At 57.5% G+C, this 55,821-nt stretch carries 60 protein-coding genes (1 of these 60 running past the window's edge); 38 read left to right on the forward strand and 22 right to left on the reverse strand.

The genetic code is table 11. The features are described 5' to 3' along the window. Nucleotides 1–45: 45 nt before the first annotated feature. Complete coding sequence (locus tag V2S86_RS12620) at nt 46–690, reverse strand: TetR/AcrR family transcriptional regulator (RefSeq protein ID WP_330762697.1); 645 nt, start codon at nt 688–690, stop codon at nt 46–48. A gap of 174 nt (nt 691–864) precedes the next feature. Here V2S86_RS12620 and bhsA (V2S86_RS12625) point away from each other — a divergent pair, with 174 nt between their 5' ends. From bhsA (V2S86_RS12625) to V2S86_RS12645, 5 genes are all read left to right on the forward strand, one after another. Next, entirely contained in the window at nt 865–1,122 is a 258-nt protein-coding gene (gene bhsA / locus V2S86_RS12625; protein WP_330762698.1) for a multiple stress resistance protein BhsA, read from the forward strand. A gap of 202 nt (nt 1,123–1,324) precedes the next feature. Beyond that, nucleotides 1,325–1,582 carry a multiple stress resistance protein BhsA gene (gene bhsA / locus V2S86_RS12630; RefSeq protein WP_330762699.1) on the forward strand — a complete coding sequence of 86 codons (258 nt, stop codon included), beginning with the start codon at nt 1,325–1,327 and terminating at the stop codon, nt 1,580–1,582. Nucleotides 1,583–1,695: 113 nt separating this feature from the next. Continuing rightward, on the forward strand, nt 1,696–2,568 hold the full coding sequence (gene dapF, locus V2S86_RS12635) for a diaminopimelate epimerase (protein WP_330762700.1): 873 nt from the start codon (nt 1,696–1,698) through the stop codon (nt 2,566–2,568). A 224-nt stretch (nt 2,569–2,792) separates the two neighbouring features. Continuing rightward, nucleotides 2,793–4,283, forward strand: coding sequence for an alpha-amylase (gene amyA / locus V2S86_RS12640; RefSeq protein ID WP_330762701.1), 1,491 nt, complete (start codon nt 2,793–2,795; stop codon nt 4,281–4,283). A 124-nt stretch (nt 4,284–4,407) separates the two neighbouring features. After that, entirely contained in the window at nt 4,408–5,256 is an 849-nt protein-coding gene (locus V2S86_RS12645) for a PA4780 family RIO1-like protein kinase (protein ID WP_330762702.1), read from the forward strand. 28 nt (nt 5,257–5,284) lie between these two features. Here V2S86_RS12645 and V2S86_RS12650 read toward each other — a convergent pair whose 3' ends face one another. Beyond that, on the reverse strand, nt 5,285–5,503 hold the full coding sequence (locus V2S86_RS12650) for a DUF7661 family protein (protein WP_330762703.1): 219 nt from the start codon (nt 5,501–5,503) through the stop codon (nt 5,285–5,287). Between the two features lie 68 nt (nt 5,504–5,571). On the opposite strand from V2S86_RS12650, the gene V2S86_RS12655 reads away from it, so the two are divergent. Beyond that, nucleotides 5,572–6,387 carry an AraC family transcriptional regulator gene (locus V2S86_RS12655; protein ID WP_330762704.1) on the forward strand — a complete coding sequence of 272 codons (816 nt, stop codon included), beginning with the start codon at nt 5,572–5,574 and terminating at the stop codon, nt 6,385–6,387. Here V2S86_RS12655 and V2S86_RS12660 read toward each other — a convergent pair. Next, complete coding sequence (locus V2S86_RS12660; RefSeq protein ID WP_330762705.1) at nt 6,384–6,977, reverse strand: LysE family translocator; 594 nt, start codon at nt 6,975–6,977, stop codon at nt 6,384–6,386. The two genes, V2S86_RS12655 and V2S86_RS12660, sit on opposite strands and share 4 nt — an antisense overlap. 87 nt (nt 6,978–7,064) lie before the next feature. Beyond that, nucleotides 7,065–7,361, reverse strand: a complete 297-nt coding sequence (gene lsrG / locus V2S86_RS12665; protein WP_004942047.1) for a (4S)-4-hydroxy-5-phosphonooxypentane-2,3-dione isomerase — start codon at nt 7,359–7,361, stop codon at nt 7,065–7,067. A 186-nt stretch (nt 7,362–7,547) separates the two neighbouring features. On the opposite strand from lsrG, the gene lsrK reads away from it, so the two are divergent. The 7 genes from lsrK (at nt 7,548) to V2S86_RS12700 (ending at nt 13,644) form a co-directional block, all read left to right on the forward strand. Next, nucleotides 7,548–9,113 carry an autoinducer-2 kinase gene (gene lsrK / locus V2S86_RS12670; protein WP_330762706.1) on the forward strand — a complete coding sequence of 522 codons (1,566 nt, stop codon included), beginning with the start codon at nt 7,548–7,550 and terminating at the stop codon, nt 9,111–9,113. A 234-nt stretch (nt 9,114–9,347) separates the two neighbouring features. Then, nucleotides 9,348–10,532 (forward strand): MFS transporter, encoded by a 1,185-nt coding sequence (locus V2S86_RS12675; protein ID WP_330762707.1) that lies wholly within the window; start codon nt 9,348–9,350, stop codon nt 10,530–10,532. Between the two features lie 60 nt (nt 10,533–10,592). Continuing rightward, on the forward strand, nt 10,593–11,486 hold the full coding sequence (locus V2S86_RS12680) for a LysR family transcriptional regulator (protein WP_330762708.1): 894 nt from the start codon (nt 10,593–10,595) through the stop codon (nt 11,484–11,486). A gap of 52 nt (nt 11,487–11,538) precedes the next feature. After that, nucleotides 11,539–12,000, forward strand: a complete 462-nt coding sequence (locus tag V2S86_RS12685; protein ID WP_330762709.1) for a GNAT family N-acetyltransferase — start codon at nt 11,539–11,541, stop codon at nt 11,998–12,000. A gap of 58 nt (nt 12,001–12,058) precedes the next feature. Continuing rightward, entirely contained in the window at nt 12,059–12,400 is a 342-nt protein-coding gene (yajD, locus tag V2S86_RS12690) for an HNH nuclease YajD (protein ID WP_330762710.1), read from the forward strand. Nucleotides 12,401–12,715: 315 nt separating this feature from the next. Then, nucleotides 12,716–13,351, forward strand: coding sequence for a division plane positioning ATPase MipZ (locus V2S86_RS12695; RefSeq protein ID WP_126481117.1), 636 nt, complete (start codon nt 12,716–12,718; stop codon nt 13,349–13,351). Beyond that, a complete protein-coding gene (locus tag V2S86_RS12700) occupies nt 13,348–13,644 on the forward strand; it encodes a hypothetical protein (protein WP_330762711.1) in 297 nt (98 codons plus the stop codon). Before V2S86_RS12695 ends, V2S86_RS12700 begins: the two co-directional genes overlap by 4 nt. A gap of 310 nt (nt 13,645–13,954) precedes the next feature. On the opposite strand, the gene V2S86_RS12705 is transcribed toward V2S86_RS12700, so the two are convergent. After that, a complete protein-coding gene (locus tag V2S86_RS12705; protein ID WP_330762712.1) occupies nt 13,955–14,851 on the reverse strand; it encodes a cation diffusion facilitator family transporter in 897 nt (298 codons plus the stop codon). Between the two features lie 266 nt (nt 14,852–15,117). After that, the gene (locus V2S86_RS12710; RefSeq protein WP_330762713.1) at nt 15,118–15,873 is read right to left on the reverse strand and encodes a CDP-diacylglycerol diphosphatase; all 756 of its coding nucleotides are present in this window, start codon (nt 15,871–15,873) and stop codon (nt 15,118–15,120) included. 228 nt (nt 15,874–16,101) lie between these two features. Between V2S86_RS12710 and V2S86_RS12715 the strand changes: the two genes are divergently transcribed. Then, on the forward strand, nt 16,102–16,911 hold the full coding sequence (locus V2S86_RS12715) for an alpha/beta fold hydrolase (protein WP_330762714.1): 810 nt from the start codon (nt 16,102–16,104) through the stop codon (nt 16,909–16,911). Between the two features lie 279 nt (nt 16,912–17,190). Here V2S86_RS12715 and bglX read toward each other — a convergent pair whose 3' ends face one another. Next, nucleotides 17,191–19,488, reverse strand: coding sequence for a beta-glucosidase BglX (gene bglX, locus V2S86_RS12720; protein ID WP_330762715.1), 2,298 nt, complete (start codon nt 19,486–19,488; stop codon nt 17,191–17,193). 116 nt (nt 19,489–19,604) lie between these two features. Continuing rightward, nucleotides 19,605–20,534, reverse strand: coding sequence for a LysR substrate-binding domain-containing protein (locus tag V2S86_RS12725; RefSeq protein WP_330762716.1), 930 nt, complete (start codon nt 20,532–20,534; stop codon nt 19,605–19,607). A gap of 266 nt (nt 20,535–20,800) precedes the next feature. Here V2S86_RS12725 and V2S86_RS12730 point away from each other — a divergent pair, with 266 nt between their 5' ends. After that, complete coding sequence (locus V2S86_RS12730) at nt 20,801–21,955, forward strand: pyridoxal phosphate-dependent aminotransferase (RefSeq protein ID WP_330762717.1); 1,155 nt, start codon at nt 20,801–20,803, stop codon at nt 21,953–21,955. Between the two features lie 42 nt (nt 21,956–21,997). Further along, nucleotides 21,998–22,777, forward strand: a complete 780-nt coding sequence (locus V2S86_RS12735) for an ABC transporter substrate-binding protein (RefSeq protein WP_330762718.1) — start codon at nt 21,998–22,000, stop codon at nt 22,775–22,777. A 64-nt stretch (nt 22,778–22,841) separates the two neighbouring features. Here V2S86_RS12735 and ddlA read toward each other — a convergent pair whose 3' ends face one another. Beyond that, a complete protein-coding gene (gene ddlA / locus V2S86_RS12740) occupies nt 22,842–23,945 on the reverse strand; it encodes a D-alanine--D-alanine ligase (protein ID WP_330762719.1) in 1,104 nt (367 codons plus the stop codon). 169 nt (nt 23,946–24,114) lie between these two features. On the opposite strand from ddlA, the gene V2S86_RS12745 reads away from it, so the two are divergent. The 5 genes from V2S86_RS12745 (at nt 24,115) to V2S86_RS12765 (ending at nt 29,741) form a co-directional block, all read left to right on the forward strand. Next, nucleotides 24,115–24,318, forward strand: coding sequence for a ParD-like family protein (locus tag V2S86_RS12745; protein ID WP_006324220.1), 204 nt, complete (start codon nt 24,115–24,117; stop codon nt 24,316–24,318). Next, on the forward strand, nt 24,315–25,109 hold the full coding sequence (gene map, locus V2S86_RS12750) for a type I methionyl aminopeptidase (protein ID WP_330762720.1): 795 nt from the start codon (nt 24,315–24,317) through the stop codon (nt 25,107–25,109). The genes V2S86_RS12745 and map overlap by 4 nt, the downstream gene beginning before the upstream one ends. A 182-nt stretch (nt 25,110–25,291) precedes the next feature. Then, a complete protein-coding gene (dld, locus tag V2S86_RS12755; RefSeq protein ID WP_330762721.1) occupies nt 25,292–27,001 on the forward strand; it encodes a D-lactate dehydrogenase in 1,710 nt (569 codons plus the stop codon). A 173-nt stretch (nt 27,002–27,174) separates the two neighbouring features. Next, complete coding sequence (locus V2S86_RS12760) at nt 27,175–28,548, forward strand: NAD-dependent succinate-semialdehyde dehydrogenase (protein ID WP_330762722.1); 1,374 nt, start codon at nt 27,175–27,177, stop codon at nt 28,546–28,548. Between the two features lie 341 nt (nt 28,549–28,889). Then, the gene (locus V2S86_RS12765) at nt 28,890–29,741 is read left to right on the forward strand and encodes a DMT family transporter (protein WP_330762723.1); all 852 of its coding nucleotides are present in this window, start codon (nt 28,890–28,892) and stop codon (nt 29,739–29,741) included. A gap of 55 nt (nt 29,742–29,796) precedes the next feature. Here the strand turns inward: V2S86_RS12765 and V2S86_RS12770 are convergent, their stop codons facing one another. Beyond that, entirely contained in the window at nt 29,797–30,387 is a 591-nt protein-coding gene (locus tag V2S86_RS12770) for a Yip1 family protein (protein ID WP_062870008.1), read from the reverse strand. Between the two features lie 203 nt (nt 30,388–30,590). Between V2S86_RS12770 and V2S86_RS12775 the strand changes: the two genes are divergently transcribed. The 5 genes from V2S86_RS12775 (at nt 30,591) to V2S86_RS12795 (ending at nt 34,689) form a co-directional block, all read left to right on the forward strand. Further along, a complete protein-coding gene (locus tag V2S86_RS12775; protein WP_330762724.1) occupies nt 30,591–31,061 on the forward strand; it encodes an acyltransferase in 471 nt (156 codons plus the stop codon). Further along, a complete protein-coding gene (locus tag V2S86_RS12780) occupies nt 31,058–31,600 on the forward strand; it encodes a GNAT family N-acetyltransferase (RefSeq protein WP_330762725.1) in 543 nt (180 codons plus the stop codon). Before V2S86_RS12775 ends, V2S86_RS12780 begins: the two co-directional genes overlap by 4 nt. 102 nt (nt 31,601–31,702) lie before the next feature. Beyond that, a complete protein-coding gene (locus tag V2S86_RS12785; RefSeq protein WP_330762726.1) occupies nt 31,703–32,539 on the forward strand; it encodes a DUF1460 domain-containing protein in 837 nt (278 codons plus the stop codon). Between the two features lie 178 nt (nt 32,540–32,717). Continuing rightward, complete coding sequence (locus V2S86_RS12790) at nt 32,718–33,530, forward strand: MetQ/NlpA family lipoprotein (protein WP_330762727.1); 813 nt, start codon at nt 32,718–32,720, stop codon at nt 33,528–33,530. A 133-nt stretch (nt 33,531–33,663) separates the two neighbouring features. After that, nucleotides 33,664–34,689, forward strand: coding sequence for a MerR family transcriptional regulator (locus V2S86_RS12795; RefSeq protein WP_330762728.1), 1,026 nt, complete (start codon nt 33,664–33,666; stop codon nt 34,687–34,689). Here the strand turns inward: V2S86_RS12795 and V2S86_RS12800 are convergent. Beyond that, nucleotides 34,686–35,564 (reverse strand): LysR family transcriptional regulator, encoded by an 879-nt coding sequence (locus V2S86_RS12800; RefSeq protein WP_330762729.1) that lies wholly within the window; start codon nt 35,562–35,564, stop codon nt 34,686–34,688. The two genes, V2S86_RS12795 and V2S86_RS12800, sit on opposite strands and share 4 nt — an antisense overlap. 99 nt (nt 35,565–35,663) lie before the next feature. On the opposite strand from V2S86_RS12800, the gene V2S86_RS12805 reads away from it, so the two are divergent. The 3 genes from V2S86_RS12805 (at nt 35,664) to V2S86_RS25465 (ending at nt 37,416) form a co-directional block, all read left to right on the forward strand. Next, entirely contained in the window at nt 35,664–36,590 is a 927-nt protein-coding gene (locus tag V2S86_RS12805; RefSeq protein ID WP_330762730.1) for a DMT family transporter, read from the forward strand. 102 nt (nt 36,591–36,692) lie between these two features. Then, a complete protein-coding gene (locus V2S86_RS12810; RefSeq protein WP_330762731.1) occupies nt 36,693–37,229 on the forward strand; it encodes a GNAT family N-acetyltransferase in 537 nt (178 codons plus the stop codon). Between the two features lie 103 nt (nt 37,230–37,332). Then, the gene (locus tag V2S86_RS25465) at nt 37,333–37,416 is read left to right on the forward strand and encodes a membrane protein (protein WP_017346848.1); all 84 of its coding nucleotides are present in this window, start codon (nt 37,333–37,335) and stop codon (nt 37,414–37,416) included. 32 nt (nt 37,417–37,448) lie between these two features. Here V2S86_RS25465 and V2S86_RS12815 read toward each other — a convergent pair whose 3' ends face one another. Then, nucleotides 37,449–38,366, reverse strand: a complete 918-nt coding sequence (locus V2S86_RS12815) for a DUF808 domain-containing protein (RefSeq protein WP_330762732.1) — start codon at nt 38,364–38,366, stop codon at nt 37,449–37,451. A gap of 91 nt (nt 38,367–38,457) precedes the next feature. Further along, entirely contained in the window at nt 38,458–38,853 is a 396-nt protein-coding gene (locus V2S86_RS12820; RefSeq protein WP_330762733.1) for a VOC family protein, read from the reverse strand. Nucleotides 38,854–38,930: 77 nt separating this feature from the next. Here V2S86_RS12820 and V2S86_RS12825 point away from each other — a divergent pair, with 77 nt between their 5' ends. Continuing rightward, complete coding sequence (locus V2S86_RS12825) at nt 38,931–39,386, forward strand: GNAT family N-acetyltransferase (RefSeq protein ID WP_330762734.1); 456 nt, start codon at nt 38,931–38,933, stop codon at nt 39,384–39,386. Between the two features lie 34 nt (nt 39,387–39,420). Here V2S86_RS12825 and pbpG read toward each other — a convergent pair whose 3' ends face one another. The 3 genes from pbpG to V2S86_RS12840 form a co-directional block, all read right to left on the reverse strand. Beyond that, nucleotides 39,421–40,350, reverse strand: coding sequence for a D-alanyl-D-alanine endopeptidase (gene pbpG / locus V2S86_RS12830; protein ID WP_311993506.1), 930 nt, complete (start codon nt 40,348–40,350; stop codon nt 39,421–39,423). A 162-nt stretch (nt 40,351–40,512) separates the two neighbouring features. Then, nucleotides 40,513–41,616, reverse strand: a complete 1,104-nt coding sequence (locus V2S86_RS12835; protein ID WP_330762735.1) for an adenosylhomocysteinase — start codon at nt 41,614–41,616, stop codon at nt 40,513–40,515. 48 nt (nt 41,617–41,664) lie between these two features. Further along, nucleotides 41,665–42,609: a GlxA family transcriptional regulator gene (locus V2S86_RS12840; RefSeq protein WP_330762736.1), complete on the reverse strand. Its 945-nt coding sequence runs from the start codon at nt 42,607–42,609 to the stop codon at nt 41,665–41,667. 91 nt (nt 42,610–42,700) lie between these two features. On the opposite strand from V2S86_RS12840, the gene V2S86_RS12845 reads away from it, so the two are divergent. Next, entirely contained in the window at nt 42,701–43,381 is a 681-nt protein-coding gene (locus V2S86_RS12845) for a DJ-1/PfpI family protein (protein ID WP_330762737.1), read from the forward strand. A gap of 50 nt (nt 43,382–43,431) precedes the next feature. Next, nucleotides 43,432–43,995: a DedA family protein gene (locus V2S86_RS12850; protein ID WP_330762738.1), complete on the forward strand. Its 564-nt coding sequence runs from the start codon at nt 43,432–43,434 to the stop codon at nt 43,993–43,995. 2 nt (nt 43,996–43,997) lie between these two features. Here V2S86_RS12850 and V2S86_RS12855 read toward each other — a convergent pair whose 3' ends face one another. Together V2S86_RS12855 and V2S86_RS12860 are read right to left on the reverse strand one after the other, a co-directional pair. Further along, nucleotides 43,998–44,621, reverse strand: a complete 624-nt coding sequence (locus V2S86_RS12855; RefSeq protein WP_330763198.1) for a LysE family translocator — start codon at nt 44,619–44,621, stop codon at nt 43,998–44,000. A 77-nt stretch (nt 44,622–44,698) separates the two neighbouring features. Continuing rightward, on the reverse strand, nt 44,699–45,592 hold the full coding sequence (locus V2S86_RS12860) for a LysR family transcriptional regulator (protein ID WP_330762739.1): 894 nt from the start codon (nt 45,590–45,592) through the stop codon (nt 44,699–44,701). Between the two features lie 113 nt (nt 45,593–45,705). On the opposite strand from V2S86_RS12860, the gene V2S86_RS12865 reads away from it, so the two are divergent. Both V2S86_RS12865 and ansP read left to right on the forward strand, forming a co-directional pair. Then, nucleotides 45,706–46,143 (forward strand): PACE efflux transporter, encoded by a 438-nt coding sequence (locus V2S86_RS12865; protein ID WP_330763199.1) that lies wholly within the window; start codon nt 45,706–45,708, stop codon nt 46,141–46,143. A 635-nt stretch (nt 46,144–46,778) separates the two neighbouring features. Beyond that, on the forward strand, nt 46,779–48,242 hold the full coding sequence (ansP, locus tag V2S86_RS12870; protein WP_311993918.1) for an L-asparagine permease: 1,464 nt from the start codon (nt 46,779–46,781) through the stop codon (nt 48,240–48,242). A gap of 189 nt (nt 48,243–48,431) precedes the next feature. Here the strand turns inward: ansP and V2S86_RS12875 are convergent, their stop codons facing one another. Beyond that, complete coding sequence (locus V2S86_RS12875) at nt 48,432–49,211, reverse strand: HalD/BesD family halogenase (protein WP_330762740.1); 780 nt, start codon at nt 49,209–49,211, stop codon at nt 48,432–48,434. Nucleotides 49,212–49,323: 112 nt separating this feature from the next. Here V2S86_RS12875 and V2S86_RS12880 point away from each other — a divergent pair, with 112 nt between their 5' ends. Next, nucleotides 49,324–50,235 (forward strand): LysR substrate-binding domain-containing protein, encoded by a 912-nt coding sequence (locus V2S86_RS12880; RefSeq protein WP_330762741.1) that lies wholly within the window; start codon nt 49,324–49,326, stop codon nt 50,233–50,235. On the opposite strand, the gene V2S86_RS12885 is transcribed toward V2S86_RS12880, so the two are convergent. Further along, a complete protein-coding gene (locus V2S86_RS12885) occupies nt 50,232–51,101 on the reverse strand; it encodes an ATP-grasp fold amidoligase family protein (RefSeq protein WP_330762742.1) in 870 nt (289 codons plus the stop codon). The two genes, V2S86_RS12880 and V2S86_RS12885, sit on opposite strands and share 4 nt — an antisense overlap. Nucleotides 51,102–51,256: 155 nt before the next feature. Here V2S86_RS12885 and V2S86_RS12890 point away from each other — a divergent pair, with 155 nt between their 5' ends. Next, nucleotides 51,257–52,540, forward strand: a complete 1,284-nt coding sequence (locus V2S86_RS12890) for an oligosaccharide flippase family protein (RefSeq protein WP_330762743.1) — start codon at nt 51,257–51,259, stop codon at nt 52,538–52,540. On the opposite strand, the gene V2S86_RS12895 is transcribed toward V2S86_RS12890, so the two are convergent. Continuing rightward, on the reverse strand, nt 52,515–53,156 hold the full coding sequence (locus tag V2S86_RS12895) for an HD domain-containing protein (RefSeq protein WP_330762744.1): 642 nt from the start codon (nt 53,154–53,156) through the stop codon (nt 52,515–52,517). The two genes, V2S86_RS12890 and V2S86_RS12895, sit on opposite strands and share 26 nt — an antisense overlap. 71 nt (nt 53,157–53,227) lie before the next feature. Beyond that, complete coding sequence (locus V2S86_RS12900) at nt 53,228–54,076, reverse strand: DMT family transporter (RefSeq protein ID WP_330763200.1); 849 nt, start codon at nt 54,074–54,076, stop codon at nt 53,228–53,230. A 93-nt stretch (nt 54,077–54,169) separates the two neighbouring features. Between V2S86_RS12900 and V2S86_RS12905 the strand changes: the two genes are divergently transcribed. Further along, on the forward strand, nt 54,170–55,105 hold the full coding sequence (locus V2S86_RS12905) for a LysR substrate-binding domain-containing protein (protein WP_330762745.1): 936 nt from the start codon (nt 54,170–54,172) through the stop codon (nt 55,103–55,105). A 75-nt stretch (nt 55,106–55,180) separates the two neighbouring features. Then, nucleotides 55,181–55,821: the 5' portion of an arylamine N-acetyltransferase family protein gene (locus V2S86_RS12910; protein WP_330762746.1), read on the forward strand. The gene runs 121 nt beyond the window's last position; the window shows 641 of its 762 coding nt (coding positions 1–641); it begins with the start codon at nt 55,181–55,183; its stop codon lies off the right edge, out of view.

Here is a 55,821-nt window from a genome sequence, read left to right on the forward strand (position 1 = left end):
TCAGAATCAAGGCCGCAGCGATGCGGCCTTACCCTGACGCCTTCCCTAGACCTTATTCCCCACCTGGCTGAGACGCGGCCAAACCAGCATCAGCGCATCAAGCAGACGGAACAAATCCTCGCGGCTTGCTCCTTCACGCGCCTGCACCGACATGCCTTCAATGGTGCAAATAATGTACTTCGCCAGTAACCCGGTGTCGGTTTTTGCCAACAACTCGCCCTGCTGCACTTTACGGTCGAAGCAGGCCTTCAGGCTGGTTTCCTGCGAATGGTGTTTTTTACGCAGCATCATGGCGACTTCGTCAGAAGAAGATGACAGCGCGGCGGACGCACACACCATAAAGCAACCGGACGGCGTGTCCGGATCGGTAAACACCTGCGCTGAAGAGCGGACGTAAGCTTCTACGATTTCCGCAATCGGCAGATCCTGCTCCAACAGTTGATTGGTGCAGGTGGTGTATTTTTGCAGGTAACGCTCCACCGCAGCGCGGAACAGCCCTTCCTTGTTGCCGAACTCGGCGTACAGCGTTGGCGCCTTGGCACCGGTCACCTCGACCAGATCGGCCAGCGACGTTGACTCATAACCGTGCCGCCAGAACAGATCGAGTGCGCTTTCCAGCGCACGGTCGCGATCAAACTGCTTCGGTCTGCCGCGCGTTTTTTTGGTGCAGACCTCTTCATTGATACTCATAGACCCTCTCTTATCCCGCCCCGCAGCAGGGCTTCATAATTAAATTAACGATCATTATAAAAAAATATTGCGCTCTCGTCGAGAAGCGATTAACATTTAGTTATCGATCGTTAAGTAATCTTGACGACAGACATTGAAAACCCAATTTACGCTTCTCGGATAGGAACTAATATCATGAAAAACTTAAAAATCACTCTTGCTGCTATCGCTCTGGCCTCTGCTTCCTTCGGGAGCTTCGCTGCCGATCTGGTTAACAGCCAGCCGACAAACCAGCAAAAAACCGGCGTGATCACCGTCAGTGGCGCTTCCGATATTACCTCACTGGAAGCCAGTTTGGCGGAAAAAGCTGACGCAGCCGGTGCGAAATCATTCCGCATCATTGGCACCAGTGGCGATAATCAACTGCACGGCACCGCAGTAATTTATAAATAACAATAAGTTAATTGTTATCCGCGGGGCCGGTGACGGCAGTTTCCTCCCCCGTGGACGACGGTGAAAAGAAAATTAATTAACGAACATTAAAAAAATAGTTGCAATACGCTGAACAGGCGTCTAACATTAAATTATCGATCGTTAATCAATTTAACGACCTCCTAAACAAACATCGTACAGAATAGATATAGGAAATAAGACCATGAAAAACCTGAAAATCACCCTCGCAGCCATCGCACTGGCTTCTGTTTCTTTCGGTAGCTTCGCAGCCGAACTGGTTAACGCTCAACCGTCCGATCTGCAAAAAACCGGCGTGATCACCGTCAGCGGCGCTTCCGATCTGACCAGCCTGGAAAACAAGCTGGCTGCCAAAGCGGATGAAGCCGGCGCCAAATCCTTCCAGATAATCTCAACTACCGGCGACAACAAACTGCACGGTACTGCGATCATCTACAATTAATTGCTGAATCGGCAGTTGAGCAAAGAGGCGGCTTAAGCCGCCTTTTGTTTTATTCCCCCGCCAAAAATCTGTTGTAAGCTGTGGTTTCCTCTTACAGCGAACCTGACAACGCCATGACTCCTCTGCTGTTCCATAAATATCACGGGCTGGGTAACGATTACCTGGTGTGCCATCGTTCGGTCGCTGCGCGGCTGAGCAACGAACAAATCCGCATACTCTGTCACCCCCATTACGGCATAGGTTCAGATGGCCTGCTGATCGACAGTGGCGACAGCATCAATCCTACGCTCCGCATCATTAACCCGGACGGCTCGGAAGCCGAAAAAAGCGGTAACGGCCTGCGCATTTATGCCCGCTATCTGTTCGATATCGGCCGCGTCAGCCATCTGCCGTTTCTGGTGCATACCGCCGGCGGCGACGTCCAGTGCCGGGTCGATGAAGATAAACACCAGGTCAGCGTGGATATGGGCCGCGCCAATTTCAATCCGGCAGCGCTGCCGGCGCTTATCGACTTGCCCGAAGCGCTCAACTATCCGCTGCCGCTGGCAAAGGAAACGCTCAGCGTATCGCTGGTATCGATGGGGAACCCGCACTGCGTGGTCCCGGTGACCCGGCTTGATCTGGCGCAAGTTCACCGGTTGGGGCCACAGATAGAAAATCACCCGCTGTTTCCCAAAAGAACCAACGTACAGTTGGTGGAAGTGATAGATCGCCAAACGCTGCAGATCGGCATTTGGGAACGCGGCGCCGGTTTTACTCTGGCCTCCGGCAGCAGCAGCTGCGCGGCCGCCAGCGTGATGCGCAAGCTGAATCGGGTCGATGACAACGTCAGCGTTCGGATGCCGGGCGGCCAGTTGCAGATCAGCTTCAGCGGGGATTTTCACGTCCGCATGCGCGGGCCGGTGCATAAAATCGCCAGCCTGACGCTGGACGAAGACTGCTTTATCGGCGGAGAAGAAGCCCTGCGTCAGCGTGAAAAAAGCTAATATCCAAAGGGGTGGCCAGCAAATAAAAATAATGAATCGTTGCCGGTGCTGCCTCCGGTGAATCCTTAGCAGTCTGTTAAGGCCAGGAATACGCTGCTTGCCACCGCCACGCGGCGGCCTGCATCGAATTTTCCCTTTTGCCAAAAATAGCCCATGCTAAAAGAGGATGTGGCTGGAACAAGGCCAATTCCTCACCTCTTTCTGGCTAACCGGGATGCTGGCTCATGACGAAAAAAACCACGCTGCTGCAATTTTTTCATTGGTATTATCCCGATGGGGGTAAGTTATGGCAGGAAGCTGCCGAACGTGCACCGCACATTGCCGGGCTGGGCATCACCGATCTGTGGCTGCCGCCCGCCTATAAGGGGGCTTCCGGCGGTTATTCGGTGGGTTACGACAGTTATGATCTGTTCGATCTGGGCGAGTTCGATCAAAAAGGCAGCCGCGCCACCAAATACGGCGATAAACAGGCGCTGACCCATGCCGCCGCTACGCTGCGCGACAACGGCGTGCGGGTGATTTATGACGTGGTGTTCAACCACAAGCTCGGCGCCGACGAGAAAGAACAGGTCCGCGTGTACCGGGCGGACGCCAACAACCGCAACAATATCAACGATCAGGGCTTCGACGCGCTGGCTTATACGCGTTTTACTTTCCCCGGCCGCCAGGGCACCTATTCCAAATTTATTTGGGATTATAAATGTTTTGGCGGAGTTGATTACATTGAACAGCCGGATGAAAAAGGCGTGTTCAAAATCGACAATGACTACGGCGACGACGGCTGGAACGATCAGGTCGGCGACGAGAAAGGCAATTACGATTATCTGATGGGCGCCGACGTGGAGTTTCGCAACACGGCGGTGGCGGAAGAGCTGAAGTTCTGGGCGCGCTGGCTGATGGAAACCCTGCCCTGCGACGGGTTCCGACTGGATGCCGCCAAACACATTCCGGCCTGGTTCTTTAAGGAATGGGCGGACCATGTGCGCGACGCCGCACAGCGCGACCTGTTTATCGTCGCGGAATACTGGTCACACGATCTGGCAGCGTTACAGCAGTATATTGACCAGGTGGACGGCAAGGTGATGCTGTTTGACGTGGCGTTGCACCTGAAGTTTCATCACGCCTCGAAACAAGGTGACGGATTCGATATGGCGCAGATTTTCACCGATACGCTGACCGCCGCCGATCCGGCCCACTCGGTTACGCTGGTCGCCAACCACGACACTCAGCCACTGCAGTCGCTGGAAGCGCCGGTCGAGCCTTGGTTTAAACCGCTGGCCTACGCCCTGATCTTGTTGCGTGAACAGGGCGTGCCCTGCGTGTTCTATCCCGACCTGTACGGCGCCAGCTATAAAGACCAAGGCAGCGACGGCAATGAATACCAGATTGACATGCCGGTGATCCCCGAGCTGGAAAAACTGATCCAGGCGCGTCAACGCTTTGCCAATGGCGTGCAAACCGATTATTTTAACGATAGGAATTGTGTGGCCTTCAGCCGTAGCGGCACCATCGATGCCCCCGGCTGCGTAGTGGTGCTCACCAATGGTGCCGAAAACGGCAAAGCAGTGTCGCTCGGTGCCGAAATGGCGCATAGAACCTGGCGAGATTGGCTTGGCAATCGCCAGGATGAAGTCACCACCGACGATCGGGGGAACGCCACTTTCCCGGTAAACGGCGGCAGTGTCAGCGTCTGGGTGCTGGCTGAAAACCTGTAGCAAAGCCGCCGTTGCGGCGGCGAGTCACCCCCGTGGCAAAACTAATTTTTGCCTTTCAGGTCTAAATTGCGATATCACCTTAGCAAACCATTCACACAGGAGCCTAAATAGGGTACAAGGCTGCATGAAAATTCCAAAACGACTCCAGCCATTGGTAGATGATGGTTTAATCGACGACGTCATCCGCCGTTTAAAGAGTGGCAAAGAAGCCGACGTCTTTATCGTGCGTTGCGGCGAAGAGATCCGCTGCGCCAAAGTCTACAAAGAAGCGGACAAACGTAACTTCAAGCAGGCCGTCAATTATCAGGAAGGCCGTAAAGTGCGTAACAGCCGCGATGCCCGCGCCATGAGCAAAGGATCTAAATTCGGCCGCCAGCAGCAGGAAGAAGCCTGGCAGAACACCGAGGTCGACGCGCTGTACCTGCTCGCCAAAGCGGGCGTGCGCGTACCTCAGCCGGATATTTGCCTGGATGGCGTGCTGCTGATGGAACTGATCACCGACGAAGAAGGCCTGGTTGCACCGCGCCTGAGCGATGTGACCCTGACGGCGGAACAGGCGTTGGCCGATCACGCGGTGATGATGAACTACGCGGTGCGCATGCTGTGCGCCGGACTGGTACACGGCGATCTGTCGGAGTTCAACGTGCTGATGGACAAAAACGGGCCGGTGATTATCGATCTGCCGCAGGTGGTGGACGCAGCCGCCAATAATCATGCCAAAAGCATGTTCGAACGCGATATCAACAATATGTCGAACTTTTACGGTCAATACGCGCCGGAACTGCTCAACAGTAAATACGCCAAAGAGATCTGGGCACTGTATCAGGAAGGCAATCTGACGCCGGAAAGCGTGCTGACCGGGAAGTTCGTGGAAAGCAACAAGCGCGCCGATGTCGGTTCAGTGCTGGAAGAGATCCAGGCGGCCAGTGAAGAACACCAGCGTCAACTGATGGCCCGCAACGAAGAAGATTAATCTGCGCCCCGGTCATTCGGCCGGGGCCTTATTCTAGTCTGAACACATCGGGGTACCTTTCGGTCGCCGCTTCATGATAAATATCCCCCAGATAGCCGGCAATATCGGCCTCGGTCAATGCCTCCGGCAGCACGATGTCGTAACTGCGCACGTATTTGCGCTCCGGCAGCGTCACGCGGAACAATTGCCACTCTTCACCCACTCGTTTAACGCCCAGCAGGCGGCCGAACACATTAAAAATCATCATACTCATTCCCTCCTGCGTTCGTTTTACGCTATAACAAGTTAGCCCTCTCGCCCCCAAAAGGAAAACCAATGACCGCTAATGCGCCGCAGTTCTGGCGTGATCCGCAGTTCCCCTTTGTGGAAGCCCGCGCCATTGAAGATGGCCGCAAGGTCTGCTACGCCCTGCACAGCCATGAAATCTTTTCCATCGGCACCATCACCGACGGCACCAGCATTTATATTAACGGTCGCAGGCAGTTGCAGGTCAGCGCCGGCGACGTGGTGATTATCAACCCGCAGCAGGCCCACGCCTGCAACCCGATCGGCGACCAGCGTTGGTCGTACATCATGTTTTATATCGATACCGCCTGGCTGGGCGCGCTGCAACGGGAGATAGCCGGCGGCGACGGCAGCTTTATCCCGTTCCATGAGGTGCTCAGCCGCGATCCGCTGCTGTTCGGCGGCCTGAACCGGCTGTATGAACTCCTGGTTGACCCGCAAAGCTGCCATCTGGAAAAGCACATTGCTCTGGTGGAGTATTTTACCGATCTGCAAATCCGGCTGGGCGAAGCGCAACCCCCCGCCGTTGCCGCTCACCCCAGACTGGAAGCAGCGGCAGCTTTTATCAGCAAACATTGCACCCAGCCGCTGACGCTGGAGGCGATCTGCCAGGCGGCGGCGCTGTCGCCTTCCTACCTGATCCGCGCCTTCAAGCAGCATTACGGCATGACGCCGCACGCCTATCTGGTGAATCGCCGTATCCAGTTTGGCCACAGGCTGTTAAAACGCGGCTACCCTATCGCCGCAGCCGCCAGCGAAAGCGGCTTTGCCGATCAGGCGCACTTCCAACGCACCTTCAAACAGTTGCTGGCCGCCACGCCCGGCCAGTACCAAAACCCGCGTTAAACGCCATCGGCCAACAGATAGCAGGCGCTGGCCGCCAGCAGCAGCGCCATCAGCCGATTAAAACGCCGCACGTTGCGAGCCTGCTGCAATAAACCGGTCAGCATCGTGCCGGCGTAAGCCCAGCAGGCCACCGAGGCATAACAGATAACGCCATAAATCGCCGCGAACTGCCACAGCAGCAGCCTGTCGCCGTCGGCGACAAACGCCCCCAGGCTGGCCACCGACGCCAGCCAGGCTTTGGGGTTTAGCCACTGCAATAGCGCGCCGTACCAGAATGACGGTGCCTGCCGCCGGTTGCCGTTGCCCAGCCTCCCGTCATCAAATGCCAGTTGATAGGCCATGAACAGCAAGAATGCGATGCCCGCCCACTGGAGGATCTGCGTCAGCACTGGCCACAAGGTCAGCAGTTGATGCAACCCCAGGCCAAGCAGGATCAGCAGCAGGGTAAACCCCAGCGTGGCGCCAAGCACATGGCGCAGAGTAGCGTTAAAACCGAATTGCGCCCCGGCGCTCAGGGCAAGGATATTGACCGGGCCGGGGGTGATGGAAGCGGCCAACGCAAAAGCGGCCATGGAAAAGTAAATATTCATGATTACTAGCACCTGAGAAAAATTTCACAGATACCAGATTGCCGCTCAAGGGTTGCAAAGTATTGAACAAAATTACCCTGATGCCGCTCACTGAGCCGGCATCAGGCCGATAAAGGTGGTTTTCTTGCGCGGGCCGGTCATCAGCGCCTCCAGTTTCTCCACGCATTGCAGATAGTGCGGGGTCTTTTTATGGGCGGCAACCGCCTGCTCATCCTTATAGGCTTCATAGATATAAAACCGCGTCGGGATGTTTTCATCCTGCAGCACGTCAAAGCGCAGGTTACCCGGCTCTTCGATCGCCCCCAGATGGTTGGCGCGGAAAACTTCAATAAACTCGTCGATTTTGTCCTGCTTAACGTTAATTTCGACCAAAGTGACGTGCATGGCGGCTCCTTGTTTAACCTTGAAATCACTGTTCTTTCAAACCATAGGTTTATTCCCCCTGATTTACCCTGCGCGGCGGCAATTTTGCAGCACAGCTCACAAATCCCACCGCCCCCAGGTGTCGCTCACCCGAGGGCGCTAACCCGGCATCTATAGTTAAGATCCCAACCCCGGAGAGTGTGAGCTATGGATAACTATTTGATGGCGCTGGATGCAGGCACCGGCAGCGTTCGCGCGGTAATCTTCGATCTGGCGGGCAATCAGATCGCCCAGGGCCAGGCTGAGTGGCGGCATCTGGCGGTGTCTGGGGTGCCCGGCTCGATGGAGTTTGATTTAACCCACAACTGGCAATTGACCTGCCAGTGCATCCGTCAGGCGCTGCAAAACGCAGGACTGACCGGCCAGGCTATCCGCTCTGTAGCCTGCTGCTCAATGCGCGAAGGCATAGTGCTGTACGATCGCAACGGCGTACCTATTTGGGCCTGCGCCAATGTGGATGCGCGTGCCAGCCATGAAGTCAGCGAGCTCAAAGAGCTGCATAACAATAATTTCGAAAGCGAAGTGTACCAATATTCCGGCCAAACGCTGGCGTTGAGCGCCATGCCGCGCCTGCTGTGGCTGGCCCACCACCGGCCGGACATCTATCGGCAGGCGGCGACGTTGACCATGATCAGCGACTGGCTGGCGAATATGCTGAGCGGCGAACTGGCGGTGGATCCTTCCAATGCAGGCACCACCGGCATGCTGGATTTGGTCAGCCGCGACTGGCGACCGGCGCTGCTCGACATGGCCGGGCTACGCGCCGATATTCTGTCACCGGTGAAAGAGACCGGCAGCCTGCTCGGACAGGTTACCGCGCAGGCGGCGGAGCAAAGCGGTCTGTTGCGCGGCACGCCGGTGGTGATGGGCGGCGGCGACGTTCAACTGGGCAGCCTGGGGCTGGGCGTGGTGCATGCCGGGCAAACGGCGGTATTGGGCGGCACCTTCTGGCAGCAAATCGTCAACCTGCCGGAACCGGCCACCGATCCGGACATGAACATCCGCATTAACCCGCACGTGATCCCCGGCATGGCACAGGCGGAATCCATCAGCTTCTTCACTGGGTTGACCATGCGCTGGTTCCGCGACGCCTTCTGCGCCGAGGAAAAACTGATGGCGGAACGGCTGGGCGTAGATGCTTACAGCCTGTTGGAAGAGATGGCGGCGCGGGTGCCGCCGGGTGCCTACGGGGTGATGCCGATATTTTCCGATGCCATGCACTTCAAAACCTGGTACCACGCCGCACCGTCGTTTATCAATATGTCGCTCGACCCGGAACGCTGCAATAAGCAAACCCTGTTCCGCGCGCTGGAAGAGAATGCCGCCATTGTCTCCGCCTGTAATCTGGAACAGATCGCCAGCTTCTCGGGTGTGCAGGCGCACTCGCTGGTGTTCGCCGGCGGTGGTTCAAAGGGCAAACTGTGGAGCCAAATCCTGAGCGATGTTACCGGCCTGACGGTTCGCGTGCCGGTGGTGAAAGAAGCCACCGCGCTGGGCTGCGCGATTGCCGCCGGCGTCGGCGCCGGGCTGTATGAGTCGCTGGCGGCCACCGGTGAAAAACTGGTGCGCTGGGAGCGCGAATATCAGCCGGATAGCGCCAATCATGCGCTCTATCAACAGCAAAAACACACCTGGCGGCAGATCTATGCCGATCAACTCACGCTGGTGGATCACGGCCTGACCACCTCAATGTGGAAAGCGCCGGGGTTATAATGCCCCTGGGCGCAGCCGGCTGCGCCCGCTGCATAAGCTTATGCCCATTGAGCATTTGACCTGCCGTTCTGCCGCAGCCCGCCGCTTTGCTTGCTCCGCGTGATTATTCCCTCTCAGAAACAGTGTAACTACGGCAAACGGATTTATCCGTCGCCAATGCCTGCGTAAATTGTGATCTCTATCACCCCGCACTCTGCCGTGCGGTGTGCGCACTTACCTGAGAAGAGCGGTACTATGCTGAATAATAAAGATAAATCCTCCTCATCACCCTGGTTGGCGATCTTCTCGCTGACGGTCGCCTGCTTTGTGATGGTCACTACCGAGTTTCTGCCGATCGGTCTGCTGACCAATATCGCGCCGTCGCTGGACGTCAGCACCGGCAAGGCCGGCTTTATGGTTACCGTGCCCGGTATCGTGGCGGCGATAGCCGCACCGGCGCTGAGCCTGGCGGCCGGTCGGCTTGATCGTCGCCTGCTGATGCTGGCGTTGAGTTTGTTGCTGGTGGTGTCCAATCTGGTTTCGGCGCTGGCGGTTAACTTCCCGATGATGCTGCTCGGCCGCGTGCTGCTGGGTGTCTGCGTCGGCGGTTTCTGGGCCTTCGCCGCCAACTACGGCCGCCATCTGGTGCCTGAAGCCAGCCAGGGCCGCGCTACCGCGCTGATCCTGAGCGGCATTTCAGTCGGTGCAGTATGTGGCGTGCCTGCCGGCGCGCTGATTGGCGACCTGTTCGGCTGGCGCGCCGCCTTCTTTGGTGGCGCGGTGCTGGCGGTGGGCGTGCTGTTGGCGCAACTGCGACTGCTGACATCGGTCCCACCAACCCGGCCGGTCACGCCACGTGATCTGCTGTTGCCACTGCGTTTGCCGATGGCACGCACCGGGCTGATCGCCATCGTCCTGCTGTTTATCGGCCATTTTGCCGCCTACACCTACCTGAAACCGTTGCTGCAACAGGTGTTTGTCCTCAGCCCGTCGGCGATTTCATTGCAACTTCTGGCCTACGGCGCCATCGGCCTGCTGGGCACCTTCCTCGGCGAACGCCTGGCCGAGCGCAGCCTGCGCGCCACCTTTATCCTGATCGCCGTCATGCTGGCCGCCATCCTGATCGTCTCGCCTTTCCTCAGCGGCATTGCCGGCGCCACGCTGATGGTCATGGTCTGGGGGTTGGCGTTCGGCGCCGTGCCGGTCTGCGCCACCAACTGGATGTTTGCCGCCGTGCCGCAGGCGCCGGAAGCCGGCCAGGCGCTGCTGGTCTGCGTGATCCAGGTGGCGCTAGCCTCCGGTGCGCTGCTGGGCGGGGAAGTGGTCGACTGGCAGGGCGTCAGCAGCGCCATGCTGTTCGGCGGCGCCCTTACCCTTTCCGCCGCGCTGGTATTTGGCTTGACCTTGCGTTCCGGCATGATTGGCGCTAAACAGTCATAATCATTGTCTATCCACAGAAACACCCCGGTCCTCCGACCGGGGCTTTGCACTGAGAGCGTTATGGATCATCATTTACTGGCCATCCGGGTATTTAACCGCGTGGTGGAAACCGGCGGATTTACCCGCGCGGCAGACTCGCTGCGGATGCCCAAGGCCACCGTCACCAAGCTGATCCAGAACCTGGAAGATCACCTGCAAACCAAGCTATTCCAGCGCACCACCCGCAGCGTGTCGGTCACCTCTGAGGGCGAGTGCTATTACCGGCGCACGGTTAAGTGGCTGGCGGAACTGGAGCAGATGGAAGGCTGCATGACCGAATCCCAGAGCGCGCCACAGGGCGTGCTGCGCATTGATGCCGGTGGCTCGACCGCACGCCAGCTGCTGGTGCCGGCGCTGCCGGACTTTATTGAGCGTTATCCACAGATTCAGATTGATTTGGGCGTCAGTGACCGCTTGATCGACCTGATCAACGACAGCGCCGACTGCGTGATCCGCAGCGGCCCGCTGGCCGACTCCAGCTTGATTGCTCGTCGCCTGTTCGAGCTGGAATGGGTCACCTGCGCCACGCCAGCCTATCTGGCCCGTTACGGCACGCCGAAACACCCCTGCGATCTGGAGTTGGGCTACCCGTTGGCGCACTATCGCCATGCGCTGAACGATCGCATCCAGCCGCTGCACTTTGTTGACCGGGGCAAAGAAATCGACATCCAGCACCGCTATCACGTCAGCGTCAACGAAAGCAACGCGCTGTTGGCCGCGGCGCTGGCCGGCCTGGGCATCATCCAGACCTTCCGCTTTATGGCGCAACCGCATCTGGACAACGGCGAACTGGTCAGCCTGCTGCACGACTGGCAACCGCCATCGGAGCACATGTACGTAGTATATCCCTCCAACCGCCATCTTAGCGCCAAGCTGCGGGTGTTCATCGACTGGGCGGTGGAGGCCTTTAAATAGCCGGTAGCTGCGGCTATAGTTGTGCATTCTCTGGGCAACAAGAACTTAAATCATGCACATCGAACGACTTTCCGCACACCGCCAGCGCATTGGCGAACTGGCTGCTTTGCTGCATCAGGAGTGGCGTGATTTCTCGCCGTGGAGCAGCCACGAGAAAATCAGCCAACGCTTTGAACAGCGCTGTGAACCGCAGCATTCCGGCATGACGTTGCTGGCCCTGTCGCCACAACAACACATCCTCGGCACCGCCAGCCTGGTCATTTACGATCTGGCGGATAAACCGGAGCGCAAATTCTGGCTGGGCGAAGTCTTCACCCATCCCCAGCACCGCGGTTTGGGTATCGCACGCCGTCTGATCGACCAATGCATTACCCACTGCAAACGGAAAAATATCACAGAGCTGTATCTCTACACGCCGGACCAACAGCCGCTGTATCAAAAATTGGGCTGGCAGCCGGTGGAGCAACGTCAGGTTTCCGGCGAAGAAGTGACGGTGATGTGCCGCACGCTGTAACCCGGCGCATTGTGATAGTATTAAACGCAACATTGTTATCATTCTACAGGCACTCACCATGGCATATATCCCCAAAAACTACGCAAGGCTGGAGACCGGCTACCGCGAAAAAGCGCTGAAAATTTTCCCGTGGGTCTGTGGGCGCTGCTCGCGCGAATTCGTTTACTCCAACCTGCGCGAGCTGACGGTTCACCATATCGATCACGACCACAGCAACAACCCGGAAGATGGCAGCAACTGGGAAATGTTGTGCCTGTACTGCCACGACCATGAACACTCCAAGTACACCGAAGCAGACCAGTACGGTTCAACGGTGATCGCCGGTGAAGACGCGCAAAAAGACGTCGGCGTTGCGACCCATAATCCGTTCGCCAACCTGAAAGCGATGTTGAAAAAATAATGTCGCCGCTGCGGATGCGCGCTGCCGCATCCGCAAAAAAACAAGTAAGCTAGTAACTTATTAGGCTAATAAAAAAATAAATAATCCTTCCCTCAGCACCATTTCCCAGAGCATTCCTACTTACCCACTTGATAAGTTGCCAGCAAAATAAGCTGCAAAGTTAACAGCATACTGACTTGGCAAGCGGCTACGGTTGGTGCATATTGTCCACAAGTTGTTCTTGTTAACCTGTTTAATTATCAACCTGATAAGATACTAACTTAATAAGCTATTAGCTTAACCGGTTAGTCTCTTGATAACTTGAGAGATGGCAGCATGATTGTTTTGATTGGCTCGCAAAAAGGTGGCGTAGGAAAATCGACCAAGGCGGTCAATATCGCCGGATATCTGATCCTCAAACAGGGGAAAACCGCCATTATCGTCGATGCTGACGATCAGAAATCAATCATGACCTGGTATAACGATCGCCAGAATGTGGAGGGCCTGCCGCATATCCCGGTTGTCGCCGCTTCGGGAAAAATCAAAGAAACCCTGCTGGAATTGGATCGTCATTACGATTACGTGATTGTCGACACCGCCGGCCGCGACAGCGCCGAACTGCGCTCCGGCCTGCTGGCCGCCGATCTGTTCCTTTCCCCATTGCGCCCCTCGCAGATGGATCTCGACACCATCGGTTATCTGTCGGAAATGTTCGCCACCGCGCAGGAATATAACGAGAAGGTGAAAGGCTACATCGTGCTGAACATGTGCCCGACCAATATTTTTATTAACGAAGCCAACGAAGCGGCACAGGTGCTGAGCGAATATCCGGAATTTACCCTGGTCAGCAACCGCCTGTGCGACCGCAAGATTTACCGCGATGCCTGGGGTGAGGCGATTACCGTGCACGAGGCGCACAACGCCAAAGCGCAGGCGGAAATCGAAAGCCTGGTGAAAGAGGTGATCCTGTGAAAAAACGCACCCCAACCCACCGCATGTCGGAAGACGAGTTTATCAACAACGCCACGTCGCATACCCTGATTGCCCCCGTTGCCGAAGCCAAGCCGCAGGGCCGTAAACGCACCTATAAGGCAATTTCGGTCAGCCTGACCGACAACCATGTCGACGCCATCGATGAAATCATTGTGCAGGCGGCACGCAATGGCGTGGTACGCATTACCCGCTCCGACATCATCAAGCTGGCCATTGACGGGCTGGCCGAAAAAAGCGAAGAACATCTGCTGCAACTGTTGAAAAATCTTTAAGTAACTTATCAGCCTGCCAGCTTAATAAGTTGGCAGGCTAACAATGAGTGGGAAGGGGTTACAACCATGACCAACAACCGCCTATTGGTAATCCCGGATCTCGCCTGCTGGCCCCAGATTCAGGTTGCTCACTTTCAAACGCTTGGCCAGCAAAATCACCTCCCCTTTCGGAGTCAACGCCGGTGGCAACCATAATTGGCGCTATAACCCCCGGAAACGGTCACTAACACGTCGCTGGATTTTTGGCCGAAAACACTGCTCCGCTGTTTTGATAGCGCTCTACCGGGCCTAATGGCCCGGAATTCTTGCCTCAGTTAAGCCATTTTCGATCGCGGGTGAAGGAAACGGTCAACCATAAATCCTCAATATCCATCCCCAGGCCCGACTGGATTTCTTCGCGCATTGCATCCAGCTCCTCCAATTTAATCCCTTCCAACACCCCCATCAGGATATTGATTTCCACAATGCTGATGCGCCCATCATTCTGACAGTAGCTGTGATAATCGATGATATTGTGTTTCACCACCATCATATCCATGGTCTTTTCAACCAGGGCATTCAGTTCTATCGGCGCCACGCGCAGCATATCTTTCAGGGCTGGGCGCAAAATTTTAGCCACCGAAGGCAACATGGCCAAAGCGATTACCACCAAAAGCGCCGGGTCTACGTAAGGAGCCAACCAGGCAGAGTCCGTTTTGGTCAACAAGAAGGCCACAGTGAAGCTTATCAACAATCCCAGCGCCAACAGCGCATCGACAAACCAGCTGATATTGTCGAAAGAGACCAACGTTGATTGCACCCGTTGATTGCGCTTTTTAACGTAGAAGTAGTAGCTGAAGTTGATGAAGGTAAATAGCAATGCATAAAGTATCGCCCCGCCAAACTCTACCGAAGTGCCGCCCTGCAGCAGCCCCTGGATACCGTTCAGCAACGCATACAACGCAATTACGCCGATAAATATGCCTTCGGTGGTCAACACCATGGGCTCCAGATGCCAAAAGCCGAACTGAAAGCGTCGCGAATACTCTTTTTTGATCAACCTTGCAGTTAATACCATCAGCAGTTTAATCAGCGTGGCTATCAGAGAAAACATACCGTCAAACAAGATGGCTTCAGAACCTGTCCATATGCCAACCACGATACCTACTACAGCAACCATCAGCATCATCAATGCCGATTGCTTTAACAACCTTGTTTCTTGCGCCATTTTATCCTCAGGGTGACAGGCTATAATTCCTCAAATTATTATAAACAAGTTAGTGTGTAACTGCCTGCTGCGCCGTGTTGCACAGAAAAAACGCTTCTCTGCCCCACCAGGATAAACGCCACCCAGGGTTGCGCCTGCTGGTGGCAAGGGTTGAGTTAAGCCGGTATCTCAGGCTCGGGACGAGGCATTTTCACCCCGCCAATCGGCTAATTCTGCCGGTGAAGTGGGCTTCGCTCCCCGAGAAACGGGGAGCAGGAAGGAAAGCATCAGTTACCCGCAACCGCACACTGGTAATCCTGGATCTCGCCTGCAGACCCCAGGTTCAGGTCGGTCAATTTTAAACGGTTGGCCAGCAAAATCATCTCCCCTTCGGGGGTCACCGCCAGCGCCAACCCATAATTGGCCATATTATCGCCCTGCCCGGCAACATATTGCTGCAGCAGCTTGAACGGGTCCTCTTTGGTTAAATCAACGCCGGCCAATTTTCTGGCCAAATACTGATGGCCGACCAGTTTTTCCGCCAACGGCCGCCAGTTTTGATCCAGGTGCTTCGCTTGTTCCCCCAGCTGGTTATATACATCCTGACGCAGACAAGCGATATGGATATGCAACTGATTTTGGGATCGGCCATATTTCGAATTTATCGCCAACGATAACCATGCATCTTTTAGCGGTTTGCCCATTTCAGTGGATATATGGCTGCGATTTCCCCATGCCTGGGAAAAATAAGGCGGCACTTGTTCCGTTTGCAGCACCTGGCTCTCGATACCGCTGACCTTTTCGGTCGGCATCGCCAGATCGTGATAAGGGCCTTTGCTGTCTTTGAACAGCACATAACCTTCTTTCAAATCAACCTTTAAGCAAGGCGACGGATCGTTATGTTGTTGCTGATTGGGTACGCACTGTTGGCTGACAATTTGCCACAACGCATCCTGGTTGCCGCGCCCGAAGAAAAACCATAATGCCGCTGCCAGAATCAAAATAACAAGCAAGATAATTAATAACTTTAGAAACCTTTTCATGATCGCTCCATGTTCAATATTTCCTTCACCAGAAGGTAGCCAAAGCCAGCATAAGTCAGCCGGCGATAAACGGCCAGGATATTATGCCGATAGCTTAATTTACCTTCCTTTTCGGACGATAAATAATTAAAAAATAAGTTTTCACTCAGGTAATTTAAGGTAAATTAATGCCGTTTTTTAATATCTGCGTGATATAAATAGATCCCGTTTAACAAGGAGCTATATAATATGCAAGCTACGGATAAGCCGTTTCATTACCTGGATGTCGGTTCAGGTTTCCCATTATTACTTGGCCACAGCTATCTGTTTGATCGGCATATGTGGGAGCCGCAGCTTGATGCGCTAGCCAAACATTATCGCGTTATCGTCCCGGATCTTTGGGGGCACGGCGAGTCGCCGCAGCTACCGGCTTCGCACACCAGCCTGTCGGATATCGCCGCCGATCATCTGGCGCTGATGGATCGGCTCGGCATCAAAGAATTCGGCATCGTCGGTTTGTCCGTCGGCGGCATGTGGGGCGCCGAATTAGCGGCAGTAGCACCCGAGCGGGTTAAAGTGCTGGTGCTGCTGGACAGTTATCTGGGCGACGAAACCCCTGAAGAACGCCAGCGCTATTTTGCCATGTTGAACGCCGTCGATCAGGCAGGGGCGATCACCTCGCCGTTACTGGAATACATTGCCGCACAGTTTTACTCCGACAATGTCCCCGAGTCGCTGTTGCAACCCTTGATTGCCCATTTACAAAGCCTCCCCGCCGATCTTCTGCGCAACAGCATAGTGCCGCTGGGCAAAATGATCTTCGGCCGTCCCGATAAACTGGCACTGCTGGAAAAAATTACCGCAGCCACCCTGGTGATCACCGGCGAGCAGGATAAACCGCGCCCGCCGGCAGAAGGCCAGCGAATGGCGGATATCCTCGGCTGCAAACATGTGCGGATCCCTGAAGCCGGCCATATCAGCAATCAGGAAAACCCGGAAGCGGTCACCAAAGCGCTGTTGGCTTTCCTGGCCGAAAACACCACTCCGCTATTTTGGTAGCGATTTACCGGGCCGAAAGGCCCGGTAGCAATAGCCTACGGGCGCCGTTGTTGGATAAACGCCATCAACGGGGCCAACTTCTCTGCGATATGCCGGGAAGGGTGCTCGGTGTCGGCATCAGGACCACATCTGCGCCATTTTCGACAAACAGAGCTATGCCTCCCGGCTGCTGCGGGTTACACGCGGCGGGTGTTTGAATGATGACTCTGATTTCGCGCAGGACAGGAATTGAAAAGATAAAAGACCCTCTCTCACCGCAGTAAGAGAGGGCGATACGATTTACTGCAGCGTAAAGCTTTGTGCCTGTACGTTGTCGGAATCCAGGCCGACAAACACGTTGAACTTGCCCGGTTCCGCGCCCCATTTCAGGCTGGCGTTATAGAACTTGAGATCCTCTTCAGTGATCGGCAGCTCCACTTGTTGCGACTGGCCGGCTCGCAGCATCACCTTTTTGAAGTTGCGCAGCTCTTTCACCGGGCGGCTGACCGATGCGGTGACATCCTGCACGTATAACTGCACCACGGTAGCGCCGTCATATTTGCCGGTATTCTTCACCGTGACGCTGGCGGTCAGTTTGCCGTTGCGCGCCATCGTCGGGCTGGAAAGCGTGAGATCCGACAGGCTGAAAGTGGTGTAGCTCAGGCCGTAACCGAAGGGATACAGCGGGCCGTTAGGCGAGTCGAAGTAACGCGACGTGTACTTGCCCGGGTTTTCCTTGCCGAACGGCCGGCCGGTATTCAGATGGTTGTAATACATCGGGATCTGACCGACAGAACGCGGGAAGGTCATCGGCAGCTTACCCGACGGGTTATAGTCGCCGAACAGCACGTCGGCCACCGCATTGCCACCCTCGGTGCCGCTGTACCAGGTTTCCAGCATCGCATCCGCCTGCTGGCTTTCCCAACTCAGCGCCAACGGCCTGCCATTCATCAGCACCAGCACCAACGGTTTGCCGGTCGCCTTCAGCGCGGCGATCAGATCCCGCTGGCTTTGCGGGATGGTGATATCGGCGCGGCTGGAAGCTTCGTGCGCCATGCCCTGCGCCTCACCCACTACCGCTACCACGACATCGGCCTGCCTGGCCGCCTGTACCGCTTCATCAATCATCTGCTGCGGCGGACGGGTATCAAACACCACCGCCGGCTCATACTCATTCAGATAGTCGATAATACTTTTGTCCTGGGTGATGTTGGCACCCTTGGCGTAGAGGATCTTCGCCTTGTCGCCCACCGCATGCTCCAGCCCCTGGCGCAGGGTCACCGACTGTTTGACCACGCCGGCCGCCGACCAACTGCCCATCACATCGCGCTGGCTGTCGGCCATCGGCCCGACCAGCGCAATGGTGGCTTGTTTGCTCAACGGCAGCGTCTGCTTGTCATTCTTCAGCAGCACCAGAGTCTTGCGCGCCACTACGCGCGCTTCGGCGCGGTGCAAACGGCTTTCGGCATTGGTGTCCTGCGGATCGGAGCCTACCGGGCCAAGGTGGTTATACGGGTCTTTGAACAGGCCCATGTCATACTTGGTGTTCAGCACGTCGCGGCAGGCGCGATCGATATCGCTTTCCGAAACCAGCCCGTCCTTCACCAGCCCCGGCAAGTATTGGTCGTAGTATTCGTCGCTCATGCTCATATCGACACCCGAGGTGATCGCCAAACGCACCGCATCGCGCGCATCTGCGGCCACACCGTGCTTGATCAGCTCTTTAATCGCGCCGTGGTCGCTGATGGTTATGCCGCCAAAGCCCCACTGGCTGCGCAACAGATCTTTCAGCAGCCACGGGTTGGCGGTGGCCGGAATACCGTTGATCGCGTTGAGCGACACCATCACCCCACCGCTGCCGGCGTCTACCGCTGCCTTATACGGCGGCAAATAGTCCTGATACATTTTCAGCGGGCTCATATCGACGGTGTTGTAATCGCGGCCGCCTTCGGTGGCACCGTACAGCGCGAAGTGTTTAACGCTGGCCATCACTGAGCCGGGTTGGGACGGATCACCGTTCTGGTAAGCATCGACCATCACTTTGGCAATTTTGGACACCAGCCAGGTGTCTTCGCCGAAACCTTCCGATACCCGGCCCCAGCGCGGATCGCGGGTGATATCGACCATCGGCGAGAAGGTCATGTTCAGGCCGTCATCGCTGGCTTCCTGCGCCGATACCCGGCCGCTGAGCGCGATGGCGTCGAGATCAAAACTGGCCGCCAGCCCCAGGCTGATCGGGAAGACGGTGCGTTGACCGTGCACCACGTCGTAGGCGAAAAACAGCGGGATTTTCAGGCGGCTGAGCTGCATGGCCTGATCCTGCATCGCGCGGATATCCGGCCGGGTAACGGTGTTGAAAATAGCGCCAATCTGGCCCTTGCTGATGCCGTCGCGGATCGCTTCTTTCGGGTTATCCGGCCCGACGCTGATTAAGCGCAGCTGACCGATTTTTTCTTCCAGCGTCATCCGTTTCATCAGGTTGGAAACGAAAGCATCGCGCTGCTGGGCATTGACCCCTTGCGCCGCAACGTTCTCCTGCGCAAAAACCGGACTGATGGCCAGGCCGGACAGCAAACTCACCACACAAAGCCATTTCATATTGTTTTGTCTCAGGCATGTTCCCGCCGCAGCCGGCGACGGAGAGGATTAGTCAAAGTGAAAAAACAGTGTGACATACTCTTTTTCACCGCAGAAATAATTTGTAATGTTAAAAGTTACAAGCTGTTAGCGGAGACGGATAAGCCATTTTGCAACCGTGCTCGGCTTTGCGCCGCCTCTTCGCCCAGAAAATTGACCAGCGTGGCTAATGTCGCAGGCATCACCGCCCGTTCAGGATAGACCAAATAGTAGGCCGCGCCGCTGACCACGCTGAGCGGGAACGGCGTAACGACGCGCTGCGCCTGGATATCTTCTTCCAGCAGGCACAAGTCGCCGATGGCGATGCCAAAACCTTGCAACGCGGCACTCATCGCCAAATCCAGAGTATCAAAATGCTGCGCCTTGCCGGAAGGCAGCGTCTCCAGCCCCGCCGCCTTCAGCCACAGCAGCCAGTCGCGGCGATCGCGCGTGGGGTGCAACAGGGTTTTCTCCGCCAGATCGGCCGGGGTTGGCGGGCGGGCCAAATCGGGAAGGTAAGACGGCGTACAGACTGGCGTGAGGATTTCATCGAACAGGTGATGCACCGCCAGCTTTTTGCCCTGCGGCTGGCCGAACACCACAGCAGCATCGAAGTGCTCTGCACTGAAATCCAACCCGTGCGATACCGAAGCGGTCAGCTCGATATGCATTTCCGGGCGCTCGTTTTGCAATCGGATAATACGTGGTAACACCCAACGCATGGCGCAGGTCGGGCACTTGATGCGCAATGTGCCCGGTTGCGCCCCAACCCGCGCCAGCGCCTCACCCAGTTGCCCCAGCGCCTGCTGCACCGGCGCCAACAACATGGCACCCTGCGGAGTCAGCGTCAGCCCGCGCGCCCGGCGGCTGAACAGCGGATAACCCAGATGCTGCTCCAGCCCGAGGATCTGACGGCTGACTGCGCCTTGCGTCAGGTGCAGTGTCTGGGCGGCATGCGTGAAATTAAGGCGCTGAGCCACCACCACAAAAGTTTTCAAAACGTCGAGCGACGGCAGAGATGTCTGCATAGCGGGTTCCTCGATATCCCCGAAATTACAAGGATTCCCCAAAATAATTGGAACGACATCAAGGCGGCCAGTGAACGCAGCCCGATGAGCTGACATGAGTCAGTGATTCGGGTAAGCAAGCGCAGCCAACGCCGAGATCGTTTCAAGAATGAAGGGGAATCAGCCATGACTTTAACTCATGGCTAGTATGACAAACATTCCCTTGTCCGCCTACCGACACTGATGCTTAATCAATCAATACTTCCCCTTTCTTCCAGGAGCCAATCATGCAGAGCGCCTGCTCGCAACGCTCGAAGTTGCCGGATGTCGGCACCACCATTTTCACCGTAATCGGCCAGCTCAGCGCGGAGCACCAGGCTCTGAATCTCTCGCAGGGCGCCCCGAACTTCGCCTGCCAACCGCAATTGGTTGAGGCGGTGGCGCAAGCCATGCGCGCAGGTCATAACCAGTACGCGCCGATGAGTGGCGTGGCCGCATTACGCACTGCATTGGCAGATAAAGTTGAAAGATTGTATGGCACACGTTACGACGCCGACGACGAAATCACGGTCATCGCCAGCGCCAGTGAAGGATTGTATTCCGCCATCAGTGCGCTGGTGCACCCGGGTGACGAGGTGATTTATTTCGAACCGGCGTTCGACAGTTACGCGCCGATTGTCCGCCTGCAAGGCGCCACGCCGGTAGCCATCAAGCTGTCGTTGCGGGACTTGCACATTGACTGGGACGACGTCGCCGCCGCCATCAATAGCAAAACGCGGATGATCATCGTCAACAGCCCGCACAATCCAACCGGCAGCGTATTCGGCGAGCATGACATTGAGCGCCTGACCGCGCTGACGCGCAATACCGACATCGTGATCCTGTCCGACGAGGTTTACGAACACGTGGTATTCGACGGCGATATCCACCACAGCATGGCGCGGCACCCGCTATTGGCCGAACGCAGCGTGATTGTGTCGTCGTTTGGCAAAACCTATCACGTTACCGGCTGGCGCGTCGGTTACTGCATGGCGCCGGCGGCGCTGATGGATGAGATCCGCAAGGTGCACCAGTTTATGGTGTTCTCCGCCGATACACCGATGCAATACGCCTTCGCCGAAGCGCTGGGCAATCCGCAAAGCTATCTGGGACTTGCGGATTTCTATCAGCAAAAACGCGATTTGCTGGCCGACGCTTTGCAAGATTCGCGCTTTGAATTATTACCCAGCCGTGGCAGTTTCTTTATGCTGGCCCGCTTTAGCGGTTTCAGCAACGAAAGCGATAACGATTTTGCGGTGCGCTTAATCCGTGAAGCGAAAGTCGCGACTATCCCGCTGTCGGCGTTTTACAGCGACGGTACCGACACCGGCATCATCCGGCTAAGTTTTTCAAAAGATAACGAAACCCTGCTGGAAGGCGCACGCCGTCTGTGTCAGGTGTAATGCATTCACTTTTGGTTTGACCATGGGAAAAAGGCACTGACTATGAAATCACTGAAAACGCTGATCGCTGTGGGCTGCCTGCTGGCCGCCGGTTCTTCTCTGGCGGCGGAAAACACGCTGCGCTTCGGCCTGGAAGCGCTGTATCCGCCGTTCGAATCCAAATCCGCCAGCGGCACGCTGGAAGGCTTCGATATCGATCTGGGCAACGCGGTCTGCGCCGCCGCCCAGTTGAAGTGCAGCTGGGTCGAGACCTCGTTCGACAGCCTGATCCCGGCGTTGAAGGCACGCAAGTTCGACGCCATCAACTCGGCGATGAACGTCACCGACCAGCGCCGCCAGGCAATTGACTTTACCGACGCCATCTATCAGGTGCCTAACCGCCTGATCGCCAAAACCGACAGCGGCCTGCTGCCGAACGCCAAATCACTGGCGGGCAAACACGTTGGCGTGCTGCAGGGCTCGATTCAGGAAACCTACGCCAAGGCCCATTGGGCACCGCAGGGCGTAGACGTCGTCTCCTATCAGGATCAAAACCAGGCGTACCTTGACCTGACCGCCGGCCGCCTCGACGCCACGCTGGTGATGGCGCCCTCAGGGCAAAGCGGCTTCCTGGCTCGCCCGGACGGCAAGGGCTTCGCCTTCGTCGGCGATGCGGTCAACGATGACAAGATCCTCGGTGAAGGCATTGCCTTCGGCCTGCGCAAAGGGGATGACGCATTGAAGAAAAAGCTGAACGACGCGATCGTGAAAGTGAAGCAGCAAGGCACCGTGACCGCGCTGGCGAAGAAGTATTTTGGCGATATCGACGTGACGGTGAAATAAGTAAAAAGGGGCGAATACATTCGCCCCTTATCAATACCGCCGCAACCTGCGCCCAACCCGATTATTAGCGTTCAAACACCGAGCTGTTCAGCGCGCGATCCTGCTGATGGCGCTCCAGCGCCAGTTCGATCAACCGGGTAATCAGCTCGCTGTAGCTGACGCCGCTGGCGGCCCACAGTTTGGGATACATGCTGATATTGGTGAAGCCCGGCAGCGTGTTGATCTCGTTAATCACCACGTTGTTGTCCGGCGTCAAAAACACGTCGACGCGCGCCAGGCCGAAGCATTCCAGCGCCCGGAAGGCTTTTAGCGCCACGTCGCGAATTTTGTCGCTGACTTCCGATGCTATCTCTGCCGGCACCACTACCTGCGCGCCCTGTTCGTTGATGTATTTGGTGTCGTAGGAGTAGAAAGCGTCGCTCAGCACGATTTCACCACACAGGCTGGCCTGCGGTTCGTCATTGCCCAACACCGCGCACTCAATCTCACGGCCGACAATCGCCGACTCTACCAGCACCTTGTGATCGAAGCTGAACGCCAGCGCCAGAGCGGCGTCAAAGCCGGCCCGATCCTGCACCTTGCTGACGCCCACCGAAGAGCCCTGGTTAGCCGGTTTGATAAACAACGGCAGGCCCAAACGTTCGCTAAGCTGATCGAAACCGTATTTGCTGCGGTTGGTGCGCGTCAGGGTGACAAAGGGGGCAACCGCCAGCCCGGCATCGCGCAGCAGGCGTTTGGTGACGTCTTTGTCCATGCTGACCGCCGAACCCAACACACCGGCACCGACGAACGGCATATTGGCCATCCGCAACAGCCCCTGCAATGAACCGTCCTCGCCCAGCGTGCCATGCACGATCGGGAATACCACGTCGAGCTGGCCCAGTGCGCCGGCGCTGCTCGCCTCAATCAGTTGCTGTTTCTCCTGACCGGGGATCAGCGCCACATTTTTATTTGAGCGGTTCAGCGCGATCAGCGCCGGGTTTTCCGCATTCAGCAGATAATTGGAGGCATCGTTAATGTGCCATTGCCCCTGCTTGTCGATCCCCAGCAGCGTGACGTCAAACTTCTCTTTGTCGATAGCGTCCACAATGTTTTTTGCCGATTGCAGAGACACTTCATGCTCAGCCGATTTACCGCCAAAGATCACCCCAACCCGTAATTTAGTCACGCCCTGAATCCTTCTGAAAAATCATGCAAAAAAAGTCGTTTATCACAATAAACGCATTGCCCGACGGCGGCAATCGTTGTCATCAGGAAACTTCTTATGCCACGGAATGTACAATCCCCACCATCCAAACCATATACACTTCGTATATTCTTCCTTTAAGGAGCGGCCTATGGGCATTGTGAAAATTTCAGACGCGCTGCATGACGATCTGCGCCTCGCCAGCCTGACGATGACGCGTTCGATCAACGCGCAGGCGGAATACTGGATCAAGATCGGCATGCTGGCGGAGTTCCATCCAGAACTGACCTACCCCCAACTGGTAAAAAAAATGATGAAAGATAACGCGCTGACGCTGAAGGAGATTGTCGGGTGAAACAGATTGTGATCAAAACGCCGGAAGAGATCGCCAAAATGCGTCACTCTGGCGCACTGCTGGCCAAGGTGTTTGCTATGCTCGATGGGGTGATTGGCGAAGGCATGTCGACCATGGAAATTAACGATCGCGCCGAAGCCTTTATCGTCGATGAGTTGAAATCGCGCCCGGCCAGCAAGGGCCAGTACGATTTCCCTTACGTGCTGAATACCTCGATCGACGACGTGATCTGCCACGGCATTCCTTCGGCCAGCAAAATCCTGCGTTCCGGCATGATCGTTAACGTCGACATTACGCTGGAAAACGGCGGTTACATTGCCGACTCCAGCAAAATGTACTGCATCGGCCAGACTGCGCCATTGGCCAAACGGCTGGTGAACAACGTGTATGAGTCCCTGTGGCAAGGCATCCGCGCGGTAAAACCTGGCGCGACCTTGGGGGATATCGGCCATGCCATTCAGCAGCACGCGGAACAGGCCGGTTACAGCATCGTGCGTGAATACTGCGGCCACGGCATCGGCCGCGATATGCACGAGGAGCCGGCGGTGCTGCACTTCGGCCAGCCGGGCACCGGCATGGTGTTGCAAGAAGGGATGGTATTTACCATCGAACCCATGATTAACCAGGGCGACCACCGGATTAAGCAGAAGAAAGACGGCTGGACGGTGGTGACCCGCGACAAAAAACTGTCTGCCCAATGGGAGCACACCGTGGCGGTTACCGCAGACGGCGTGGAAATCCTGACGCTGCGTGACGAAGAGCGCCAGGCCGGGTACGCAGAACGTTATTAAGGCAATAAGCTATCAAGCTACTAAATTAATTTATCCGATGGATTTCAAACGGCGGTAACGGCAAGAACCACAGGCCAGCAGGAGTGCTGCATGCAGTGCCAGATTAATCGAGATGGGAGTATTCGCCCCCTGGGCAACCGCGCCGCCGTTTGAAAGACGACAGATATGACAGGGAGATCGGCATGACGCAGTCAGGTAATCAGGCATTTCTCGCTCAGCTCAAAGACATCGTCGGCAGCTCGCAGCTGTTGACCGGCGAACGCAGTACCGAACGTTATCGCAAGGGGTTCCGCTCCGGCGAAGGCAAAGCGCTGGCGGTGGTGTTCCCTACTCGCCTGTTGCAGCTATGGCGGATACTGGAGGCTTGCGTGGCCGCCGACAAAATCGTCATCATGCAGGCGGCGAACACCGGCCTGACCGAAGGTTCGACGCCCAGCGGCAACGATTATGACCGCGATATCGTCATCGTCAGCACCCTGCGGCTCGATCACGTGCAGGTGCTGGACAACGGCAAACAGGTGGTCGGCTTCCCCGGCAGCACCCTCAATCAGCTGGAAAAATTGCTGAAACCCTACGGCCGCGAGCCGCATTCGGTGATCGGCTCTTCCTGCATCGGCGCTTCCGTTATTGGCGGCGTGTGCAATAACTCCGGCGGTTCGTTGGTGAAACGCGGCCCGGCCTACACCGAAATGGCGCTGTACGCTCAGTTGGGTGAAGACGGCCAACTGCGGCTGGTGAACCATCTGGGGATTAAACTCGGCGATACGCCGGAAGAGATCCTTACCCGGCTGGAGAAAGGCGACTACCGGCCGGAGGACGTCGAGCACGGCGAACTGCGCGCCTCCGACAACGAATACGCCAGCCGGGTGCGCGACGTCGATGCCGATACCCCGTCCCGCTTCAACGCGGATAAACGCCGCCTGTACGAGGCCTCCGGCTGCGCCGGCAAGCTGGCGGTGTTTGCGGTGCGCCTGGACACCTTCGAGAAAGAAGGCAAAGAGCAGGTGTTTTATATCGGCACCAACGACACCGCCGTGTTGACCGAGCTGCGCCGCCATATGCTCGGCAAATTCGACAATCTGCCGGTGGCGGGCGAATATATGCACCGCGATATTTTCGATATCGCCGAAGTGTACGGCAAAGACACCTTTATGATGATCGACAAGCTCGGCACCGATCAAATGCCGCGTTTCTTCACCCTGAAAGGCCGCGTGGACGCCAGCTTCAACAAACTGCCGCTGCTGCCGCACAACCTGACCGACCGGCTGATGCAAGGCCTGAGCCACCTGGCCCCCAGCCATCTGCCGAAGCGGATGAAAGAGTACCGGGAACGCTTTGAACATCACCTGCTGCTGAAAATGGCCGGCCCTGGCGTCGACGAAGCGCAGCGGTATCTGAGCCAGTACTTTGCCCAGGCCAATGGCGCATTTTTCGCCTGCACCGCGGACGAAGGCAAAAAGGCTTTCCTGCACCGTTTCGCCGCCGCCGGCGCGGCGGTGCGCTACCATGCGGTACATGCCGACAAGGTAGAGGATATTCTGGCGCTGGATATTGCGCTGCGCCGCAACGATACCGAGTGGTTTGAAACCCTGCCGCCGGAAATCGACAGCCAACTGGTGCACAAACTGTATTACGGCCACTTTATGTGCCACGTCTTCCACCAGGATTACGTGGTGAAAAAAGGCGTCGACAGCCACGCGCTGAAAGAGCAGATGCTGGCGATCCTCGACCGGCGCGGCGCGGAGTATCCGGCCGAGCATAACGTCGGCCATCTCTACCACGCCAAGCCCGACCTGCAAGCGTTCTACCAATCTGCCGATCCGACCAACAGCTTTAACCCCGGTCTCGGCAAGACCAGCAAGCGGAAACATTGGGCCGGCAATACCCGGTAACATTTCCGCTTTCGGCCCGCGCCCCCGGCATACGGGGGCCAAGCCGAAGATCCCTTCTGCGTCTTCGGCCTTCTCTCCCCTATCGTCTAGACTTAAAGACCGGTGCAGCCGCTTTTGCTGCACCGTTCAAGGCGTATGTCATGCGTCACCATCCGCGACGAGAGGAACTCTTCATGCCATACCAAACGGTAAATCCTTTTAACAACCAACTGATCAAAGAGTACACACCGCATACTGACCAGCAGGTAGAGCAGGCATTGGCAAAGGCCGATGCGCTGTATCGCTCCGGCTGGGCCAAGGGCGATATCGACCAGCGGCTGCCGGTGCTGCACAAACTGGCGGACCTGATGGAAAGCCGGGTTGAGGAACTGGCGAAAATCGCCAGCCAGGAAATGGGCAAGCTGATCGCGCAAAGCCGCGGCGAAGTGAAACTCTGTGCCCAGATCGCCCGCTACTATGGCGACAACGCCAAAAAATTTCTCGCGCCGGTGCGCTATGAATCCAGCCTGGGCGAAGCCTGGGTAGAGCATCATCCGATCGGCGTGCTGATGGCGGTAGAACCCTGGAACTTCCCGTTCTACCAGTTGATGCGCGTGCTGGCCCCCAATCTGGCCGCCGGCAATCCGGTGCTGGTGAAGCATGCCGGCATCGTGCCGCACTGCGCGCAGGTCTTTGAACAATTGGTCGCCGAGGCCGGCGCGCCGCAAGGCGCCTACACCAATCTGTATATTTCGCAGCAACAGGTGGCCAACGTCATCGCCGACGACCGGGTGCAGGGCGTGGCGCTGACCGGCTCGGAAAAAGCCGGCAGCATAGTGGCCGCGCAGGCGGCGAAGGCGCTGAAGAAATCTACGCTGGAGCTGGGCGGCAACGACGTATTCGTGGTGCTCGACGACAGCGATCTCGCCAGAGCCGCCAAGATCGGTGCGCAGGCGCGGTTGAACAATGCCGGCCAGGTGTGTACCGCAGCCAAACGTTTTATCGTGCAAGAAAAAGTGGCGGAACCCTTCCTGCAAGCCTTTACCGAGCATTTCCGCGCGGTGAAAATCGGCGATCCGCTCGATGAAACCACCACCTTGGGGCCGCTGTCTTCCCGCGAAGCGCTGGAGGGCCTGGCCAAACAGGTCGACGCCGCGGTGAAAAACGGCGCCAAACTGCATTACGGCGGCAAGCCGATACCGCATGACGGCAACTTCTTCGAGCCGACGATACTGACCCACATCGGCCGTGACAATCCGGCGTACTTCGAAGAGTTTTTCGGCCCGGTGGCGCAGATCTATGTGGTCAAGGATGACGACGAGATCGTCAAACTGGCCAATGACTCCCACTACGGCCTCGGTGGCGCTATCTTCGGCACGGATATCGAGCGCGCCAAAAAGCTGGCCTCGCGCATCGAAACCGGCATGGTGTATATCAACTCCTTGACCGACACCGCACCCGAGCTGCCTTTTGGCGGCGTGAAGCGTTCCGGCTTCGGCCGTGAACTGTCTGATTTGGGGATCAAAGAGTTTGTGAACCAGAAACTGGTGGTGGTGAGCAAAGGCTAAACCTCAACCTCGGCGGGCGGCGTTAAGTTTATGTTGCGCCTCCCGCCGAACTTCACTATCTTTGATCCGTTAATCACTCCCTGCTTTCAGGAATATCAATGGCTCAGTTTGCGCACACCACAGACCCAACGAACACGCCGCTTCCGGCCGTCGTTCAGCTGTGCGCATCTTCCGCCCCTCCTGCCGTTTTCTCTGTCGTTACTGCGGTTGCCGCTTACCCGCCACGCGCTGTGGTTGTGCGCTAAGCCAAACCGAATTTTACCTCCAGCTTTCTTATTTGCGCTCAGGCGTAGGCCGTTGCGCGTGCTGGAGATTGTCATTTTCACGACAGGTGAAACCGAATGCGATTTATCACTCAATGGGCCAATGCCGGCCTGGCTACGCTGTTCGTCCTGCTTTGGAGCAGCGGCGCAATTTTCTCCCGCTGGGGGCTGGAGCATGCCTCCGCCTTCGCCTTCCTGTTCTTCCGCTGCGCCATCGCTCTGGCGCTGCTGCTGGCGATCGGCCTGTGGCAGCGGCAATGCCTGCCCGCTCGCGGCACCCGGTGGCGCGTGGCATTGATCGGGCTGTTGATGATCGGCAGTTACCAGATTAGCTATCTGCTGGCGTTGGAACAGGGCATCACGCCCGGCGTGCTGGCGACGCTGCTCGGCGTGCAGCCGATACTCACCCAGTTCATTACCGAACGCCGCTGTACCGGGTTGCGCGGCCTCGGCCTGTTGCTGGCGATGGCCGGGCTGACGCTGGTGGTGTACCAAAGCCTGGCGATCGCCCATTTCTCCCTGCCCGGCATGCTGTGCGCCTTTATTGCGCTGGGCTGCATGACCGCCGGCACGCTGCTGCAAAAAGGCATGAGTCAGCCGCCGCTGGCGGTGTTGCCGTTGCAGTACGGCGTCGGGTTGCTGATGTGCTCACTGGTGTTACCGTTCGAGCCGCTGCGGGTCGAGTGGAGCATGGCGCTTATCGTGCCGCTGCTGTGGATGGCGGTGGTGATTTCCGTGCTGGCCACCTTCTTGCTGTACCGGCTGATCCAACGCGGCAATCTGGTGCAGGTCACCAGCCTGTTTTACCTGATCCCGGCGGTCACCGCCCTGTTGGACTACCTGTTGCTCGGCCATGCGTTGGCGGCTATGAGTATGCTGGGCATGGCGGCCATCGTCCTCGGCGTAATGCTGGTGTTCCGTAAGCCGTAAAACGCAAAAGCCCCTCATGCCGGGTGGCATGAGGGGCAATATCAAAACATCGTTCTCAGAATAACCAGGAACCATACCCCCACAGCAGCACCGTTACCCCGAGCAAAAACTCAAGCAGCAGGATGCCGATGGCAAAAGTGGAGCTGGAAAAAATAAAGCCTTCTTTACTGTCGATATTCAGGAAATGGGGAATACCCAGATTCAGCAGATAGCCCGAATAGCACAGGCCAATCACGCCGACAAACAGACATAGCCACACGACAGGATAGAGAGCGACTATACCGCTCAGAAACATCGGGGTAGCGACATAGCCGGCAAACACCATACAACGGTGCAAACTCGGGCGTGCTTCATAACGCCGCGCCATCCAGTGGATCACTTTACCCATGATCGCCACACCCGCCAGCATCAATAGGTAGAACGCCACTGCGGTATAAAGTGCGGTAAACATATCGAGCCGGATCGCATGTCCTTCTCCGGAAAGCCAGCCCAACTGAGTGGTGCCGATAAAGGCGCAGACCACAGGGATCGCCGCCAGCAGCAGCACGTGATGGGTGTAAAGGTGCGAGACGCTTTCGTTCTCGCTTTTAATGTGTTCGAACTCGGTGCTTGGATGCGCCAAAAGTCCCCAAACATGATTAACCATAAGACACCTCCTCCATCGCCGTAGGTCGCGATCGGCGAACGAATTTCCCTCTGACGGCTTGTTGACCGTGCGAGGATTGCGGCCACGGGGCTCTCTCCCCCTGTACTAATTATAGTCTTTCGCTGAAAAAACGTTCGGAAAGCACAGACGCGGCGGCAGTTTGTTTTATAATCCCTCCATTGTGGAAAGCCGTGAGGAATGCCATGTCACCTGCCATAAACATCCGCCAGGCGGGAATTGTCGACATTGAAGTCGGGCGCAACGTCACCGTGATCGAACCCAGCAATCTGTACGGTTGCCGGCTCGGTGACGACGTTTTTGTCGGACCCTTTGTCGAGATCCAAAAAAACGTCAGCATCGGCGCCCGCAGCAAAATCCAGTCGCACAGCTTTATCTGCGAATATGTCACCCTCGGGGAAGACTGCTTTGTCGGTCATAACGTTACCTTCGCCAACGATCTGTTTAAAGACGGCGCCCCCAACGCCGATGCCGCCAGTTGGGGCCGTACGCAGATTGGCGATCGGGTTGCCATCGGTTCCGGCGCTACCGTGCTGGCGGTGAACATCTGCAGCGGCGCGGTGATCGGAGCCGGATCTGTGGTCACCAAAGACATCACCCGTAAAGGGATCTACGCAGGCAATCCGGCACGTCTGCTGAGAGCGCTGGCCCCATGAGCCAGGCTATCCATATCGCCCCCGTCGCCCAGTTGCCCGACGGGTATCTGGAAAGCTGTGATTTCAGTTTCCCGGTCGCCCACTACGCCCAACCGGTTTTCGGTGCCCCGGTCGACAGCTGGCCGTTGCGGCCGGTCACGCCGTTTCGCAAGCACTATCCGCTGGCCCCCTTCATCAATGAGGAAAGCGAAACCTTTCTGGCACGCCACCGAGGGGAAGCCGTCGGCCACATCACGCTGAGCAAAAACTGGAACGGCTATGCGCTGATTGAAGAAATTGTCGTCAGCGCCCATGTGCGCCGCCTGGGCGTTGCCACCGCGTTGCTGGATGCCGCACGCCGCTGGGCACAGCAACAGGAAACCCCGGGGTTGATGCTGGAAACGCAAAACAATAATCTGAACGCCTGCCGTTGTTATCAGCGCTTCGGTTTTATTCTCGGCGGTATCGATCACCTGCTGTATCGCGCTCAGCCGGATATTGCCGACCATGAAATCGCGTTATTTTGGTATCTGCCGTTTAATAACGAAATCGGTTACTGATTTTTGACCGGCGTTTAGGCTATGTTTAATTATTAACCACCCGCCTTATGGTGAGAACTGTTATCATTTATATGATCACGGACTAAACCATTGGAGGGTTAAATGTACAAGGTTGTTTCATTGATGTTAGTTATAGCGATAAGCGGATGCGCGGATAAAAATCATCGGCCGCCAACTAATGAATCCGGTGCCACAGTCACTCCCCCGGCGGCGGCATCGATAAACCTGGACGACGAGACGTCAAGTAAGCTCAACGACATCCTCGCCAAACGCGCCACCTGGCCAGCCGGACAGGACAACGGCCAAACTATCAATCTGATCTCTCAGCAATTTCTGGGTACGCCTTATGTGGCCAACAAACTGATAGGCTCGCAGAGTACGCCGGAAAAGCTGGTGATCGACTTCCGCGGCCTGGATTGCTTTACCTATATCGACTACGTAGATGCACTGAGCAAATCGCACAACCAGGCTGAATTCGTTCAACGCCTGATCCAGACTCGCTATGCCCATAGCGACATCAGTTTCCAGCAGCGTAAACACTTCTTCACCGACTGGGCGCAGGTCGCCAAAACAAACGCGACCGACATTACCGCTCAACTCAGCCCGCGCGCGGTGACGCTGGTAAAAAATCTGAACCAAAAGGCCGACGGCGGCAGTTATCTGCCCGGCCTGAAAAACGTTCAGCGCAGCATCACTTATCTGCCCAGCGATGTGATTGACGACAAGGTGCTGGCCCAGTTGCGCACCGGCGATTACATCGGTATTTACACCAATCTTGCCGGATTGGACGTCACGCACACCGGCATCTTTATCATGACCGAAAACGGTCCGATGTTGCGTAACGCTTCTTCGCGCAAGGAAAACATGAAGGTGGTGGACTCGCCCTTTATGGATTACGTGATCAAGACGCCGGGCATCATCGTGCTGCGCGCCAAATAACCGCCCCTTCGGCCCCTATGGCTTTCAAGGCCCAATCTGAAAGCCATAGCCTCTATACAACTCCCTGTTATTACCTATAACCCTTTGTGCTGAGCAAGCGTTTGACTTCACCGCGGCTTCAGGCTTAGCTAACAGCACAAAACCAACTGATTTTACTGTTTTTTTCAGGGAGAACACGATGTTAAAGACCTGGCATTTTACCGCCTTGATGGCGGCGTTTGCCGCCACGCTGGCGCTGCAGGGGTGCGATCGGCCGGTAGACCAGAATCATATCAAGGTCGGGGTTATCAACGGCGCGGAGCAGGACGTGGCGGAAGTCGCCAAACAGGTAGCGAAAGAGAAATACGGTCTGGAGGTTGAACTGGTCGGCTTCAGCGGTTCTCTGCTGCCAAACGACGCCACCGATAAAGGCGAGCTGGATGCCAACGTATTCCAGCACCGGCCGTTCCTCGAACAGCAAAACAGAGATCACGGTTACAAGCTGGTGGCGGTGGGCAATACCTTCGTGTTCCCGATGGCCGGCTATTCGAAAAAAATCAAATCGCTGAAAGAACTGCAGGATGGTGCCGTCATCGCTATTCCGCTGGATCCGACCAACCTCGGTCGCGCGTTGCTGCTGCTGGAGAAAACCGGCCTGATTACGCTGAAACCGGGTAAAGGTTTGCTGCCGACCTCGCTGGATATCAGCGCCAACCCGCATAACTACAAGATTATGGAGCTGGAGGGCGCGCAATTGCCGCAGGTACTGGATGATCCTAAAGTCACCGTAGCTATCATCAGCACCACCTACATCAACCAGACCGGGCTGACGCCAACCAAAGACGGCATCTTTATCGAAGACAAGGATTCGCCGTACACCAATATCATCGTCACGCGCGAAGACAACAAAGACGCGCTGAACGTGCAAAACTTCGTCAAGGCCTACGAGTCGGACGAAGTGGCCAAAGCCGCCGAGAAAATTTTTAACGGCGGTGCGGTAAAAGGCTGGTAAGCAAGCGGTTCCCTTCCTTGCGGGTGCCATTTTCGGCGCCCGCCACTTTCCTGAAAATATCCCCTTCCGCGCTATTGACCCTCACGTCGCGTCAGGCTTTAGTATCCCTGCACGCACTGGGGAGGAGCACGTCATGTTATTGAAAGTGGGCGAACTGGCCCGCCGTTCCGGCATTACCGTCAGAACGCTGCATTATTACGACAGCATTGGTTTGCTGATCCCTTCTGCGCGTTCCGACGCCGGGTATCGTTTATACGACCGGGCTGACATCACCCGCTTGCACCATATTCAGGCGTTGCGCCGAATGGGGGTCCAGCTTGCGGAGATCGGGGCACTTCTGGCACGTTCAGGCATGGCGTTAACCGCGGTGATTGAGCAGCAAATAACCATGCTGGATCGGCAGTTGGCGCAGACTGTCGCGTTGCGAGACCGTTTGCAGCATATGCATGCCCAGCTCACCGCCGGGAACGAGCCGGAACTGAACGACTGGCTGACTACGTTGGAGTTAATGACCATGTACGACAAATACTTTACCGCAGACGAACTGGCGCAGTTGCCTTTCTATCAGGTCGATCGGGCGCGCAATCAGGAATGGGGCGAACTGGTCGGCAACATGCGCCAGTTGATCGATAGCGGCGTCGAAGCGCAAGCGCCGCAGGCGCAGGCTCTGGCGCGGCGTTGGATGCAGATGCTGGAACGCGACACCGCGCATAACCCGGCGTTTCTTACCCGGCTTAACGCCATGCACGCCGATGAACCCTCAATGCGCGAACAAACCGGCATCACCCCGGCCATGACTGACTATGTCACCCGTGCCTTTGCCGAAACCAAGCTGGGGATTTATCAGAAATATCTGTCGGAGGAAGAATACGCCTACGTGCGCCGACACTACTTTACCCGCCTGCACGAATGGCCGGTGCTGATCGCCCAGTTCCATCAGGCGCTAAGAGACGGCGTGCCGCCGGCGTCCGCTCAGGCGAAGCAACTGGCGGCCCAATGGCTGGCGCTGTTCCAGTCTTATGCCGGCACAGACCCGGCGACCCAGATGAAAATTCGCCAGGCAATGGAACAAGAGCCGACGCTGACCGAAGGCACTTGGTTGACCCCGGCGCTGCTGAGCTATCTGCAACAGGCAGTGGCGCAGCTGATGCGGGGCTAGGCAAGGTTATCCACCAGCCGGGTGATCCCCGCCACGCCCGCGTAGCATTCCAGTAAAAATGCCGTCACGGCGGCGATGCCCGGTGCATGGCGAATGTCGTCATGCACCGTTAGCCAGACTTCGCGCCGCAGCCCAAGCGGCGGCGCCAGGCGTTCAAGCCCCAGCTCCTGCGCGACAAAATGCGGCAGCAGCGCAATGCCCGCGCCGGCCGCAGCGGCGGCAGCCTGAATCATCAGATCGTTGCTGCGCATCACCAGCGGCCGAGGCCCGGCCTGCTCCAGCAACCATTTTTGCTGCGCCGAAGCGGCCCGTTCATCGTGATAGCCGATAAACCCCCGCTCCACCTCCGGCGTGTCTTGCAGATAACCGGCGTTGGCGTACAGCCCGAACTCGACGGTGCCGATTTTTCTCGCCACCAGATCGCTTTCAGTGACGCGGCTGAGCCTGATGGCAATATCCGCCTCGCCGCGCAGCAGCGATACGTTGGCGGTATCGGCCAGCAAAACCAGGCGCAGATCCGGATAACGGCGCTGCAACTCGGCAATACGCGGAGCGATCAGTTTCAGCCCCATCACCGGCGGCACGCTCAGCGTCACCTCACCCGCGACGCCCTGTCGCCCACTGAGGGCGGCGCGGCTGACGGCGAAGGCGTTGAGCGTCATGCTGTCCCCTTGCGCCGCGATGCGCTGCCCGTCGGTGGTGAGCAGGTAGCTGCGCGGGCGGCGATCCACCAGTTTTAACGCCAGCGATGCTTCCAGGCTGGCGATGCGGCGGGCAACGGTGGCGTGATCGACCTGCAAACTGCGGGCAGCGCCTGACAGCGACTTCTCGCGCGCAAACACCATGAAGTAGTGCAAATCTTCCCAATTGAACATGGGTGTTTTCTCACATCAAAAGTGAATATATAGGGGATTTTACCGCAACAATCCGTGGCGCAAACTGTTTTTGTTTATTCCACACCATAGGAAATCACCATGAAAACTTCGCTGCCACTGGCCTATCTGGGGGTAATTATCGCCACCTTTTTCTGGGGCACCAACTTCAATGCCGGCGCCTATATCATCGCCCATCAGCCGCCGATCACCGCGTCGATTGAGCGCTTCAGCCTGGCGACGCTGGCGCTGTTGCTGCTCTTCGGTCTGCGCGGGCAGTTACGCTTCAGTACGCTGAGGGACAACTGGCCGACCTACCTTGGGCTGGGCGTGCTCGGCTTTACGTTGTTTAACCTGTGCACTTTTTTCGGCCTGCAATCCACCACGCCGATCAACGGTGCGCTGATCCTCGCCACCACGCCGCTGTGGACAATGCTGTTCGGGATATTTTGGGAGCATGAAAAACTGAGTGGGTCACGTGCCGCCGGCCTGCTGGCGGGTTTTATCGGCGTAACGCTGGTGATCGCCAAAGGCAGCCTGCAAACGCTGTTGCGGTTGGAAATCAACCCCGGCGACGGCATTATCCTGCTCGGCAGCCTGGCCTGGGCGCTGAATATGGTCGGTACCCGGCGGCTGGTGCATAACGCCACCGCCATCGAAACCACCAGCTATTCGATGCTGTTCGGCACATTGGCCCTGCTGCCGTTAGGGTTTGCCTTCGAAAATCCGCTGCAAAGTCTGGCTTCCGCCAGCCTCAGCGTGCATGCGGCGGTGGTTTATCTGGCGCTGTGCGGATCGCTGCTGGCCTATCTGTTGTGGTTCAACGGGTTGGAAAAAATCGGCTCGGTGCGCACCGCCATTTTCTTCAATCTGGCACCGGTCTTCACCATGCTGGTGGCCACCCTCACCGGCACTGCACCCAATGTTTGGCAATTGGCCGGGACGGTTTGGGTTATCCTCGGCGTGCTGCTGGCCTCCGGCGCAGTAAAACGCCTGGCGCCATGGCACCGGGCCAGCAGACAACGATAGTTTTTTTTATCACTGGCATAAAAAAGCCCAATTTACCTTGGCGGCGAACGGGGAGCATAATGCGCTTATCTTCTGATTTCTCAAGGTAAAAAGAGAACCCTTATGCCCCTCTCCGCCCCGTTGACCATCACCGACGCCACACCGGATGACCTGGCCGCCGTACAACAGATCTACGCCTACCACGTGCTTTACGGCGCGGCATCCTTTGAAGAAACGCCGCCCACGCGGGAAGAAATGCAGCAACGGTGCAGCAAGGTACAGGAAGCCGGACTGCCCTGGCTGGTCGCCAAACGGGAGGATCGCGTAGTGGGCTACTGTTACGCCACACCCTATCGGCCGCGCCCGGCCTACCGATTTACCGTAGAAGACTCGGTGTACATCGCCGAAGGTCTGCAGGGTAACGGCATCGGCAAAGCGCTGCTGGCCGAACTGATTGCCCGTTGCGAACGCGGCCCCTGGCGGCAGATGCTGGCGATCGTCGGCAATGCCGAAAACAATCAAGGCTCGCTGGCCCTGCATCGGACATTGGGCTTTACCAGCGTGGGGACATTGAACGCGGTAGGGTTTAAATTTGGTGACTGGCGCGATACCCACATCATGCAGCGCGCGCTGGGCGAAGGCGATGCCACGCCGCCTTAATCGGCAATGCGGCGGGCAATTTGCAAAATATCAGCTACAGTAAATAATGATTTCATTAGGTTAGCGAGAGCTCACGCCCCCTTAACCCCCTTGGGAGAGATAAATGAAAATTATTCTGTGGATTATCGCCATTATCTTTATCGTTGGCCTGCTCACCATTACCGGCGTCTTCAAGCTGATCTTCTAAAACGTGCCCGCGCCACCCGGCGCGGGATCGCATCAGGCTTTGAAGCGCCCGCGAATGGCACCCAGAGCCGAAACCACCAGCAGCACCACACCGCCGGCAATCAGGCCGAACACCACGTTGAGCAACGCGGGGATCACCCCCTGCAGAATATGGCCGAAGGTCGGTACTACGGTCGCATACGACGCCCAGTCTTCGAACAAATGATGCACCGGAGGCAGGCCGTGGGTCAGAATACCGCCGCCGACCATAAACATGGCGACAGTACCGACGATCGACAGGGTTTTCATCAGGTAAGGTGCTGCACTGACAATGCCACTGCCAATCGAACGCGCCAACGCACTGGCTTTTCGGCTCAGGTACAGCCCCAGATCGTCGAGCTTGACGATGCCGGCCACAATGCCGTAAACGCCGATCGTCATCACAATCGCGATACCGCTCAGCACAATCACCTGCTGGCTGAAGCTCGCCCCGGCCACGGTGCCGAGGGTGATGGCGATAATCTCGGCAGACAGCACGAAATCGGTGCGGATTGCCCCTTTCACCTTGCGCTGCTCGTAGGCCGCCACGTCTTCATTGGCGTCCAGTTGTTCTTTTTCCTCCTCCCCTTGTTTGCCGTGGGTCAGGCTGTGGAACACTTTTTCAAAGCCTTCGTAACACAGGTAGGCACCGCCCACCATCAGCAGCGGCGTGATCGCCCAGGGGGCGAAGGCGCTGATCAACAGCGCCAGCGGCACCAGAATCAGCTTGTTGATAAACGAGCCTTTGGCTACGCTCCACACCACCGGCAGTTCGCGATCGGCCGTTACCCCGCTAACCTGCTGCGCATTCAGCGCCAGATCGTCCCCCAGCACCCCGGCGGTCTTTTTCGCCGCCATTTTTGTCATCAACGAGACGTCGTCCAGCAACGAAGCGATGTCGTCGATTAAAGTCAGTAAGCTACTTCCGGCCAAAATGGTCATCCTTATCAAATTTCATTAAACCCTGCCCGTTTAGCATAGCGGTAAACAGCCCCGAATGGGTATAGGAGGATGTCGCGGTTGGTCAGGTGGCCGGCACGTTCAGCTGCCAGGAGAGCCCAAAACGGTCGTTCAGCCAACCGAAACGTGCGCTGAAGCCGTAGTCATCGAGCGGCATCAACACTTCACCGCCCTCCGCCAGGCGGGCGAATATCCGTTCAAGTTCGGCTTCGGTCGCCAAATTAACGTGGAGAGATACCGCCGGGGTAAAGCTGAAATCATGGCTGACCGGGCTGTCGATAAACACCAGATTCTGCCGGTCAAAGTCTATCGAGGCGTGTTTGATTCGTCGCTGCCCGTCGGGCGTCTCGTCATAATGCAGCAGCTGCTGGACCCTGAAACTGCCGAACAACTCGCTGTATAGATCGATAGCCTGCCGGGCATCGCCCTGAAACATGATAAAGGTTGCAACCTGACTCATAGGATCCCTCTCTCGCATGCGATAGTGTATGGATTGATGATAGCGGATGAATAAACCGCCGCCAAAAAGGAGGAAAGATGGCAATCACCTATCGCCTGGCACAGTTGAACGATCTGGCCGGCCTTCAGGCGCTGTATCAGGAATTGCGTCCGCAGGATCCGCCGCTGCGCCCGGATAGCGCCCAGCGCACTTTGCAACGTTTGCTGGACAACCCGGCGATTCGTCTGGTGGTCACCGCCGACGGTGAACAGCCGGTGGCGACCTGCATGCTGGCGATGGTGCCGGGGTTGGTTCATCAGGCTCAGCCGTTCGGCATCATTGAGCACGTGGTCACGGCACCGCCGTATCGCGGGCAAGGCATTGCCCTGGCGATGCTGGAATACACCTTGCAACTGGCGTGGCGTAAAGGGTGCTACAAAGTGATGCTGCTTTCCGGCCAGCAGCGCACCGGGGCGCACCAGTTGTATCTGCGCGCCGGGTTCGACGGCGATCGGGAACGGGGTTTTGTCATCCGGCGCCCTGAGGGCCGATAGCGGCCTGCGGTTTCCACCGCAGGCCAGGCCGGGATTATTCGGTTTCGTTCTTCGCCAGACGGGCGTCTTTTTGGCGGCGATAGTCGCGGGCAGCGGCCGGGATCGGCGTTACCTTGCCGGTTTCGATCCAGCTGCGCAGGCGGTTGGCGTCGGCAAAGTGGGTGTACTTGCCGAACGCGTCCAGCACCACCAGCGACACCGAGCGGCTACCGATCATGGTGCGCATCGCCAGGCAATGCCCCGCTTCGTTAGTGAAGCCGGTTTTGGTCAACTGGATGTTCCATTTCGGGTTGTATACCAAATGGTTGGTGTTGCGGAACGGCAGCGTATAGTTGGGATCCTTGAAGCTCGCCATGCGCTCGGTGGTGGTGCTGAGCTGGCCAATCAGCGGATATTGCTTGGTGGCGATCAGCAGCTTGGTCAGGTCACGCGCAGTCGAAACGTTATGAATCGACAACCCGGTCGGCTCCACATAACGGGTATTGGTCATGCCGAGCGATCTCGCCTTGGCGTTCATCGCCTTGATAAAGGCACCGTAACCGCCCGGATAGTGATGCGCCAGGCTGGCGGCGGCGCGGTTTTCCGACGACATCAGCGCCAGCAGCAGCATGTCTTTGCGGGTGATTTCACTGTTCAGGCGCACGCGGGAATAAACGCCTTTCATTTCTGGCGTCTGGTGGATATCCACCGACAGCATTTCATCCAGCGGCAGATGGGCATCCAGCGTCACCATGGCGGTCATCAGCTTGGTGATGGAGGCGATCGGCACCACCTCATCCGGATTGCGCGCATACATCACTTTGTGGGTCTGCATATCCACCACCATCGCACTGCCGGAAGCCAGTTCAGGCTGGGCGGCATGGGCGGCGGCGTTATTTTCGCTGGCCAGCGCGCGCGGCGCGATGCCTGCTCCCGCCTGCAAAGCGAGCAGGGTTAGTACCAAAACACGTATTTTCACATGCATTACTCTGTCACTGGAGAAGATGAAGGTCTTATTTGGCAGAATTATATGTGAGGGATCTCAAGTTGGCACTGGGATTATGCGCCCCCATTTGTGACAAATTCTGTCGGACAGAATATTGCGCAAACCGCGAGCGCTCTGGGGTGAGCGCCCGCGATGGAAAAGTTACAGCGCCGGTTGCCACGCCGACTGCGGCAACAGATACAAACCGGGAGCCTGGCGGGCGCCGTCACCGACGATATGGCCGATACCCGCCGCCATCACCGCCAGCGTCACATCGAAGGCATTCAGGCTGTCGCCGTAGCCCGCCGTCAGGTTGAACATCGACCCGTTGGCCAGCAAATAGATCTGTTTATCGCCCAGTTGGTAGGCGTTCACAAACGGCATAGGCTCGCTGTGCGGCAGGGTCTTCAGGAAGCCGACGTCAATTTCGGCCGCCACGTGGCCGACGTTGAGAATAAACACCCCGTCCTTCACCTGTTGCAGATGCTGGGCCGACAGCACGTTTTTCGCCCCGGTCGCCGTGGCGATCACGTCCGCCTGGGCAACCGCCGTGGCCAGATCGACCACCGCCCAGCCGTCGTAACGCGCCTGCAATGCCCGCGCCGGATCGATTTCCGCCACGACAACCTGCCCGCCATAAGCTTTCGCCGCCGCCGCAACGCCCTGCCCAACCAGGCCATAGCCAATCACCAGCACGCATTTTTCATGCAGCGTCAGGTGCGTGGTCTGGAAGAAGGTGTGCCAGGCGGTGAGGCCGACCATATGGCGGTTATGCAGCCCTTCTTTCACCGGCAGATCGTCCCAATTGAAGATCGGGTAGCGCGGTGCCATGCCGTTCAGCCGGCTGATGCCGGAACCGGTCGCTTCCAGGCCGGCGACAATCTGCGGGCCTGCGGCCGACTGGTGCAGGCGGGTCGTCAGATCCGCACCCATTTCGCACAGATGGGTCGGTTCCCAGGCCAACGCACGATCGAAGGATGCCGACCAGTCCGCATCGCTCATGTCACGCCAGGCGTGAGCCTGTGCGCCGCGACGCTCCAGCCAGGCGACCACGTCATCCTGCACCGTGGTCGGGTTGCAGGTGGTCAGATAAACCGCCGCGCCCTTGCCCAGCAGGCCCGCCACCAGCGGCGCCATTTTCAGATCCAGGTGCATGTTGCATGCCAGCCGCACGCCGTTCAAATCCGGCAGTGCCGCAACCGCCGCACGGGTGCGCGGCATATGACGCATCGCCCAATCCAGTTCGCTTTCAAAATCCTGATACATCTGTTGCTCCTTTTACTGCGCCACGCCACTGGGGCATAGCTTAATGAATTAACCGGCGCGGCTCAGCCGCCGCATCGCCTGCGGCGACAAACCGAAGACGCGAATAAATGCCCGCCGCATACGCTCAGGATCGCTAAAACCGACGGCACGGGCGATAGCCTCCAGCGCTTCGCCGCTCTCTTCAATCCGCCCCCGCGCCGCTTCCACCCGCAGTTGCTCAATCACCTTGGCCGGCGTCTGACCGGTTTCAGCGCGAAACAACCTGCCGAACTGGCGTTCGCTCAGGCAAGCGGCATCGGCCAGATCCGCCACCGTCAACGGCTGATGCAAATGCTCACGAGCGTAAGAAAGTGCGCTGCGGATGCGGTCTGAAGAAGGATTTAGCGCCAGCAGCAGTGAATACTGCGACTGCCCGCCAGGGCGGCGGTGATACACCACCAGTTGCCGCGCCACGTTGGCCGCCACCTCTGCGCCGAGGTCCTCTTCAATCATCGCCAGCGCCAGATCGATGCCGGCGCTGATGCCAGCCGAGGTCCAGAGGGCGCCGTCGCGAATAAAAATGCGATTGCTGTCGACGCGAATGCTCGGATAACACTGCTGCAACCGTGCGGCGTGGAACCAATGGGTAGTCGCGCGCTTGCCGTCCAGCAGCCCGGCGGCAGCCAGGATAAATGCTCCGGTACACACGCTGGCCATGCGCCGCACCTGCCGGCTTTGCTGCTGCAACATCCCGATCAATGCCGGGGACTCCGCCGCCGCCACGTTGCCGCGGCCACCGGCAATCAGCAGCGTATCAAAACGACTCTCCTCCAATGGCTGGGTCATCACCGCCACGCCGGACGAGCCGATCACCATTCCGCCCGCTTGCGACACCGGCAAACAACGGTATGCAGGGGCATCGGCGAACCGATCGGTCTGCTCGAAAGCCGCCAGCGGCCCCGCAAAATCCAGCAGGTTAAAATCGGGAAAGATCACAAAACCGATGTTTTTCATGATGGCGCTTTTTGAGGGTTATATGGCATACCGGCCAAAAACAGGACAGCTATTATTACCCAGACCAAAGGACAAAACTGAGGGGAATATCATGTCTGCACCATTAGTCATAGTTTTTCCGATCTATCAGGGCGTTACCCAGTTGGATTTCACCGGCCCGCTGCAATTTCTGCGGCGTATGCCCGATGCCGAAATTATCGTCGCCTCGATCGGCGGTGCGGACGTCAGTTCCGAGGGGCTGCACTTCTCCCGGCTGCAGAGGCTGGAGGACGTCATGCACTGCGATGTCCTGTGCGTGCCGGGCGGCAGTGGCTGCACCCAGGCGCTGCTGGATGAAAACTTCATGCGGCAGATCCGCCGGCTGGGGAGCAACGCACGCTATCTGACCTCGGTGTGCACCGGTTCGCTGATCCTGGCCGCCGCCGGGCTGCTGGACGGCAAGCGCGCTGCCTGCCATTGGTCGATGCGTGAAAGCCTGACGCTGTTCGGCGCTGTCCCCAGCCGTGCGCGGGTGGAGCGCGACGGCAATGTGATCACCGGTGGCGGCGTGACCGCAGGCATCGACTTCGCCCTGACACTGATCGCCGAGCTGCACGACGAAGAAACCGCGCAGATGATCCAGCTGTATCTGGAGTATGCCCCGGCACCGCCGTTCCTGGGGGGAACGCCAGAGCTGGCGCCTGCGGGGATTCTGGCGCGAGTAGAGGAAAAAATGGCGGACAGCCTGCAACAACGCCGGGCGCTGGTAGCGCAGATAGCCGCCCGCGGCTAGCGCACAGGGCGTATACTTAACCTTATGTGTTAAAGACATAGGGAATCAGAATGGCGGATTTAGCCCACTACATTACCGATTACGGCTACTGGGCGCTGTTTATCGGCTGCCTGGCCGAGGGGGAAACCATCACGTTACTGGGCGGCATTGCCGCGCATCAGGGGTTGCTGCATCTGCCCTGGGTGATTGCGGTGGTGGCGCTGGGCGGCACGCTGGGGGATCAGTTGCTGTTCTTTCTGGGCCGCCGCTTCGGCGGGAAAGTGATTTCACGGATGAAAAGCCAGGAAAAGCGCATCGAGCGCGCCAACCAGCTGATTGCCCGCCACCCGATGCTGTTCGTGATCGGCGTGCGCTTTATGTACGGCTTTCGCATTATCGGCCCGGTGCTGATCGGCACCAGTAAGTTGCCGCCCTCACGCTTTGTGCCGCTGAATATCCTGGGCGCCATTCTGTGGGCGACAATTTTCGTGCTGCTGGGCTACTTCGGCGGTGAAGCCATCACCCGCTTTATCTCCGGCTTCGACAAAAGACTGACCAGCCTGCTGTTTTGCGCGCTGGTGATCGCCGCCATCCTGCTGTTGCGCTTCTGGTGGCGGCGTCGTCGTGCCGATTAAGGTTATTTATTGAGCATCAGCTTCAGGCCGAGCAAGGCCAGCACGCCGCCGCCCAAGCGATCGAACCAGGCTTTAAAACGCAGGTAGGTGCGGCGCGGGCGCGGCGATGACAGCACAAACGCCACAAAGGCGTACCAGAGTACGTCGACCGTCAAGGCAATCACCGGCAACACCACGTACATCAGCGGCGAAATTTTATGGCTGAGCAGCGCGGCGAATACGCTACCGAACACGATAGCGGTGTTAGGGTTGCCGAGTTGGGTCAGCAAACCCGTGGTGAACGCCTTGCGAAACCCCAGATGCCGCTCGCCGACCGCCTCCACGTTCAGCGGCCGACTGGCCCCACGCAGCATGTTAAACGCCAAATAGATAAGGTAAGCGCCGCCCAGCACCTTCAATGTGGTGTACAACCACGGCAGCGCCAGCAGCAGCGACTGCAATCCCAGTAGCGCGATCAAGGCAAAGATAAAACAACCGACGCCCATGCCTAACGCCACCGCCATGCCGTCGCGGCGCGAAGAGGCCACTGCGGTGCGCGCCACCAAAATAAAACTTTGCCCCGGGCTCATCGCCCCGAGCGTTATCGCCCCGGTAATGCTCAATACCGATAATGCCGTTTCACTCATCATGCTTGCGGTACTCCCTTAACTGTCCCCTGCTCAAAGTAGCGCAGCGACGAAAATAAAAGCAATGAATACGGGGATCATTCAACCTGAGCCGCATCGCGCATCAGCGCTACCAGCTCGCGCGCGGCCTTGTCCAGCGGCGCATTTTTCAACCAGACCAGATGTACCGGCAACCGCAGTTCGTTTTTGGTGTTTTTGAATTTCAGCCGGATTAACCGCCCCTGCGCCAGCAGCGGCGCAGTCAGCGACAGCGGGAAATTGCCCCAGCCCAACCCGGCCTCAACCATGTTCAGCGCCATCGGCAGGCTGTCGGTGCGCCAATAGGATTCCGCCACCCGCGGCCGCAGATCGGCGATCGGCAGATCGCGGCTGGCCACCATAATCTGCCGCACGTTGACCAGGTCCTCGAGAAACAGCTCGTCCGCCGCCCCTTTTAGTGCCGGATGGCATGGAGAGAGCGTGGCGACCAGCGATTCTGCCCCCACAAAATGGAACTGTTCCTGACTGTTGACGTTAAGCCCACCAAACGACAGGCAAACGCCAACCCTGCCCTGATGCAGCATATGCAACACATCATCCTGCGGGGCGGTCAGCACTTCGATGTTCAGCAACGGATAACGCTCCGCCAGCGTTTTGATCGCCGCCAGCAGGCCGCTGCCGTTGATGTCCGAAGCGACGCCTATCGACAGCGTACTCTCCAGCCCCTGCGACAATTCGATGGCGTGGTTTTGCAATTGTTTAAGCTGGTCGGCAATCAGCCGCGCATGCGGTGCCAGCGCCAGTGCCAGCGCGGTCGGCACAGGTTCGCGGTGCGAGCGGTCAAACAGCGGGAACCCCAGTTCCGCCTCCATGTTGGCGATCCCCATACTGACCGCCGAAGGCACGCGCCGCAGCGAACGGGCGGCGGCGGAGAACGAGCCGCGATCCAATACCGCCAGAAACAGCTCAATGTTATCGCTGGAAAAGTTCATTGCGTTACCTGTCAGTAAAACTGACAGCTCCTGACTTTTTCTATCAATGTGATTGACGTTATCTTAGCCGCCACGAGCCAAGAAACCATCAAAAAATAACGCAGGAGAACATGATGCAAGGCGTTAAACGCAAACTGGTGTATGTCACCGCCTATGAAATTATCGGCATGGCGATCTCCGCTTTGGGGCTGGCGCTGCTTTCCGGCAGCGCGCCCAGCAGCACCGGACCGCTGGCGGTGATCATCACCACCATCGCCGTAAGCTGGAACTTCATCTACAACGCGCTGTTTGAGCGCTGGGAAAGCCGCCAGACGTCACGCACCCGCACGCTAAAGCGCCGTATCCTACACGCTGTGGGGTTTCAACTGACGCTGGTGGTGTACCTGATCCCGCTGATCGCCTGGTGGATGGGGATTTCGCTACTGGAAGCTTTGCTGCTGGATATGGCGCTGATCGTCATTATCCCGTGCTACACCTTCGTGTTTAACTGGGCGTTCGATCTGATTTTCGGTCTGCCTGCTTCGGCTCTGCCGGCCGGAGAATCTGCCTAAAAAATCGCCGTCAATCCCTTCGCCTGCGGGCTATAATCGCCGCAGGCCACAAAAATCTTATTTCTCCCCTTTTTTCACGCCTCGAAAAATAAGCAAAACCCCCTGCAATTTGCACGGTAATTAATATTTTGTGATTTTCGTCACTTTTTATTCCTCGATATTTCCGTGTTGATAAAATTACACATCATATTGAATAATATGTTCTTTTCTATATGGAATAAAAAATAAACACAATTTATCACGATTTATACGCAGGATTTTTTGCCACATTTACGGAGAAAAGGTAGCATGCCTCGCCGTTATTTAATGATGGCTGTACATATAATATACCCTATGGGTTTCAAGTTGCAGCTAGGCGGCCAGCTCGCTTATCCCCAGGCGCTTACTCCGGTAAGTAACTGGGGTAAGCCACAAATCTGTCGGGAACAGATTTGAACGCTGCTTGCAGCGGCCCCGAAGGGGCAAGACCCACGGAGGGGTCTTGTAAGCAGCCAACAACGCTGCAGCTTGAAAGACGACGGGTATAAAACAACAGAATGATGCCATGACCTCATTCTCATAACGATTGGCAATAGCAATCGTTTGCTCTCGTCCGAGAGCTGGGTATCCCTATAGACAGGTAAACAGGACGGATGATGCAATCACATAAAAAAACCGATCATGACAAACACGCCGCCAGAAGACGTTGGTTAGACTCACATGAATCCGGTTATCACAAAAGCATGGGCAACCGGCAGATACAGATGATCGCCATCGGCGGTTCCATCGGTACCGGCCTGTTCCTCGGCACCGGCGGCCGGCTGGAAATGGCCGGCCCGGCACTGGCTTTGGTCTATCTGGTGTGCGGGATTTTCTCTTTCTTCATTCTCCGCGCGTTGGGCGAGTTGGTGTTGCACCGCCCTTCCAGCGGCAGCTTCGTTTCTTATGCCCGCGAATTTCTCGGCGAAAAAGCCTCTTATGTCGCCGGCTGGATGTATTTCCTCAACTGGGCGATGACCGGTATCGTCGACATCACTGCGGTCGCGCTGTACATGCACTACTGGGGCACTTTCGCCGACGTGCCGCAATGGCTGTTCGCGCTCTGCGCCCTTGGGGTGGTCGCCACCATGAACATGATCGGCGTGAAGTGGTTCGCCGAAATGGAGTTTTGGTTCGCGCTGATTAAAGTGGCCGCCATTGCCATTTTCCTGGTGGTCGGCGTGGTGTTCCTGGGTACGGGCACGCCGGTGGCGGGTAACACTACCGGCCTGCACCTGATCACCGAAAACGGCGGCATGTTCCCGCACGGCTTGCTGCCCGCGCTGGTGCTGGTGCAAGGGGTGATCTTCGCCTTCGCCGGCATTGAGCTGATCGGCACCGCCGCCGGCGAATGCAAAGATCCGGCAAAAATGCTGCCGAAGGCGATCAACAGCGTGATCTGGCGTATCGGCCTGTTCTACGTCGGCTCCGTGGTGCTGCTGGTGCTGCTGCTGCCGTGGAATGCCTATCAGGCCGGTCAAAGCCCGTTCGTTACCTTCTTCAGCAAACTGGGCGTGCCCTATATCGGCACCATCATGAACATCGTGGTGCTGACCGCCGCACTGTCGAGCCTGAACTCCGGTCTGTACTCCACCGGCCGTATTCTGCGTTCGCTGTCGATGGGCGGCTCCGCGCCGAAATTCATGTCCAAGATGAGCAGCCAGCAAGTCCCCTATGCCGGCATTCTGGTGACCTGCGGTATCTATGTGCTCGGCGTCTTGTTGAACTACCTGGTGCCATCGCAGGTGTTTGAGATCGTGCTGAACATCGCCTCGCTGGGCATTATCAGCTCCTGGGCATTTATCATCGTCTGCCAGATGCGTCTGCGTAAAGCGGTGAGAGAAGGCCGCGCCAAACCGGTCACTTTCAAAATGCCCGGCGCGCCGGTGACCTCCTGGCTGACGCTGGCGTTCCTGCTGGCGGTCGTGGTGATGATGGCGTTCGATTACCCGAACGGCACCTGGACCATCGCCACCATTCCGGTGTTGGTCGTGCTGCTGGTACTGGGCTGGTTCGGCCTGCGCAAGCGCGCGCAGGAAGTGAAGCTGGAACAACAGGCGCACGAAGAAGCCCACCACTGAGTCTCTGAACTGCCCCCACCGGGGCAGTCTGACTGCTGACAAAGCCCGTTATTAGGGAGAGCGTGCCGTAGGGGTCGTAGCGGCTTGCCCGCCGGAGCGCCCCTCGGTGCGCTAGGCCCGGGTATCTCGGGTTCAAAGACAACTTTGTCATCAAACTCACTGCCCCCACCGGGGCAGTTTTTTTATCCGTTACAGCCGGCCATAAAAAGTCATGCGCGCGCTCTCCGACAGCGCGATATCCGGCTGGGCGTTATAGGCCAGCACCACCAGCATGCGGGTGGTATCGCCTTCGGTCGGCGTAACCCGGTGCATGGCATTGCGCCCGCGAAACAGCACCAAATCCCCCTCCTCCATCGCCAGCGTCTTCACCGCACGCTCGCCGTCCAGCACCTGGGTTACTCCCGCGTAATTCATCTCGCCGCGATCGGCATCGCGCAGGTTTTCCACATACTCAAACCGGCCGCCGGCCTGCGGTTTTTGGATCAGGAGCGTGATGGCGAATGAGGAGTTATCAAAATGCCAGCCCAGTTCCTGCCCGCGATGCGCGTAGTGCAGGTTGATCGACGACAGCCGATCGGCGTAGGGATAGAGCTGCTGCTCTTCCAGTACCGCACAGAGGAAATCGCGGAAAGGCTGGGCATCATACAGCGTACGCAGCGGCGACTGCGCCGGGATATCCTCGTCGGTAATGCAGCCCTTGGACGACACCACCTGCCGGTTGCGCGCATGGTCGGCAGGCAGGCTTTCGTCCTGCGGCCTCAGGTAGACGTTATGCTTGCTGGCGGCATAAAACGCCGCGTGGCTGTGTTCCGCCCCTTCGAGACGGACGGTCGCCAGCGCGGCGGCGGTCAGAAAACCCCGCAGCACCAGCGCACCCGCCGTGTCCAGCGTCGCTTTGCAGCGGGCCTGAAAGCCGGCGTCGCCAATCGGGTTGGCAGATAAATCAACGATATGAGCGAGTTGCTGCATGAGAAGCTCCTGAAGGCTTGGCGGCCGGATACCCCACTGTAGCGAATGTCGCATTGCCGTAATAACAAAAATGCGTTAAGGATGAAGTAACCCATTCTTAACGATAGCCGCCATGAACGCACCTTCCCGCAGCCGCCTGCCCAAACTGAGCGCCATTTTGGCGTTTGAAACCGCCGCCCGTACCGGCAGCCTGACCAGAGCGGCTGACAGCCTGGCGCTGACCGCCGCCGCCGTCAGCCAGCAAATCCGCCAGCTTGAACAGCATCTGGGCATTCAGCTGTTTATCCGCGCCAAAAGCGGCGTAACGCTGACCGAACAGGGCGCGGATTATCTGGCCTATGTGCAGGAAGCCTTTGAGACGCTGCGCGTGGCGCAACAGCATGTCGATCGCCAGCGGGGCCAGGAAACACTGACGGTCTTTGCGCTGCCGGCGCTGGCGTCAAAATGGCTGAACCCGGCGATTGGCGATTGGCTGGCCCGCCAGCCGCAGGTGGATATCCGCCTGCACGCTACCCATGCCGCGGTGGATTTCGCCGCCTCGGCAGCGGACTTTGCATTGTGCTTTGGCGATCAAGACTATCCGCTGCTGGAAAAAGTGCGGTTGTTTCAGGATGGCGTGCAGCCGGTGTGCAGCCCGCAACGGCAGGCCGCAGGCGACTGGGCCCGGCAGCCGCTGATTCATGTCGATTGGGGCAAAGAGAGCCAGTTCCTGCCGGGTTGGCATGAGTGGTTCACCGCCGCCGGGCTACCGCCGCCGCAGCGACGGGGCCTGACCTATAATCTGACCTCGCTGGCGATTGATGCGGCGGTAGCAGGCCACGGCATTTTGCTCGGCCAACAAATCTTGATCCAGCGCGAACTGGCTAACGGCACGCTGGTGCCGCTGGCAGAAACGGTGCTGCCTCTCAGCAAGCCTTACTACGTGGTCTATCCGCAGCGCACGCTGGACAAGCCCAAAGCGGCGGAGTTTTTGGCCTGGCTGCAAAGCATCGCACCGCCGGATACCGGCCGGCAACCGATCTAAACACCGCAGCGGCTACCGGATCTGGACATCATCTCACCCAACAGCAGGTTGGTCGCGCGCGGCAGAAAAACCTCATTACCGGCACCGGGGGTTAGCGTCAGTTCACCAATGTAGAGCCGCTCGGGGGTGCGATAGAAATCGACGCGGCAATAGTCGAGATCCGCCGCTACGGCTTTGGCTACCTGGATCATTTCATCCCAAAAAGCCGGTTTCTCATGCAACGTGTTGATCTGCGGAATATCCTGCTGAATAAAAAAGCAGGGGTGAACATGCTCTTCCAGAAACTCCAGCGAAGTGGGTTCAGGCCCGCCGCGCAGCAACTCAACGAACAGATAAGATTGATTGCCATTAAAAACATGCACCTTGTAATCGATCAATTCCCCGCAGCACTCGATATCCAGCAATTTCTCGACAATAATTTTCTGTGGAATAGTGGCGTAATGTTTTTCACGAAACCGTTTCCAATAGGTTATTTCAGACCAGCCATTAAGAATATTCATAATATCCTGATAGCTAATCTGACTTTTATCTTTTACTATTTTAACCTGCTGAGACGCATTATTGGTTTTAATTACAAACGATTGTGGCAGGGAAAGGTAGTCCTGCTCGGTAAAATCATCGGTGATCATGATGATCGGCGTTAGGTAATTTTCCGATACCCGCTGTGAAATATACTCCCTCACCGCCACTTTATCCGCCAGCAGGCTGTAGTCACGCTGTGGATAGCGCATACGTTGATAAATTTTCTCGGAAAATGTCTTCGGGTTTTTGAAGTTAACCCAAGAGCCATGAGCAAGATAGTGGCTAATTTGATAATAGATAGCATCAGGCGCGGCCCGATAGAGCCGTTTTGCGAGTTTTCTCATTTTTCTGTTTCTTCCATGAAGATAGCATACGGAGAAATGCTTTTAACATTTCGATTATTACCGCTCAATTATAAAACCCTGCGGCCCCATCCTTACAAGTGGCATGGGAATAATCGGATGATTCTTATTATGGCATGCGACAGGGAAAATCGCTGATGCAATTAAAATTCATAGATATCAATATAGTGAAAAACGCATTCTGGATGATATCTGAAAAAATGGTCTCTATTCTGGGCGTCATTTTTATCACCGCCTATATGGCAAAATATATTGGCCCGGAAAGTTTCGGCAAGATCACCTTCGCTACCGCCATTTTCGCCATTACCCAGACGCTGGCGCTGCTGGGTTCCGACACCGTGCTGTTCAAACGCATTAGCCGCAGCCCGCGCTCCGGCACCGCATTGATGTTTTCCACCAATCGGCTGCGCCAGGGCTGCTTTATCCTGTTTTCCGCCGCCATCCTGCTTTACACCGGGCTACGGGACGACTTCATTACCTTCTATTTTTGCACCGCCACCTTTATCGCCGGCTTTTTCTCGCTCAGGGACGTGTTCACCATTTACCACGACGCCCGGCTGGAGTCGCGCTTCAATACGCTGGCCAACGTTGCCGGCTTGGGCAGCGCCCTGTTGGCGCGTTACCTGATTGTTTATTTTGATTTGCACCTGTATTTCCTGGCGATCCCCATCGTGATGGTTTATCTGATCCCTTACCTGATCCGCCATCACCTGTACCATCGTCGCCATCCGCGCTTTACCGCCCCCGCCCGCGTTCGGCGCAAGTATGTGCGCTATCTGCTCGCCAGCGGGCTGCCGCTGGCGGTCTCCAACGTTTCCATCGCCATTTACACCCGGCTGGCGCAGCTGTTCCTGATGTGGTTCGTCTCCGCCGAGGCGCTGGGCATTTATTCCGTCGCCATCACGCTGGCCACCGCCTGGATGTTCGTCACCAACGCAGTGATCTCCTCATTTTTTGCCAAGATATTCGCTTACCGCCATGACGACGCGGTGCGCGCCGCCGCCAAACTGAATGGGCTGGTGCTGGCGATCGCCGCCGCGATCGTGGCAAGCATCGTTTTGCTCGGCAAACCGGTGATCGTGCTGCTGTACGGGGAGCAATATCTGGCGGCCTATCCGGCCATGAGCGTGCTGGCGGTAGCCACGCTGCTCTCGGCACTCGGCACCTTGGCCTATAAATACATTGTGATGTTCTCGGGCTACGGCTTCCTGTCGAAGAAGATGTTCCTGGTGTTTATCATCAATATCCCGCTTTCTTATTGCCTGATCCGCCAGTACGGCATCATGGGCGCCGCCTACAGCACCCTGCTGACCGAACTGCTGTCGCTGACCCTGCTCAACTACGTCTTCCGCCGCGGCGTGGTCTTGCAAATGCACCTGCGCTCGCTCAACCCGCTTACTTATCTTCGCCGCGCCAGTTGATAGATGGAAATTCGGCCGGGTGTTTCGCCAGCCTGAAATGCTCCTCGTATTGCTGCCAGAGCGCGTTGAACCAACTGTCGTCGCCGCTGCGTCGGTTAATCAGTGCGACGGCGGCGTCACATTGGCTGCGGGCGGCACCCAACAGCCCGGCGTCGCCTCGCTGCAACACGCACAGCAAGCGCGACATCTCCACCAGGTATTGGCGTGCAAAACTCGGCTCGTAGTCGGTGATGTTTTTGCTGTTGTCGATCAGATCGCACAGCTTGATGGTTTGCGCTTCCGGGCAGGCCAAGGCACTGTGCTGCAGGTTGGCATTCTTGCGGTGCAACCGCTCGCCGCCGTAACTGCGAGTTTGCACGTCGGTCAGCATCTCCACGTATTCTTCAACCTTGGGGCCGAACTCGCGGCGAATATCCGCCAGGGTCACCGGGGTGTCTTCCACCGTATCATGCAGCCAGGCGGCGGCGATCATTTCCGGCGTAGGATCCGCCTGCTGCAACAGCGCCACCACAGCGGTGGGGTGAACGATATAAGGCTCGCCGGTAAACTTGCGCTTCTGCTTGCAGCTCTCGTGTGCCGCCGTGGCGAACCGCCGGGCTTTTTGCGTTAAATCCATGCTGACTCCTTATCTGAATATCCCCATTTTAATGGCGATCGTCCGGGTAAGAGAGTCTGTTTGGTTATGAGTTATGCCGGTTGCAAATGCAGCACTACAGCGCCCGCCAATACCGTTAATACCCCCAGCCACTGCGGGCCGGAAAGCCGCTCGCGCAGCAAAAGCGCGCCCAATAGCGCGGCGATGCCGCCGGACAAGGTGCTTAGCACGGTGACGACAGCCACCGAGCCCGCCCCGGCGCCCACGGCAAAGGCGGTAAAACCGCCCAAACTCAGCAGGCTGGCGGCCAGCAACAGCCCGCTTTGCCGCCAGGTAGGCCGTGCAACCAGCGCCCGTCGGTCTGTGTTCAGGATCAACACCGCCGCCAACCCGACCGTGTAGCCGAGCCACAGGCTGACGCGTGGCCCCAGCACCGGCAGCGTGTATTTTCCCTGCAACCAAAAACCGGCACCGTAACCGAGCGCAGCCATCAACGAGAAGGCGACGGAGGGCCAGGCCGAACCGGATTTTTCAGGCTGGCGGCCCGGCTCCATCGCGCTGAGTATCACCCCAAACAGACATACCGCCAGCCCGGCCAGCGTCAGTGCGCCAAGCCGTTCGCCACCGAGCCAGGATAACAGCGTGGTCACCGCGCCGTAGCTGGTGACCAAGGGTGCTACCAGCACCGCCTTGCCGATGGCAAAAGCCTGGGACAGCGCCAAGGTTGCGCCCACCGTCAGGCCGGCGGCCAGCAGCGCCAATCCCCAAACCCTGCCCGACGCCGCAAAGGCGGGAATGGCGGTAGTCAGCAACAATGCGCTCAGAATGACAAAACCGATCGCCTGGGAGAAGAATACCGCCCTGCGCACCCCCACCGCCCGCGCGTTGATGCCGATCAAAAAATCCGTGCTGCCCCAGCACAGCGCGGCGGCTAACCCCATGAATATATCCACCCAATTCTCCCGTCCGATTCGTTGACAAAAAGTAAGAGAAAAATCGCTTGTGGAACATCGATAGATTGGCAATATGGTTGAATGAAACTCAAGCTGAACGCTCAACCACGCCTGCCGTCGCTGAAAGCCTTGCATACCTTCGAGGTGGCGGCGCGCTGCGCCAGTTTTACCGAGGCGGCGGAGCAGTTGAACGTCACGTTGGGGGCGGTCAGCCGCCAGATACGCCAGTTGGAGAATGAACTGGGCGTTGAACTGTTTCACCGCAAGGGCAATGCGGTCGCGCTCAACGACACCGGCAAACGGCTGGCTATCGACGTCACCCGTGCGCTGACGCTGCTGCAAAAAGCCAGCGATCGCGCCCGGCCAGCGCAACAGCAGACGCTGAAACTGACCTGCACGCTGGGCATTGCCAGCCACTGGCTGGCGGCGCGTTTACCGGCGCTGCGCCACGCCGATCCTGATGTCTCGCTGGTGCTGGACGCCAACGAAAGCCTGCGCGATTTAGCCAACGGCGAAGCGGACATCGCCATCCGTTACAGCCCTACCGCCAACCCGCCGCCGCATTCCCGCGAACTGTTGGCCGATGCCTTTGCGCCGCTGGCGAGCCCCGCCTTTCTTGCCGCGCACCCTGCGTTCAGCCTCGCCGATCTCCCGCAGGCCCCCTTGATTCATTCGCCGTGGAAGGATACGCAAGGGCTGGGCGCCGCCGGCTGGCAAGACTGGTTCGCCGCCTTTGGCGCAGGCGCGGCGGCACCGCGCGGCATCCTCACCGTTAACAGCGTTGGCCATGCGTTGCAGGAAGCGATGGAAGGCAACGGTATCGTGCTCGGCAGCCTGGCGGTGGCGCAGGATGCGTTAGCCGCAGGCAAGCTGGTGCCGGTGTTTGGCGAGCACGGGCAACTGCCCTGCGCCTATCAATATCGTCTGTGCTGGGCGGACAGCGCGTTCGTTAGCACCACCACCCGCCGCTGGGTGAATCTGCTGCTGCAGGCGGCAGGCAAACCCCCGGCATTCTGACGCAGCACGTATTGCGCCCACAGCAGTGAAAAATCCAACTATTTTATAATCAATTTTTTTGCTGCGAGACAAACCGTGGACAGACAACGCTACCTGCAACATATTGGATTTGCAGGCATCCCCCAGGCTGACCTCCTGACGCTGCAACAGTTACACCGCTGCCATATGCTGAGCGTGCCCTTTGAGAACCTGAGCATTATTTATCGCCAGGGCATTCATCTGGAAGAACCGGCGCTGTTCAATAAAATTGTCGAACGCAACCGCGGCGGCTTTTGCTATGAGCTGAACCGGCTGTTTGCCGCGCTGTTGAAGGACATCGGCTTTAACGTACAGTTTATTTCCGGTGAGATCCGCGCCCGCGACGGCAGCTTCGGCGCGCCCTTCGACCATATGGCGCTGAAGGTGGAGCTGGATCAGCCGTATCTGGTGGACGTGGGGTTTGGCGACTCGTTCCTGACGCCGTTGAAAATCACCACCACCGAACAGCAACCGCAAACCAGCGGCACCTTCCATTTAGAACAGGAAGGCGAGACCTATTATCTGGAACGCCGAAACGGCGATAATCGCTCGCACGCCAAAACTCTGTACCGTTTTACCCTGCAAGCCCGTGAGCCGAGTGAGTTCGACGGCATGTGCCACTATCACAGCACCTCGCCGCAGTCGCATTTCACCCAGCGGCTGGTGTGCTCGCGGCCAACGGAAAATGGCCGGGTGAC

This window comes from Serratia sp. C2(1) (assembly GCF_036352655.1).
Classification (GTDB): Bacteria; Pseudomonadota; Gammaproteobacteria; order Enterobacterales; family Enterobacteriaceae; genus Serratia; species Serratia inhibens.

Bases quoted from the DNA above. Each gene is read 5' to 3' on its own strand.
- V2S86_RS12705 (WP_330762712.1), bottom strand. From the start codon at position 14,851: ATGGCGCAAGAAACAAGGTTGTTAAAGCAATCGGCATTGATGATGCTG.
- V2S86_RS12900 (WP_330763200.1), bottom strand. From the start codon at position 54,076: ATGGGGTTAGCCGCCGCGCTGTGCTGGGGCAGCACGGATTTTTTGATC.
- ansP (WP_311993918.1), top strand. From the start codon at position 46,779: ATGCAATCACATAAAAAAACCGATCATGACAAACACGCCGCCAGAAGA.
- yajD (WP_330762710.1), top strand. From the start codon at position 12,059: ATGGCATATATCCCCAAAAACTACGCAAGGCTGGAGACCGGCTACCGC.
- V2S86_RS12660 (WP_330762705.1), bottom strand. From the start codon at position 6,977: ATGAATATTTACTTTTCCATGGCCGCTTTTGCGTTGGCCGCTTCCATC.
- V2S86_RS12855 (WP_330763198.1), bottom strand. From the start codon at position 44,621: ATGAGTGAAACGGCATTATCGGTATTGAGCATTACCGGGGCGATAACG.
- bhsA (WP_330762698.1), top strand. From the start codon at position 865: ATGAAAAACTTAAAAATCACTCTTGCTGCTATCGCTCTGGCCTCTGCT.
- V2S86_RS12695 (WP_126481117.1), top strand. From the start codon at position 12,716: ATGATTGTTTTGATTGGCTCGCAAAAAGGTGGCGTAGGAAAATCGACC.
- V2S86_RS12840 (WP_330762736.1), bottom strand. From the start codon at position 42,609: ATGAAAAACATCGGTTTTGTGATCTTTCCCGATTTTAACCTGCTGGAT.
- V2S86_RS12760 (WP_330762722.1), top strand. From the start codon at position 27,175: ATGCCATACCAAACGGTAAATCCTTTTAACAACCAACTGATCAAAGAG.
- V2S86_RS12860 (WP_330762739.1), bottom strand. From the start codon at position 45,592: ATGAACTTTTCCAGCGATAACATTGAGCTGTTTCTGGCGGTATTGGAT.
- V2S86_RS12775 (WP_330762724.1), top strand. From the start codon at position 30,591: ATGTCACCTGCCATAAACATCCGCCAGGCGGGAATTGTCGACATTGAA.
- V2S86_RS12885 (WP_330762742.1), bottom strand. From the start codon at position 51,101: ATGAGAAAACTCGCAAAACGGCTCTATCGGGCCGCGCCTGATGCTATC.
- V2S86_RS12620 (WP_330762697.1), bottom strand. From the start codon at position 690: ATGAGTATCAATGAAGAGGTCTGCACCAAAAAAACGCGCGGCAGACCG.
- V2S86_RS12725 (WP_330762716.1), bottom strand. From the start codon at position 20,534: ATGCAGACATCTCTGCCGTCGCTCGACGTTTTGAAAACTTTTGTGGTG.
- dld (WP_330762721.1), top strand. From the start codon at position 25,292: ATGACGCAGTCAGGTAATCAGGCATTTCTCGCTCAGCTCAAAGACATC.
- V2S86_RS12890 (WP_330762743.1), top strand. From the start codon at position 51,257: ATGCAATTAAAATTCATAGATATCAATATAGTGAAAAACGCATTCTGG.
- V2S86_RS12820 (WP_330762733.1), bottom strand. From the start codon at position 38,853: ATGAGTCAGGTTGCAACCTTTATCATGTTTCAGGGCGATGCCCGGCAG.
- V2S86_RS12785 (WP_330762726.1), top strand. From the start codon at position 31,703: ATGTACAAGGTTGTTTCATTGATGTTAGTTATAGCGATAAGCGGATGC.
- V2S86_RS12880 (WP_330762741.1), top strand. From the start codon at position 49,324: ATGAACGCACCTTCCCGCAGCCGCCTGCCCAAACTGAGCGCCATTTTG.
- V2S86_RS12710 (WP_330762713.1), bottom strand. From the start codon at position 15,873: ATGAAAAGGTTTCTAAAGTTATTAATTATCTTGCTTGTTATTTTGATT.
- V2S86_RS12845 (WP_330762737.1), top strand. From the start codon at position 42,701: ATGTCTGCACCATTAGTCATAGTTTTTCCGATCTATCAGGGCGTTACC.
- V2S86_RS12795 (WP_330762728.1), top strand. From the start codon at position 33,664: ATGTTATTGAAAGTGGGCGAACTGGCCCGCCGTTCCGGCATTACCGTC.
- V2S86_RS12790 (WP_330762727.1), top strand. From the start codon at position 32,718: ATGTTAAAGACCTGGCATTTTACCGCCTTGATGGCGGCGTTTGCCGCC.
- V2S86_RS12835 (WP_330762735.1), bottom strand. From the start codon at position 41,616: ATGTATCAGGATTTTGAAAGCGAACTGGATTGGGCGATGCGTCATATG.
- pbpG (WP_311993506.1), bottom strand. From the start codon at position 40,350: ATGCATGTGAAAATACGTGTTTTGGTACTAACCCTGCTCGCTTTGCAG.
- lsrG (WP_004942047.1), bottom strand. From the start codon at position 7,361: ATGCACGTCACTTTGGTCGAAATTAACGTTAAGCAGGACAAAATCGAC.
- V2S86_RS25465 (WP_017346848.1), top strand. From the start codon at position 37,333: ATGAAAATTATTCTGTGGATTATCGCCATTATCTTTATCGTTGGCCTG.
- amyA (WP_330762701.1), top strand. From the start codon at position 2,793: ATGACGAAAAAAACCACGCTGCTGCAATTTTTTCATTGGTATTATCCC.
- V2S86_RS12800 (WP_330762729.1), bottom strand. From the start codon at position 35,564: ATGTTCAATTGGGAAGATTTGCACTACTTCATGGTGTTTGCGCGCGAG.
- V2S86_RS12735 (WP_330762718.1), top strand. From the start codon at position 21,998: ATGAAATCACTGAAAACGCTGATCGCTGTGGGCTGCCTGCTGGCCGCC.
- V2S86_RS12645 (WP_330762702.1), top strand. From the start codon at position 4,408: ATGAAAATTCCAAAACGACTCCAGCCATTGGTAGATGATGGTTTAATC.
- V2S86_RS12895 (WP_330762744.1), bottom strand. From the start codon at position 53,156: ATGGATTTAACGCAAAAAGCCCGGCGGTTCGCCACGGCGGCACACGAG.
- bhsA (WP_330762699.1), top strand. From the start codon at position 1,325: ATGAAAAACCTGAAAATCACCCTCGCAGCCATCGCACTGGCTTCTGTT.
- V2S86_RS12780 (WP_330762725.1), top strand. From the start codon at position 31,058: ATGAGCCAGGCTATCCATATCGCCCCCGTCGCCCAGTTGCCCGACGGG.
- V2S86_RS12905 (WP_330762745.1), top strand. From the start codon at position 54,170: ATGAAACTCAAGCTGAACGCTCAACCACGCCTGCCGTCGCTGAAAGCC.
- V2S86_RS12745 (WP_006324220.1), top strand. From the start codon at position 24,115: ATGGGCATTGTGAAAATTTCAGACGCGCTGCATGACGATCTGCGCCTC.
- V2S86_RS12655 (WP_330762704.1), top strand. From the start codon at position 5,572: ATGACCGCTAATGCGCCGCAGTTCTGGCGTGATCCGCAGTTCCCCTTT.
- lsrK (WP_330762706.1), top strand. From the start codon at position 7,548: ATGGATAACTATTTGATGGCGCTGGATGCAGGCACCGGCAGCGTTCGC.
- V2S86_RS12765 (WP_330762723.1), top strand. From the start codon at position 28,890: ATGCGATTTATCACTCAATGGGCCAATGCCGGCCTGGCTACGCTGTTC.
- V2S86_RS12825 (WP_330762734.1), top strand. From the start codon at position 38,931: ATGGCAATCACCTATCGCCTGGCACAGTTGAACGATCTGGCCGGCCTT.
- V2S86_RS12875 (WP_330762740.1), bottom strand. From the start codon at position 49,211: ATGCAGCAACTCGCTCATATCGTTGATTTATCTGCCAACCCGATTGGC.
- V2S86_RS12685 (WP_330762709.1), top strand. From the start codon at position 11,539: ATGCACATCGAACGACTTTCCGCACACCGCCAGCGCATTGGCGAACTG.
- V2S86_RS12675 (WP_330762707.1), top strand. From the start codon at position 9,348: ATGCTGAATAATAAAGATAAATCCTCCTCATCACCCTGGTTGGCGATC.
- V2S86_RS12810 (WP_330762731.1), top strand. From the start codon at position 36,693: ATGCCCCTCTCCGCCCCGTTGACCATCACCGACGCCACACCGGATGAC.
- bglX (WP_330762715.1), bottom strand. From the start codon at position 19,488: ATGAAATGGCTTTGTGTGGTGAGTTTGCTGTCCGGCCTGGCCATCAGT.
- V2S86_RS12805 (WP_330762730.1), top strand. From the start codon at position 35,664: ATGAAAACTTCGCTGCCACTGGCCTATCTGGGGGTAATTATCGCCACC.
- dapF (WP_330762700.1), top strand. From the start codon at position 1,696: ATGACTCCTCTGCTGTTCCATAAATATCACGGGCTGGGTAACGATTAC.
- V2S86_RS12715 (WP_330762714.1), top strand. From the start codon at position 16,102: ATGCAAGCTACGGATAAGCCGTTTCATTACCTGGATGTCGGTTCAGGT.
- V2S86_RS12730 (WP_330762717.1), top strand. From the start codon at position 20,801: ATGCAGAGCGCCTGCTCGCAACGCTCGAAGTTGCCGGATGTCGGCACC.
- V2S86_RS12850 (WP_330762738.1), top strand. From the start codon at position 43,432: ATGGCGGATTTAGCCCACTACATTACCGATTACGGCTACTGGGCGCTG.
- V2S86_RS12865 (WP_330763199.1), top strand. From the start codon at position 45,706: ATGCAAGGCGTTAAACGCAAACTGGTGTATGTCACCGCCTATGAAATT.
- V2S86_RS12650 (WP_330762703.1), bottom strand. From the start codon at position 5,503: ATGATGATTTTTAATGTGTTCGGCCGCCTGCTGGGCGTTAAACGAGTG.
- V2S86_RS12680 (WP_330762708.1), top strand. From the start codon at position 10,593: ATGGATCATCATTTACTGGCCATCCGGGTATTTAACCGCGTGGTGGAA.
- V2S86_RS12770 (WP_062870008.1), bottom strand. From the start codon at position 30,387: ATGGTTAATCATGTTTGGGGACTTTTGGCGCATCCAAGCACCGAGTTC.